Raw genomic sequence first — 54,252 nt, 5'->3', positions numbered from 1 at the left:
GCCGTGGTCGAGCTATACCGCCAGCGACCATGCGGTGTGGGCGCAGCTGTTCGAGCGCCAGCAGCGGATCCTGGTCGGCCGCGCCAGCGACGAGTTCCTGACCGCGCAGCGCGCCATGCACATGACGCCCGACCGCATCCCCAAGTTCGAAGACCTCAACGCGGTGCTGCGCGCCGCCACCGGTTGGGAGCTGGTCGGCGTGGAAGGCCTGCTGCCGGAACTGACCTTCTTCGATCACCTCGCCAACCGCCGCTTCCCGGTGACCTGGTGGATCCGCAAGCCCGAGCAGATCGACTACCTCAGCGAGCCCGACCTGTTCCACGACCTGTTCGGTCACGTGCCGCTGCTGATGAACCCGGTGTTCGCCGACTACATGCAGGCCTACGGCCGCGGCGGCGTGAAAGCGCACGCGATCGGACCCGACGCCCTGGTCAACCTGACCCGCCTGTACTGGTACACGGTGGAATTCGGCCTGATCAAGCAGGCCGACGGCCTGCGCATCTACGGCAGCGGCATCGTCTCGTCCAAGGGCGAGTCGATCTACTGCCTGGACTCGGACGCGCCCAACCGCATCGGCTTCGATCTGGAGCGAATCATGCGTACGCGCTACCGCATCGACACCTACCAGAAGACCTACTTCGTGATCGACAGCTTCGAGCAGCTGATGGACGCGACCGCACCGGACTTCACCCCGCTGTACACGCAGCTCGCCGCGCAGGGTTCGGTGCCGGCCGGCGACGTGCTGGCCGGCGACACCGTCTACCACCGCGGCACCGGCGAAGGCTGGCTCAACGACGGCGACGTCTGAGCGGGCGCGCTCACGGCGCGCCCTGCCCCAGTCGAGCGGCGCTCAGCCCCGCGCCGCGAGCGCCAACGGCGGCGGCCGTTGCGCGCCTTCGGCCGCCGCCGACAGCTGACGCGCGAGCGCACGCGCCGCCACACGCAGCTCCGGCACCGCGGTGATCTCCCACAAGCGCCCGCGCAGCAGCGGCCCCAGGCAGTACAGGCCGCGCACTGGCGCGCCGTTCGCGTCCAGGGCTTCGTAGCGCTCGGAGGCGTTGAGGCCCAGGCCCAGCGGATCGGCGCTGATCAGGCCCGATTCGCGCAGGTGCGCGATCAGCGGATGGGTGGTGCGCTCGATGTCGGTGTCGAAACCGGTGGCGCGGATCAGCACGTCGTAGGTCTCGCTGCGCACCTGGGTCTGGCCGCGCTCGCGGATCAGCGCCTCGACCGCGTCGGTGCCGCGGCGCGCGCGCAGCAGCCGCCCCGCGCGCACGGTGAGCTGGCCGCTGACCTGCAGCGCGTCCAGTTCGGCCGCGACCGGCGGCGCCAGGCGGTGGCGCACGCTCTCCCAGTACGAACGCAGGTGGCGCAGGAAGCGCGCGCGCTGCGGCTCCGGCAGGCCGCGCCAGAATCCCTGCAAATACGGACGCAGCGCGTCGATCAGGCTGCGCCAGTCGGACACGATCGGCAGCAGCATGCGCAGCGAGCGCAGCAGCTGGCCCAGGTCGTGCGCGTTCAAGGCTTGCAGCACGGTGGGCGGCAAGGCGATCGGCGCGCTGGCCTCGTCCAGATGCCGGCGCGGCAGCAGGCCATGGCGCGACAGCGCGGCGATCGGGCCGGTGTGACCGCGCCGGCGCAGGGTCGCGACCACGTCGGCCATGGTCAGGCCGGTGCCGACCACCAGCAGGCGCGCGTCCGGGGCGATGCGGTCGATCGCGCCGTCCTGCCAGGGCCAGCCCAGATAGCTGGGATGCACCGCCAGGCGCGGGCCCACGCCCGCCAGCGGCTGCGGCGGCAGCGCGCCCAAGGTCAGCACCACGCGCTCGCTGAAGAAATCGCTGCCGTCGGCCAGATGCACGCGGAAACCGCCGGGGCTGCGTTCGACCGCGATCGCCTCCTGTTCGACCAGATGCAACGTGGCGGCGCTGGTGTCGGCGGCCGAGCGCAGGCGCGCATGCAGGTATTCGCCGTACAGCAGCCGCGGCAGGAAGCTCTGGCGTGCGCGCTCGGTGAGATTGAGCCAATCGGCGAACTCGCCCGGATAGTCCGGCGTCGCACCCAGGTCGCGCGCGCGCACGTTGAGCAGATGCTCCGGTCGCGCCTCGCCGTAGGCCACACCGCGGCCGTAGCTGTCGGCCACGCCGACCAGGGTGATGTCGACGCCGGGACCGGCCTGCGCCGCCAGTTCGCTCGCCAGGGCGCTGCCGCTGAAGCCGGCGCCGATGATCGTGATCCGCATGCGCATCGCCTCACGTGGGGGGAGGCTACGTTCTAGTGGATCGCGCCGGCGGGTGGGTAAAGCGCGGGTTATTTGGGCGGGTCGCTCACCCAACGAAATGGCACAGGCACATAGCCGAACGGAATCTCGCCGATGCGTCCGCGATCACAGCGCGCGCGAACTTGCCGCGCCCCGCGCGGTAGGCACGGCCGACGCGGGCCGCGCAGCCGCGTACTTGCGGTCCAGCACCCGCTTGGCGATCACCGCCGCCAGCAGCGGGCCGAACCAGGCGAAGTAATGCAGGGCCACGCCGTCCACCGCCGGCAGCAGGCGCGGCAGGCCGATCGCCAGGAAGGCGACGTGGGTGGCGATGGCGTTGCCCAGCATCGCGCTGTAGTGCTCGCTCAGCCACCAGCGCGGGCGCGCGGCCAGGCGCGCACGATGCAGGCGCTTGTTCAAGGTGTCGTAGCCGACGTACAAGCCGATCGCGGAGAAGCCGATGAACAGCGGCGAGCCGTCGTGCACGCCCAGCGCGAGCACGCCCACGCCGGCCAGCAGCGCGAGCAGGCCGGAGGCGACGTAGACCGGTCCGGTGTAGCGCGCGACATCGTGCTTGTCGCGGATCGCGCGCCAGGCCGCCCACACGCCGTTGGCGGTGATCGCGACCAGGTAGCCCAGGAACACCGCGATGTAGAGCTGGCCCTGCAGATAACGCACCACCGCCATCGGCACCGCAGTGATCAGGATGCCCAGCATCGCCAGCAGATAGGCCTGGCCGAAGCGACGGTGCAGCGCGCTGCCCTTGCGCAGCGCGGCGGCGGCCCAGAACGTGGCCAGAGCGAGCACGCCGATGCTGCCGTGCGTGGCAACCAGGATCGAGTAAGCGGTCATGACGTCGGTTCGTTGGCGGTTGCGCACAGCCTCGCGCCGCGTGCCGCGCCGACGCAGTGCCCGCGGTCACCAACGCGACCTGCCGGAAGTCACCTTTCGCCGAACGGGCATTGCCAGTCGCGGCGCCCGCCCGCAGCATGCGGGCATGAAGTCATCCTTGCTGCGAGCGATCCTCGACAACGCGTTCCTGCGCGTGGTGTTCCAGCCGCTGAACCTGCCGGCGTTCCTGACCTGGCTGGCGGTGGGTCTGTCGCTGCGCTTCGACAACCGCGCCGACGATGTCTGGCAATGGCTGGCGATGGCCGGTTTCGGCCTGGCCTTCCTGATCGGCGACTTCGTGCCGCGCAACCAGCGCGCGCTGACCGCGCTGCTGCTGACCAGCGAAGCGATCTGCGCGCTGGCGCTGACCTGGCTGGCACCGCGCGGCGGCACCACCCCTGCACTGCTGGTGATCCTGTCGGCGCAGCTGGCGATGATCTATCCGGCGCGGACCACCCTGGTGGCGATGCTGCTGATCGACTTGGGCCTGTTCCTGGTGCTGCGCGCATCGGGCCACGACGCGGCCCTGATCGTGGTGCTGATCTTCGCCGGCTTCCAGGCCTTCTCGTCGCTGATCGCGCACTACGCGCGCCGCGCCGAGGAGGCGCGCGACCAGCTGTCGCGCGTCAATGCCGATCTGCTGGCCACGCGCGCGCTGCTGGCCGACAGCGCGCGCGACGCCGAGCGTTTGCGGGTGGCGCGCGAGCTGCACGACGTGGCCGGGCATAAACTCACCGCCATGACCCTGAACCTGCGCGCGCTCGCGGCCGACCCGGAGTACGCCAAGCGCCCCGAAATCGCGATCGCGCAGCGCCTGTCGAGCGAGTTGCTGGGCGATATCCGCAACGTGGTCCAGGCCCTGCGCGATACGCGCGGTCTGGACCTGGGCGTGGCCCTGCGCGCGCTGGCCGCGCCGATGCCGCGCCCGCGCCTGGAACTGAGCATCGCCGACGACGTCCATCTCACCGATCCGGCGATCGCCGAAACCATCCTGCGCCTGGTCCAGGAAGCGCTGACCAACAGCGCCCGCCACGCCGACGCCGAGCGCGTGCGGGTCGCGATCGCCCGCGACGGCGCCCGACTGCGCATCAGCGTGGAGGACGACGGCCAGGTACGCGGTGCGCTGCGCGAGGGCAACGGCCTGGCCGGCATGCGCGAACGCGTGGCCGCGGCCGGCGGCACACTCGCCTTGCAGACCACCGCGCGCGGCGCGCTGCGCATCGAAGCGGAGCTGCCGGCATGAGCGGCCCGAAGATCGCCCTGGCCGACGATCAGGCGCTGGTGCGCGCCGGCCTGCGCGCCTTGCTGGAACTGCAGGGCGTGAGCATCGCCTTCGAGGCCGACGACGGTCAGGTCCTGCTGGACCGCCTGCAGCACACCCCGGTGGACGTGGTCCTCAGCGACATACGCATGCCAGGATTGGATGGCATCGAAGCGCTAGTGCGCCTGCGCGAACGCGGCGACCGCACCCCGGTGCTGCTGCTGACCACCTTCGACGACGGCGACCTGCTGCTGCGCGCGACCGAGGCCGGCGCGCAGGGCTTCCTGCTCAAGGATGCCGCCCCCGAAGACCTGTACGACGCGATCGTGCGCGTGGCCGCCGGCGACACCCTGCTGCAGCCGGTCAGCACCGAGCCGGTGCGCGCGCGCTACCGCTACCACGCCGACGACGCCCCGCGCGCGCTGTTCACCGAGCGCGAGGTCTCGGTGCTGCGGCTGATGGCCGGCGGCTATTCGAACAAGGAGATCGCGCGCGCGATGTTCCTGGCCGAAGGCACGGTCAAGAACTATGTGTCGGTGATCCTGGAGAAGCTGGACACGCGCGATCGCACGCGGGCGGTGTTGAAGGCGATTACGCTGCGGGTGATTTGAGGGGCGGTGCGTGCGCGTGGAGGACGCAGCGGCGTCGCGGCGCCAAGAGCAAATCCCCCTCAACCCCCCTTTTTCAAAGGGAGAAGACAAGCACGGCTACGCGCACGGAGGCCGTGCGCCGAACTCAAATCGTAGGGAGGCTTAAGACCGCGGTCGCGGACCGGGTGGAAGCGCACACCCTCTCCCGCGGACGGAAGAGGGTGCGGCGTGCGGAGGCGGCGCCAGGCCGCGCTCCGCTGGACGGGCGATTAGGCCGCGGCGTCCTTGAGCTTCTTGAGCGGACGCACCTTGACCTTGACCGAAGCCGGCTTGGCAGCGAACCACTGCTCTTCCTTGGTGAAGGGGTTGATGCCCTTGCGCTTCGGCTTGGCCGCCACGTTGACGGCGGTGATCTTCAGAATGCCCGGCAGGGTGAACGCGCCCGCGCCCTTCTTGTTGATCGAAGCGTGCACGGCGCCTTCCAGCGCGCTCAGCACCGCACGCACGTCCTTGGCGACCACGCCGGTGGCTTCGGCCAGATGCGCGACCAGGCCCGACTTGCTCAGGGCTTCCTTGATCGGCTTCGGCGCGGCCGGCTTGGCGGCAGCAGCCTTCGGAGCGGCCTTCTTCTTCGCAACAACTTTCTTCTTCGTCGCCATTTATTTGTCCCGGTGGTACTCGATGAATGGATGGTTTGCCAGGAAACCCCTTCGGCAAGGCGGAATGTAGGGCAACATCGCGGCCACGCCAAGCGCCGAATGGCGGAAAAAGCGCTTTTTTTTCGTCATCGCGCCCGAGCGGTCGCCGATACGGGCGCGAAAGGGCCGGGAATCGCCCCGCAGCCGGCGCGCGCGCCGGCGTGCCGGGCACCGCCGATACGGCCCGAATGCGCCCGTTTCCGACCGCTCGCGCGCGTTCATCGCTAGCCGCGGCGGCGTCAGCGGGCGTCGGCGGGATTGGCGCCGACCGAGCGCAGGTAGGCGTCGAGGCCGCGTTCGCGGCTGTCGCCAAAGGTTTCGCCGGTGGGCGCGTACTCGACGATGCGATCGGGGCGGAAATTGCGGAAGTCGCCGCGCAGGCGGCACCACGCGCCCAGCGTCCAGCTGCCGCCCCAGAACGACAGGCACAGCGGCTCGACCTCGCGCTGGCTGGCGCGCGCCTCGTTGTCGCGGTACAGCAGGCGCAGCACGCGCAGATCGGAGATGGCCCCGTGGAGGGCATCGATCAGGCCGCTGGCCTCGATCCGATTGTCGAGCTGGGGCGCGAAGATGCGGGTGCGCCGGCTGCGGTCCTTGAGCTCGGGCGGCAGCACCGCCTCGATCTTCAGCAAGGCCGCGGTCGCGCTTTCGCCCAGGCGCTCGCCCGCGAACGCGCGCACGAAGCGCGTGCCGACCACCAGGGCTTCGAGCTCGTCGGGACTGAACATCAGCGGCGGGATGTCCGAGCCCTTGCGCAGCACGTAACCGACGCCGGCCTCGCCCTCGATCGGCACGCCCGAACGCTGCAGGTCGGCGACGTCGCGGTAGACCGTGCGCAGCGATACCGCCAGCGTCTTGGCCAATTGCTGGGCGGTGATCGCTTGGCGGCGTCCGCGCAGGGCATGGATCAGCAGGAACAGTCGGTCGGCACGGCGCATGCCGCATGATCCCGCGCCACGCGTTCGGGCTCAACACGCGCGCGGCGGCGGGTCATGAGGGGCAGGGCCTTGGTCGGGCCGGGTGCGCGCATCGCCACGGTCCTAGGACGCGACCGCCAGCTCCGCGTCCGAATCGCGGTCGTGCTTGGGCCCGCCCACCGCGCCGGCCATGGCCATCGCGCGGGCCACCGCGGCCGCCGCGGCCTGTTGCGGGCCATCGGCATCGGCCAGTTCCGAACGCGCCGACGGGCCCAGCCGCAGCAGCACCGGCGCCGCGGCCAGATCGCCCAACATCGCGTCCACCAACACCTCGCGCCAGCGCGGATCCAGATTCAGGCTGCGCGTGGCCTGCGCCCAATGGTCCTCGTCGGCATAGCGTGCGAACCACACGAACACCCGCTCGCCCTCGCGCACCGGCAGGCGCGGGAAGGTGTTCTCGGAGGCATCGGTGACGTAGGTCGCGACCAGTTCGGCGCCGGAGCCGCGCAACAGCGGCGCGAACGCGGACTCGAACAGGTCGTCGAAACCGTCCTCGGCCGGCGCGTTCAAGCTGCAGATGCCGGCCACATAGACCGATGGCGGCAGCGTATCGGCGCCCACCGGCGCGCGCGCCGACGCGGCCGGCTTGAAGCCCGAACCCGCGCGTGCGGGCTTGAGCAGCAGCACGTTGTCGTTGTCCAGCAAGGTCGCGTTGGCGGCATCGCGATGGCGCTGCCAGACCGGGCCGAAATAGAACGAGTTCAATGCGGCGGCGCGCTCGCGCATGCCGGGAAACCCGCGCACCCAGACGTAGCGGTCGGGTTCGTCGAGGTCGCGGAACTGGCCGATCACGTGGATGCCGACGGCTTCCTGGGTCTCGACGAATTCGCGTTCGAACAGCTCGACCAACTCGTCGCGGCGGCCCGGCTGCATCTGGTACTGGCGCAGTTCGATCACCGCGTCGTCGTGGACCAGGCGGCCGTGCTCGTCGATGCGGCGCATCCACATATGCCAGTTGGTTTCCCAGGTCTCGCCGCCGTCGGTGGAAAAGGCCTGGTGCCAGTGCGCCGCGTTGGCGCTGATCTGGTCCCAGGTGAATTTCGCCAGCACCGGCCGGCCTTCGTGCTCGGCCGCGCCGACGAACGTACCCACGCCGTCCTTGAACGCGCCCACCACCGGCGGCTCGAGCACACCGTCGTGGTTGCCGGCCCAGTACAGGCTCCACTGCCGGGTTTCCGGATTGAACAGGCGCAAGGTCATGCCGAGAAACTTCTCGCCGCGACCGGGGCGGCCCCAATCGGTGACGAAGTCGTCGACGTTGCCCAGCCCGCCCAGGATGGGCTCGCAGCCCTGGGTGGCCTCGAACACTTCCCAGTCGGTGGAGCCGACCAGGCGTGCGCGCAGGCGTTCGTTGCGGATGGTCCAGCGGCCGTGGAAGAAGTCGAAATCGTGGCGGCCGTCGTTGGCTGGCGTGCTGTCGTTCATGACTGTCTCGCTGCGCGCGGTGCGCGCCTGGGGTTCACGGAATCGTGCGTAGGGACTGCGTCGTCGCTCAAGCCAGCCGGGTCATGTGCATGACCCAGTTGGTTTCCCAGGTCTTGCCGCCGTCGGGCGACAGCGCCTGTTCCCAGCGCAAGCTGCGTTCGGTGATCTGCGACCAGACCGCGCGCGTGGGCAGCATTCGGCCCTGGTGCGCCTCCTGGCCTTCGAACACGCCCACGCCGTCGCGGAAGCCGCCGATCAGCGGCGGTTCGAGCACGCCGTCGCGGTCGCTGGCCCAGTACACGAACCACTGCCGCGTTTGCGGCCGGTACAGGCGCAGCGCCATGCCGACGATGCCGCCGCCCCAATCGGTGGTGTAGCGGTCCATGCTGCCCAGGCCGCCGAGCACCGGTTTGCATTCGTCGATGGCATCGAACTCGATCCACTCGTCGCTGCCGGCCAGGCGCTCCTTGAGGCGGCGGTTCTTGACCTGCCAGCGGCCGTGATAGAAGTCGAAATCGTGGCGGCCGTCGCGTTCGGGCATGGCGGAGCTTCCTGTCGCTGGAGTGGAGGCGGCGTGCGCGAACACCGTCGCGGGCAGCGTGGCGGCCATCGCCGCCGCCGGGGCGGCCACGCCCCATCGCAGGATTCGTCGTCGTTGCCGGTCCATGCTCGCGCCCCGCCCGTGCCGATCGCACCGGCACAGACTGCGCCCGGGCTACTGCCAGCCTGCTGTCAGTAGCCTGGCTTGCGATTTCGCGCGAGCCGGCTCATCCGGCCGGGTCGGGCGCGCGCGGGAAGAACACCGCGATGCAGAAGCCGCGACCCTCGATGCCGTCGCAGGGCTCGATGCGCGCGTCATGGATCTGGGCGATGCGCGCCACCAGCGACAGGCCGATACCGCTGCCGCCGTCGGCGCGCCCGGGCTCGGACTGGCCGGGTACGCGGAAGAAGCGGTCGAAGATGCGGCCGCGATCGGCCTGCGGCACACCGGGGCCGTTGTCGGACACGCGCAGCTCCACGCCGCGCACGCCGTCGCGCACCGCGTGCAGGCACGACACCGCGACCTGGCCGTCCATGCCGGCGTAACGCACCGCGTTATCGATCAGGTTGCGCAGCAGGATGCCGAGCTGGTCGACGTCGCCCAGGATGGTGCAGGGCTCGGACTGCAGGCTGACGCGCTGGCGGCGGTCGCGCGCCAGGGTCTCGAAATCGCGCACCACCAGCACCACCAGTTCCGACAGCGACACCGGCAGCAGCGGCGGCGGGCCGGCGCCGGCGTCCAGGCGGGCCAGATCCAACAGCTGCTCGGACAAGCGCGCGCTGCGCCGCACGCCCGCGCTCAGGCGCTGCAGGGCGGCGTTCTTCTCCTCGATGGTGTCCGCGCGCAGGGCCAGGTCGGCGTGCGCGGTCAGCACCGCCAGCGGCGTGCGCAGTTCGTGGGCGGCGTCGGCGATGAAGCGGCGCTCGTGCTGGACCGCGTTGTCGACGCGTTCGAGCTGGCCGTTGAAGGCGTCCACCAGCGGGCGGAATTCGCTGGGCAAGCCCGGCGCGTGCAGCGGCGTGAGGTCCAGCGGCTTGCGTTCCAGCAAAGTACGCCGCAGCGCCGTCAGCGGGCGCAGCGAGCGCCCGATCACACCCCACACGGCGATGCCGAACAGCACGAAGATCAGTGCCGCCGCCAGCACGCTCCAGGCGATCCAGCCGCGCATCTCGTTGACGATCTGGTACTTGGAGCGGCCGACCTGGACGGTGATGCCGCGCTGCGGCTCGGTGAGGCTGTACACGCGCCAGCGCTCGCCATCGATCATCCGGGTGGCGAAGCCGTCGCGGAAGTCCGGCTTCAGCGGTTCCAAAGGTGCGGCCGGCGAATAGACCACGTTGCGGCCGTCGACCCAGACCTGGAAGCTCATCTTCCAATCGCGCGCGCCGTTGGGCTTGGGCGGACGCGCGCGCGCCGGCAGGGCCTTCAGGCCATCGGGCATCGAGCCCAGAACCTGCGCGGCGATGTCGCGCAGCGAGGCGTCCCACAGGCCGGTGCGCTCCATGCGCTGCTGCCAGACCTGGCAGCCCATCCAGACCAGCCAGGCCACCATCACCGCCTTCAGCAGCACCCAGGTCAGGCGCCAGCGCAGCGAACGCGTCCTCATGCCGGCGCACCGCCGATGCGGTAGCCGTAGCCGTGCACGGTCGCGATCACCTGCTCGCCGAGCTTGCGCCGCAGTTGGTGCACGTAGACCGCGATGGTGTTGCTCTCGATGGTGCCGGAGCTGCCGTACACGGCTTCCTCCAACTGCTCGCGCGTGACCACGCGGCCCTGACGCTCCATCAGCAGCATCAGGGTACGGAACTCGTGCGCGCTCAAGGGCACCGGCTCGCCGTCGCGGGTGACTTCGCGCCGCGCCGGGTCCAGCACCAGGTTGGCGTAGCTGAGCACCGGCGACACCCGGCCCTGGCTGCGTCGCATCACCGCGCGCAGGCGCGCGTACAACTCGTCGGGCTGGAACGGTTTGACGATGTAGTCGTCGGCGCCCGCGTCCAGGCCGACGATGCGGTCGCTGAGCTTGTCGCGCGCGGTCAGGATCAGCACTGGGGTGGCGTCGTAGCGGCCGCGCAGCACCGACAGCACGCTCAGGCCGGAACTGCCGGGCAGGCCCAGATCCAGCAGCACCGCGGCGTAGGAATGATCGATCAGCGCGGTCTTGGCCAGGGCCGCATCGCCGACCCAATCGACGCTGAAGCCGTTCTGGCGCAACCCGTCGCGCACGGCCTCGCCGAGCATGACGTCGTCTTCGACCAGCAGGATATTCATGACGGCAACCGGTGGCGGTGAATGGGCTACAGCTAACGGACGTATCGTGCGCGACGGCGATTAAGAAGTTCTTAAAGCGCGGCGCCGCGCGTTCAGCCGATCTTTACGCCACTTAAAAACTTCTTAAAAGCGCGCGCGCAGCATCCTCCTCGCCGACCCACCCCACGGGTCGTATCGAACGGAGATCGCCATGCCCGCATCGTCACGTCCCGTTTTGTCCCTGATCGTAACCCCGGCGCTGCTCGCAGGCTGCGCCTCCATCCCGCGCAGCCAGACCCCGCTGGCCGCGATCGCCGGCCTGGACTGCGAGGCCCTGACCCAGGAGCAGGCCCTGAGCGAACGCAGCCGCGACGCCGCCCAGCACGCGCGCAGCAACGCCTGGAAGGCGGTGCTGCCGATCGCGGTCGGCGTGCGCTACGCCTCGGCGCGTTCGGCGCAGTCGGAGGCCGAGCAGCGCCTGCAGGCGATCCGCGCCAGCCGCGACGCCCACCGTTGCGCGGACGCGCCCGCCCAGTCCGTCAACCTGGGGGCCGAGGTATGAGCCTGGTCTCGCCCCTGATGAGCGTGGTGCGCATCGCGCAACGGCCGGCCGCCGTCGCGCCGGCGGGCCCGCACGCACGCGCCGTGCGCCCCGACGACCTGCCCGCGCTATTGCGCCTGTGCACCGAACACGCCGAGCTGACGGTGTTCGAGCGCCTGCCCTACGGCCACGCCCGCGACAGCCTGCTGGAGCTGCGCGAGGCGCTGTTCGAACCGCCGCTGCGGGCTTGGGCCTGGATCGCCTACGTCGACGGCGAAGCGGTCGCCTACGCCAGCGCCACGGTCGGCTTCTCGTTGCTGGAACGCGCCTATCACCTGTGCCTGGAAGGCCTGTACGTGCGTGCGGCCTGGCGCGAACGCGAGATCGAAGCCCTGCTGTTCGAGCAGGCGCTGGACGCCGCCGCGCGCTTCGGCTGCCTCAACCTGCAATGGCAGGCGCCGGCCTGGAGCGAGGCCGCGCGCGCGTTGGACCTGCCGCGCCGCGCCACCCACATGGAAGCGCTGCGTTACGTGCTGCCGGTAAGCCCCGCCGGCGACGCCGGCTAAGCCCATGTCCGCGCCGCGCGCCGCCCTGCCAGTCCCCCTCGCCCCAGCGCGTCCCCCGCGCAGGCGCCGCGCGCGTCGCGCGCTCCTCTTCCTTTTGGTAGTCGCCACTGTCATGACCACGCTCTCCCTCAGCGCTTGCCGCACCACCGCCTACCCGGACTCACCGCAGTTCCGCGACGGTGGCTTCCGCAACCCGATCGCGCCCAAGACCGTGGGCTGGCGCGAAATGCCGGCCATGCTCTGGCGCTTCGCCTTCGACAAGCCCGCCGACACCGTGCCCAAGACCGCGCCGCCGGTGGCCGCGCTCACGCGCGAACAGTTGTTGGCCGCGCCCGACGGCAGCCTGGTGCGCTTCGGCCACTCCACTGTGCTGCTGAAGCTGGACGGCGCGTTCTGGCTGACCGACCCGGTGTTCTCCGAGCGCGCCTCGCCGGTGCAGTGGGCCGGCCCCAAGCGCTTCCATGCGCCGCCGATGACGATCGCGCAACTGCCGCAGATCAAGGGCGTGATCCTGTCGCACGATCACTACGACCACCTCGACAAGGCGGCGGTGCTGGAGCTGGCGGCCAAGACCGAGCACTTCCTGGCGCCGCTGGGCGTGGGCGATCTGCTGATCGAATGGGGCGTGGACGCGGCCAAGGTGCAGCAGCTGGATTGGTGGCAGTCCGCCACCATCGACGGCGTGCGCTTCGTCGCCACGCCCTCGCAGCATTTCTCCGGGCGCGCGATGTTCGCCGACAACCCCACCCTGTGGACCTCGTGGGTGATTCGCAGCTCGCGTCTGAACCTGTACTTCAGCGGCGACACCGGCTATTTCGACGGCTTCAAGGCGATCGGCGAGAAGTACGGCCCCTTCGACCTGACCCTGTTGGAATGCGGCGCCTACAACGCGCAGTGGGCGGGCGTGCACATGCTGCCCGAGCAAACCTTGCAGGCGCATCTGGACCTGCGCGGTCGGCGCCTGCTGCCCATCCACAACGGCACCTTCGATCTGGCCATGCACGCCTGGACCGATCCGATGGAGCGCATCACCGCGCTGGCGCGCGACGCCGGCGTGGAAACCCTGACCCCGGTGATGGGCACGCCGGTGAACCTGCACGCGCCGCCGGCGACCTCGGCGTGGTGGCGTACGGGGCGTTGATCCAAAGCGAAGCCGTAGGATGCGGTAAACCGCAGGCGCACCGCATCACGCGCGCCGGCCCGATCGCGCCACAACCCGATGTCGCGATGATGCGGTTGTCACCGTATCCCACGGTTACATCGACGGTCATAGGATGCGGTAAGCCGCAGGCGCACCGCATCGCGCGCGCCGGCCCGATTGCGCCGCAACCCGATGTCGCGATGATGCGGTTGTCACCGCATCCTACGGTTACGTCGCTGGTCGTAGGATGCGGTAAGCCGAAGGCGCACCGCATCGTGCGCGCAGGCTCGGAATCGCAGCGCAATTTCCTGGCCGGCTGCCGCCTACTCAAACGCGCGCCGGCTTACTCGCCGATCGCGAACAAATCCGACTGGGCGACGTAACCGTCCTCGTCGACGAAACCCGACAAGCCCACGCCGACCAGGCGATACAAGGTGTCGGCCGGATGCTCGACGCGCGCGCGCAAGGCGCAGGCGATGTCGGCCAGCTCCTGTTCGCTGGCCGGCGGCGTCGGTTGGGTGAGGCTGCGGGTGAGGGTGCGGAAGTCGGCGGTCTTGAGCTTCAGCACCACCGTGCGCGCGAGCCGTCCGGGCTCGCGCTGGTAGCCGGCCCAGGTCTTGCTGGCCAGGCGGCGAATATGCGGTTCCAGCGCGTCCAGGCGTAGATCCTCGGCGAAGGTGTCCTCGGCCGAGATCTGCAGGGTCGGCCGCTCCGGCTCCACCGCGCGCTCATCGATACCCAGCGACAGCTCGTGCAGACGCCGACCCCAACGCCCGAAGCGCTGCTCCAGCGCCAGCGCGCCCAGCGCGCGCAGGTCGGCGACCACGCTTACGCCCAGCTCGGCCAGCTTGGCCTCCATCACCTTGCCCACGCCGGGCAGCCGGCCCACCGGCAGCGGCTCCAGAAAGGCCTCGACCTGGTGCGGTCGGATCACGAACAGGCCGTCGGGCTTGCGCCAGTCGGACGCGATCTTGGCCAGGAATTTGTTCGGCGCCACGCCCGCCGACGCGGTCAGCTGGGTCTCTTCGCGGATCGCGGCGCGGATCGCCTCGGCGGTGGCGGTGGCCGAAGGCAGCCCGGTCTTGGTCGCGGTGACGTCCAGATAGGCCTCGTCCAGCGACAGCGGCTCGATCAGGTCGGTGTGGCGGGCGAAGATCTCGCGCACCTGGCGCGAGACCGCCTTGTAGCGCACGAAATCCGGCGGCACGAAGATCGCGTGCGGGCACAGGCGCTCGGCACGCACCGCCGGCATCGCCGAGCGCACGCCGAACTTGCGCGCCTCATAGCTGGCCGCGCACACCACCGAGCGCGCGCCGCGCCAGGCCACCACCACCGGCACCCCACGCAGCGAGGGATCGTCGCGCTGTTCGACCGACGCGTAGAACGCGTCCATGTCGACGTGCAGGACTTTACGGTTGGGGGCGGACACGGTAAGCGGGGACGATGCGAAGGCGGCATGGTAGCGCGCCCGAGCTGACGCGGCCCCTGTCTTGCGTCATCGCATTCCTGCCACGACCGCGCTCTGTGGGAGCGGCATAAGCCGCGATCGTCGATCGACGCAGCCGCGATGCGTTTCGCAACTACCGTCGCGGCCTACGGTTGCAGGAAGCCCCCGTGGCACCTCGCTCCCATCGTCGGCGTCTGCGCCACGCCGAAACGCAGCGCCGAACACGCGCCCCCGAAGGAAGCAGCGCAACGGCGACGACGCCACTCGGCCACGCCACAAGCCCGGCGCGGCGGCGCCCCACGCACCGCCGCGCCGTCCCCCACTGACGCTCAGTTCGGCGTCGGGTAGGCCGTGTACACCACCCAGCGGTTGTTGATCCGCCGCATCACGATCTGCACCGCGTTGACCTGGATGTCGTGGCCGGCCGTGCACATGCCGTTGCCGTCGGCGGCGGTGCACTGGCGCGCGAAGTACTGCCACTGCAGGGTGCGCGCGGCCTCGCTGCCGTTGGCCGCGGGCTCGGGGCAGTACAGCGGATTGGGCTGGCGCGACAGGCGGTCGAACGCCTCGCGCCAGGCCTGCGCATCCCAGAACAAGGTGCGGCCGTACTGGCTGAAACCAGGCGGCGGTCGCACCCCGGGAACGTGCGCGGCCAGGTGACCGCCGCTGTCGGCGTTCATCTCCGGAATCGCGCTCATCTGCACGGTGACCAGGTTGGCGCAGGGCTCCACGGCGTGAGCGGTCAGAACGGTGGCGGACAGCAGCGCGGCCAGGGCCGCGGCTTTGTTGCGCATGCGCATGTCGATACTCCGGTGGCGTTGCGTGGAGGTCAGTAGGTCGGTTCCAGCGCGCCACCGGCGCTGATGCCGGCGCCGTAGGTGCCGTCGGCCAGCGAATAGATCTGCGCGTTGGGCAGCGCGGCGATCAGGGCGTTGTAGGCGGCCAGCACCGAGGCCTGCCACACCGCGGTCTCGCCGATGATGAACAGTTCGTTCGGGTTGTAGTTCTGACCCTGCAGGATGCCGACCACGGTGGGCACGTCGGCGGCCGAGAACTGGTTGTTGGCGCCGTCGTAGATCGACAGATGGATGCCGATCACCTGGGTGCCGGCGGCGTTGCGCGCGGCGATGCCGATGCAGGAGGTGAAGGCGGTGAACTGGATGGTCGGCTGGGTGTCGCCGCCGGCGGTGGGCGCGACGTTGGCGGCGGCCGCCCATTCGCATTCGGCGATGGCCAAGGGCGCGGCGCCGGCGTTGATCGTGTAGGGCATGACGGACTCCAGTACGAGGAAGGGAGTGCACCTTGTAGGCCCCTCGCCGACGCGGCGACATGCGGAAGCCGCGCGCAGCCCGGACGCTTCACAGGCTTTCGGCCACATGCGTTGCCGTTTCACGGCCGCGGCGGCGCCGCGTTGTGATCGGTATGGACATACTCGCGTCGTCGCACCCCAACGAGCCCGCGTCGCGGCCGCCCGCCGCTGCTTCCGCCGCCGTTTCGGCCACCGTGCGCGCGCCGGCGGCGCTGTTCCTGGGCCTGCCCTGCCCCGGCACCCCGGCCTTCGACGCCTTATGCGATTTCTGCGACGAACACCGCGTCGCCGTGCTGGCCTCGCTGCCCTGGGTCGCGGCCGAGATCGCCGGCCACGACGGCTTCGACGCCATGCTGCGCTTCGTGCGCGCGCTGGGCGGCCGTCGCGTCTACGTGCCGCGCGACCGCAGCGGCTTCGCCGACCGTCTCGGCGTCGAGCTCAGCGCCACCACCCACGCGCGCCTGCTCGCGCACACCAGCGAAGCCGGCACCGTCGAAGTGCCTTCGGCCTGGGGCGTGTTCATCGCCCTGCGCCGCATCGCGATCCGCGCCGCGATGGCGGCCGGCGGCGACCTGCGCTCGGTCGCGCAGTCGTTCGGGGTGAGCGAGCGGCATTTGCGGTGTAGGTGATCCGCGCCGCGGGCCACAGCCACCGCATCGGCTCAGGGTCCAGACGTAATTCCGGCTCACGGGTGTCCTGGCCGGGCCCATCGGCGACAATAGCGGCCTCGCCACCGCCTCCCAGCCCCGCCATGACCCAGGCCCCCAGCGCCAGCACCGCCGTCTCCCTTACCCGCTACCTGATCGAGGAGCAGCGCGCCGGCCGGATCAGCCCGGATCTGCGCCTGTTGATCGAGGTGGTGGCGCGTGCCTGCAAGACGATCTCGATCGCGGTCGGCAAGGGCGCGCTGGGCGGCGTGCTGGGCGATGCCGGCACCGGCAACATCCAGGGCGAGGCGCAGAAGAAGCTGGACGTGCTCAGCAACGAGATCCTGCTGGAAGCCAATGCCTGGGGCGGCCACCTGGCCGGCCTGGCCTCGGAGGAGATGGACACCTCGCATCCGATCCCGGACGTCTACCCGCGCGGCAACTACCTGTTGCTGTTCGATCCCCTGGACGGCTCCAGCAACATCGACGTCAACATCTCGGTGGGCACGATCTTCTCGGTGCTGCGCTGCCCGGACGGCGTAACCCAGGCCCAGGACCAGCACTTCCTGCAGCCGGGCACCGAGCAGGTCTGCGCCGGCTACACCACCTACGGCCCCAGCACGATGCTGGTGCTGACCATCGGCAACGGCACCCACGCCTTCACCCTGGACCGCGAGGTCGGCAGCTTCGTGTTGACCACGCGCGACATGAAGATTCCGGAAGAGACCAAGGAATTCGCGGTCAACATGTCCAATCAGCGCTACTGGCAGGCGCCGATGCAGGCCTACGTGGGCGATCTGCTGGCCGGCAAGGAAGGCCCGCGCGGCAAGGACTTCAACATGCGCTGGGTCGCGTCCATGGTCGCCGACGTGCACCGCATCCTGACCCGCGGCGGCATCTTCAGCTATCCGCTGGACGCCAAGTGCGCCGCCCAGGGCGGCAAGCTGCGCCTGATGTACGAGGCCAACCCGATGAGCTTCCTGGTCGAGCAGGCCGGCGGCGCGGCCAGCACCGGCCGCCAGCGCATGCTGGAAGTGCAGCCCACCGGCCTGCACATGCGCGTGCCGGTGTTCCTGGGCAGCAAGCACGAGGTCGAAGCCGCCGTGCGCTACCACGCCGAGCACGACGCCCAGGCCTGACCGGCCGCGCGTCGGCGCGCGCCAGCCGCAGATGAATCGGCAATGGCGCGATTCGTGCATTCCCCTGCGTGGTCCCCTTCACCGCGATGCCCGTCATCGCGGTGACCGCTCTTGGCCACCCACGGCGTTGAATACTCTTGCCCACGGACAGCGGCGCGGAACGCGTTATGGGCGGGGAGAGCACGATGGCCAACGGTGTGCCGCGCGGGCCCCAGGCTCGAGGCGCGGGTAAGCACGATTCGGCAGACACGGAAGCGGCCCCGCGCGAGCCATTGCCTCGAATTCCACAGGCACGCGAACTGATCTACGTCACCCGCGGCAGCGCCGGCCGGGTGCTTTCGCTGGGGCGGCTGCAGCAGTTGGGCTGGAACCTGCGCCGCGCCCCGGATTCACGCAGCGTGCTGCGCATCCTGCAACGCGATGCCCGCCAGCCGCACGCGGCCCTGCTGGACCTGCGCGAGGGCTTCAGCCATCACGACCTGGCCGAGTTCGGCGCCGCCCTGTCGGCCAACAACGTCGGCTGGGTCGCCGGCATCGAGGCCTCGCAGTTGGACCAGGAGCCGGTGCGCCGGCTTATCCGCGACTACTGCTACGACTACGTCACCCTGCCCTGCCCCGAGGCCGTGCTGAACACCATCATCGGTCATGCTCACGGCATGGCCACCCTGGCCTGCGAACACGGCGAGACCACCAGCGAGGCCGGCTTCGACGGCATGATCGGCGAGAGCGCGGCGATGCGCGTGCTCTGCCGCACATTGCGCAAGGCCGCGCTGACCGAGGCGCCGGTGTTCATCGCCGGCGAGACCGGCACCGGCAAGGAACTGGCCGCCAACGCGGTGCACCGGCATTCGCGCCGGCACGCGCATCCGTTCGTGGCGATCAACTGCGGCGCGATCCCGCACAGCCTGGTGCAGTCGGAGTTGTTCGGCTACGAGCGCGGCGCATTCACGGGCGCGCAGCAGCGCAAGCTGGGCCGGATCGAAATGGCCAACGGCGGCACCTTGTTCCTGGACGAGATCGGCGACCTGCCGCTGGAAAGCCAAGCCTCGCTGCTGCGCTTTCTGCAGCAGGGCTGCATCGAACGCCTGGGCGGCCACGAGCAGATCCCGATCGATGTGCGCATCATCTCGGCCACCCACCACGACCTGGAAGCGGCGGTCGTCGACGGCCGCTTCCGCGCCGATCTGTTCCACCGCCTGTGCGTGCTGCGCCTACAGCAGCCGCCGCTGCGCGACCGCGGTGTCGATATCGACCGCCTGGCCGAGCAAGCGCTGCAACGCTATTCGCAGGAAAGCCAGCGCACGCTCAAGGGTTTCTCGCCCTGCGCGCGCCACGCCCTGCACAGCCACCCTTGGCCGGGCAACGTGCGCGAGCTGATCAACCGCGTGCGCCAGGCCGTGGTGATGGCCGAGGGGCGGCTGATCACCGCCGCGGATCTGCATATCGACAGCGCCGGCTTCACGCCGCCGCCGACCTTGGACGAGATCCGCGACGCCGCCACCAAGGACGCGATCGAACGCGCGCTGCAGCGCAACCGCGGCCGCCTGATCGATGCCGCGCGCGAGCTCGCGGTGTCGCGGGTCACGCTGTATCGCTTGATGCAGCGGCACGGCTTGCGCACGGGCGACGATACGGGGGCGCCGGACACGTTTAGTGCGGCTTAGATGCCGCGAGCGGCGACGCGCGGCCGCGATGCGCGCGACGATCGTGTTCGGGTCTTCGACGCCCGCGCCACTCTTCTCCGGCGCGGGCGTCTGCTGCGCCCTCGGGGGAACGTCTTACCAGGCCAGCGCGGATGCCAACATCGCAGTCGCGGTCCGCTGCGGACGGCGCCGGATGAGGCTGCGGGGGGAGGGGGTAGCGGGCATGGCGGACTCCGTCGGGGGACGGTCCCGACGCGCGGACGGCGCAGGGGGGACGATATCTACCCAAGCGAGCTTCGTGCCAATCGCTCAAGCGATTGATTCGACGATATTTTTCCGCGCGGCGGGCGGCGGGTGCCGGCATCGGACCGCATAAATGTTTCGTCGCTGCAACTTGAAATGGCGTTGCGCCGGCGCCGTCTGGGGGTTTTCACCAGGGAACAGCGAGGCCTGGCGTCCTCACGCCGCGCACACCTGCCTGAGCAGGCGAGGTTGCGTTTTTGCAACGCCGATTGAGCGTGCGAGGATGGCCGCTTTCCCGCCGCATTGCGTAGAGACGCCGCATGACCGAGGCCCCGCTGCAGGACGCCATCCACGACTTCATCGAGGTCTACCCGCAGGTGCTGGACCGCGCCGCCTGCGCCGCCCTGCTGCAGCGTTTCAACGCCAGCGGCGCCGTCGCGCCGGGCCGGGTCGGCGGCGGCGTGATGCCCGAGCTCAAGGACAGTCGCGACCTGACCATCTCCGGCCGCGAGGAATGGCGCGACGCCGAAGCCGCATTGAACAACGCCGTGTTCGCCGGCCTGCTGCATTACCTGCGCCGCTACCCCCACACCCTGATCGCGCCGCTGATGCTGGAAGTGCCGGGCGCCGACGGCCAGGGCCGCCACCGTCTCACCAGCGAACGCCTGACCGCGATGGACGACGCCACCTTGGCCCCGGTGGTGCAGGCGGTGCTGCGCCCGGGCGCGATCAACCTGCAGCGCTACACCGCCGATCGCGGCGGCTATCCGTATTGGCATTGCGAGTTGTTCCCGCGCGACGCCAATGCCGAGACCCTGCATCGCCACCTGCTGTGGACGATCTACCTCAACGACGGCTTCGAGCAGGGCGAGACCGAGTTCCTGTACCAGCAACGCAAGATCGCCCCACGCACCGGCGACCTGCTGATCGCGCCGGCCGCCTTTACCCACACCCATCGCGGCAATCGGCCCAAGGGTGGAGACAAGTACATCGCGACGAGCTGGATTCTGTTTCAGCGGGCGGAACGCTTGTATGGAGGTGCCTGAGGTGCGCGGGATTCGGATGCTTTGGCTCTGCCTGCTCCTGGCGCCTGCTTCCGCGTTCGCGTTCGAGGGCGAAGTCGCCGGCAGCGAAATCTCGCTGGGCGGCATTGCGGTGGGCGCGACCACCAGCGAGGTAACGAAGACGCTCGGCAAGCCGTTGCGTCAACAACCGCAGACGGACTTCATCGATCTCGACTACCACTACCCGAACCTGCAGGTGTCCTTTAGCGATGGCGTGGTCGCTGGCTTGTATAGCGACCACCGCAAGGGCTGCACACCGATGCGCCTGTGCCCCGGCGATAGGCTGGACAAGATGCGATCCCTGTACGGGGCGCCCATCGTGGCGAACCGGGAGACGGGACAGTTCTACGAGTACTACGCTACCGATTTCGACTGTTGGCTAGAAATCGCCGCCGAAGGCGAGAAGATAAAATCCATCGCAGTGGCATGCCAGCCGTGACGTTTCCGCCGGCCAGGAGTGCGAAGCATCGTCGCTGCAAGTTTTCGCATAGATCGAGTTCCAGGGCGTACAAACCCCATGTCCGATATCACGTTCAGTAAGGAAGAGAAGGCGATCGTCGTCCGCAAGATCCAGGGCTACTTCTCCGAGGAACTCAATCAGCAGATTGGCCAGTTCGACGCCGAGTTCCTGCTCGACTTCTTTTCCAAGGAGTTGGGCGCGTACTACTACAACCGTGGCCTGTACGACGCGCAGGCGGTGTTGAACGCCAAGCTCGAGGATGTGCAGGACGCGATCTATCAGCTCGAGCAGCGCACGGATTTCAGAAGGTAAGCGTGCACGCGCGGGCCGATGGGCAGGTACGCCGATGCGGCCAGCGCCCTAGCCGCACGCCAGGAGGGTCCGTGGACAAGCAAGTGCGACCAGCGAGGGATTGCATGGGCATCGAATACAAGATCCGGTTCGAGGTACCCCCGCGCTACGACCGCTCCGCGGTGGCAGGCAGATTGCCAGCGGCGGCCGACGCCGCGGGGGCGATCTACGGCTACGAGCTTGAAGCGGATGGCTACTACTTCATAGATCACCTGGTCGATCCCGCGATCGCCGCGGTGGCGTTCCGGCGACTGGTCGATGAGGCGCTGCGGCACGGCGATCTCGTCCAGATCCTGGAACCGTGACAGGAGCGCCGGCGTGGTCTATGTCCTGCTCGTTATCGCCGCCTGGGGATCGCTGTTCTTTCGTCTGCCCGTTTGGCTTTCGATCCTGAGCAGCTGCGCGTTCCTGGGCCTGGGCGCTGTCTTTCTGCTGTTCGGTTTGGCCGGGTCGTATTGGGACAGCCATATGACCTCGGGAGATTCCGCGGCCACATCGACGCTGGTAACCGGGGCCCTGTTGCTGCTGTCGCGCGCGGCCTTGGTGGTCAAGCTGATACTGCATGCCTTGGTGGCGCCGCCGGAGCCGTAGCGCGCGCGTTCTGATGGAAGCGGCCGGGTCGTTCGGTTCGACTGGGCATGGCCGCAGCCAACGACGATGGGGCAACGTCGGGTCTCGCGGGCAGGCCGCAACAGTTCGGCGGTTGGGTCTTGCCAAGCCTTGCGGCCGGGTCTGCGTGGATACCGATCGCGTCTGGCCATCGCGGATCGCGAGCAAGAAGCTCCGGGCGCGCGTAGAGTCGGCTGGCCGCATGGCGCTTGCTGCAGGCGCGGGCCGAGGTTCGCCAGAACCGTACGAATTTATCGGCTCGCGCCCGCTCGCATACGCGTCGCAACCCACCTTCCATCGCCCGGTGAGGCCGCATGAGACATAGCGAACGACATCGAACGCAGCGAACCGGCTGGCTACGCGCCGCCGTGCTCGGCGCCAACGACGGCATCGTGTCCACGGCCAGCCTGGTGCTGGGCGTCGCGGCCGCCGGCGCCGATACCCGCGCCATCTTGGTCGCGGGCGTCGCCGGCCTGGTCGCCGGCGCCATGTCCATGGCCGCCGGCGAGTACGTGTCGGTGAGCTCGCAAGCCGACACCGAGCGCGCGGATCTGGCGCGCGAGCGCAAGGAGCTGGACGACAATCCCGAGCAGGAGCTCGAGGAGCTGGTGTCGATCTACGTCAAACGCGGACTGGACCGCTCTTTGGCCTCCCGCGTCGCCACCCAACTGATGGCCCACGATGCATTGGGCGCGCATGGTCGAGACGAGCTGGGCATATCCGATACCTTGGCGGCCAAACCGGTCCAGGCGGCCTTCGCTTCCGCCGGCACCTTCGCCGCGGGCGCGGCCCTGCCCTTGTTGACCGTGCTGATCCTTCCCACGGCCTGGCTGATGTGGGGCCTTGCCGGCAGCTCGCTGTTCTTCCTCGCCTTTCTTGGCCTGCTCGCCGCGCGTACCGGCGGCGCACCGGTGCTCGCCTCTGTACTGCGCGTTTCCTTCTGGGGCATGCTGGCCATGGGTTTGACCGCTGGCGTGGGTGCGCTGTTCGGCGTCTCGGCATGAGCCCGCGCCGCTACGGCACGCGTCCGGCATAGATCCATCGGCAAGGAGTCGGCTTGAATGCTTCGGCGCGACATGGCTAAGTTGGTACTCGTTGTGGTCTTCTTCGCGGTCTCCTTCTTTCTGTTGGCCGACGTCATCGGTTTCGACTCGCCCTGGCTGGGCCTGTTGCTGATGTTCTATTTCATGGGCTTGGCGAAAGTCGCCGAACCCTTGTTCGCGCTGCGCATGCCCGCGGCCCTGCGCGATGTCGATCCGGCGTCGGCCACGGCGCCGCTGTATCGGCGACTGGGCGTGCACCGCTTCGGCAGCCTGCTGCGAAATACACCGCTTCGGTACTTGAACGCCTCCGTGTACCGGCTGGGCGGTAAGCGCAGCCTGGCGGCGGTGCAGGCGAAAGCCGAGTCCGCAGAGGCCACCCACTTCTGGGCGGCGTTGCTGTTCACTCCGTACATCGTCTACGTCGGGGCGCGCGGCCACCTGGCGGAAGCGGCCTTGTTCGCGGCGGTGCAGATCGCGTTCAATGTCTATCCGATCCTGCATCTGCGTATCGTTCGCGCGCGGCTCAAGAGGGTGGGCGCGTCTGGCGATGTTCGAAAGAACGCCATGGGCGCACGGACTACGACGCGGCCTGAGTCTCCAGCGAAGAATTCGACTTCCGTGGACCCGTCGTCGGACCAACGGCGAGAAAGGCTCAGATCGCTGTTGGAAGAGTTCCTCCGCCAAACATTCCCGTCACTAGGATTGGCCCAGGAGATAGAGGGACTTATCGCAACCGAGTTCTCTGCGGATCATGCGATTCAGGAGCTCGCGAATGAGCTGGCTCAGTACCGACCCGGAGGGGGCGATATGCTGTATTCGGAGCATGAGATGCGCCCCAAGGTCGCTGCCTGGCTCGCACGGTTACCGAACATCGAAATGTAAGGGAGTTAAGTCCGCATCGAGACGCAGAAGAAAGCTCCGTCCTGACTCGTCTCCATTCGGTATCGAACGCGCGATCTCGACCGCCCTGTGCGGGGCGACATATTCAATTCGTTAGGCCGCCATGTCTGGTCCAAATCCCAATTTGCAAGGCAAGTCATTCCTGTGGGCCTTTTTCCTGTTTGTAGCGCTTTTCTTCACCGGCGCCATCCTTGGCGGCTTCCTGGGACTGAGCCGGGAATGGTCCGCGGCGCTTGTCGCTGCAGCTGGCTTCATCCCCATGTTGACTCAGGCCGTTACCGGATACGCGTTGGATCGGTCCTGGCGGGCGAGATTCAATCGCGAGGAGCATCCCGCTAGATTCCGGGTCATGCTTCTGCTTTCCTCGATCATCGCTGCCATGTTCACCTATGCCGCATATAGCGTGTACATCGCCGCACCCAAAGGCGACCTGGCTTCGAGTGTCGCCTGGTAAGGAGACCCTGTTTGTGTCCGAGCTTCGTGAACACATAGCCGCCAGCTTCTCCGCCCAGGGATTGATGGCTACCTTGGGTGCGCGGTTGGTCGTAGTGAACGCGGGCGAGGTGCAGATCGCGCTGCTGCCACGCCCGGAACTGTCCCAGCAACACGGCTATATCCATGCCGGCGCATTGACCAGCGTGCTCGACAGCGCTTGCGGCTACGCGGCGCTGACCGTCGCGCCCGCCGGGCTCGATGTGCTTACCGTCGAGTTCAAGATCAACTTCGTGCGTCCCGCCCTGGCCGACCGGTTCCTGGCGATCGGCAAGGTGACGAAGGCGGGCAAGACCCTGACGGTGTGTCAGGGCGAAGTGGTCGGCGAGCTGGGTTCGCGCAGCGAGACCGTCGCGGTGATGCAGGCCACCATAATCAACGTCGCAGGACACGCCCGATGAGCAGACAGCTGCGTTTCACCCGCATGGCTGCCGCATGCTTGCTGCCTCTGCTGGTGCTTCCGCTCGGCGCCTCGTCGACGCCCGTCGGGCCCATCACCGAGATCGTCGTGGAGGAGAACCGCATCGGTCCGAAGGGCGAAGGTTGCGAGACGTTCGTGATGACCCGGGCGCGCGCTCGTGCCTTCTTCAACAAGGCCGTGGTTATTTCAGGACGCCAGCAGCACGACTTCTTTCTGTACGGCCCCTGCTCCGCGCGCGGCACGTTCAAAACCCGCTACGACACCTGGCAATGGGAGATACGCAGCCTGGGCACCGGTAGCATCGCCGCGACGAATGGCGATGTCTTCCTGCTCGGCGATCCGCGCCAGGAATCCTCGGTCGCCGAGTATTGAAATCCGACCCTGCGCCCCATTCACGCGGAATCCTCCGCGGATCCGCTCAGCCCAACCGTTCAATGTCTGCCATGAGCTTCCAAATCCGCCCAGCCAACGTAGGCGATTCCGACGAGATCAGCGGGTTGATCACGGGCTGGGCCCACCATTACCTGGAAGATCCGCCGCCGCCGGAAGCCGCCGTTTTTCTGGCGACGCTTACGCCGGCCGCCACCGCCGAGCGCATCGCGGCGGCCAGTTACCGCTACTACATCGCGGAAGGCGCCGACGGAATTCTGGGCGTGATCGCCCTGCGCGAGGGTTTCCATCTCTACCATCTGTTCGTTCGTGAGGACGCTCATGGGCGAGGCATCGCCCGCTCGCTTTGGGAGCGCGCCAAGTCCGAATCCGGCAGCGACAAGTTCATGGTCAACTCGTCTCTGCCTGCCATTCCCGTCTATCAGCGTTTTGGTTTCGTCGCCAAGGACGGTCCGCAATCGAAGAATGGCTTGGTGTACGTGCCTATGGAGTACGTACATGGCGGCTGAGCGCTCAATCCACGTGGCGCGGAATCGCGTAGCCATTTTGTTGGAGGGCCAGATCGCATGCGCCTAAGCTTACTTCTTGTTGTCCTGCTTATTGCTCCTGGCTGCACAACGGCCGCTCGTTACAGGGCCGTCGCACATCAGCTATTGGTGAATCCTCGTGATGAGATCGCAGTCATGTGCTGGGGCAAGGCCGAATCATTTCCTACTCAAGACGAATGCAGGAACGGGGCGATCGCGGCACGCAACGATATCAAGGCCTGCGTAGCGCAACTGGCCGGTACCGCCCCAAGTCGTCCTGCCGTTCCTGTGGCCAGAGCAGCTCTGCTCAAATGCATGGCGGACCGAGGGTGGTTCGTTAGGTTCCGCGATGTGCAACTAAGCCTTGCCCCCGTATCGGCAGACAACGGCGCTGGTCTGTCTCACGCTTTAGGAGCGAGTCCAGGCCGAATCCGGCAGCGAGACTTTCGTGGTTAAAACTCGTCGCGCCCCGTCGAAGGCTGACGTCTTGCCAGACCGCAGCGGTCTCGTTCGCAGAACTGCTTCATTTAAGCCTTGGGTACAACCGGATGGAATCTCGTAATTTGAACGCAATGGTTCTCGACTCGCTTGAACCTGAGATCTGCTTCTTGATCCGCGATGACTTCTACTACGGCCCCGATCGACACGCGGACCTTTCCGAACGAAAGCTCGTGGAGAAGCTGATACCGCCGATGCTACGTCAGGAGTTTGCCTCGATTGTTCGTACGACCGAGGCGCGGGGCCACGAGAAGGAGCTGGCCGACTACTACTGGCAAATCGTCTCTGCCGCCCGACGTCATGCGAAGGACTTCAATCATGTTCGGCACTATTTCTGGATGCGGCTTTGGTTGTCGAACGCCGCGGAGAAGCTGAGCATTTCTTTCCCGTGGTACGACTCCCTGTCGGAGATGCGCCGCTTTTCCGACGCCATCGCGACGGATGCCGTGGGAGATCTGTACTGGGACGAGGATCAGGGCTGGAGGCTGGACGTCAAAGGCACCGACGATCGGCTGTTGATACACCAGCGCGACCCCGACAGCGATGACACGGGTCTCCTGGTGTCCGTCCCACGCGGCATGTTCCTACGGAAGATGACCGAGGCCATGCAGGACGCCACGGCCATCGTGGCGCGCTTGACGCAGGAGATGGGAGCCGATGTTTGGACCGCTTATGTTCGCGATGCGCCGGTCTGGAACCGGCCGTGATGCGGGTGCCAGGTCAAGGCGTACGCGGATGATTCAACACCAGCCAGTACAAGCCCACCTGCTTCACCGCCCACACGAACTGCTCGAAATCCACCGGCTTCTGGATGTAACTGTTCACGCCCAGGGCGTAGCTGGCTTCGACGTCGAAGGGTTCGGTGCTGGTGGTCAGCACCACCACCGGCAGGGTGCGGGTGGCTTCGTTGGCGCGGATCGCCTGCAGCACTTCGCGACCGTCGACCTTGGGCAGGTTGAGGTCCAGCAGCACGATCGAGGGCAGGTCGGCCGGGTCGCGGTCGGCGTAGCGGCCGCGCGCGAACAGGTAGTCCAGGGCCTCGGCGCCGTCGCCGACCACCACCAGTTTGTTGGCGACCTTGGCCTCCTCGAACGCGAGCCGGGTCAGCTCGACGTCGTCGGGGTTGTCTTCGACCAACAGGATGACCTTATGCATGCGCGGCTACCTCGCCCGCGGCGGCGGGCAATTCGACGGTGAAAGTGCTGCCCACATCGGGCTCGGATTGGGCGCGCAGCTGGCCGCGGTGACGGTCGGCGATGCGCTTGGCGATCGCCAGTCCGAGACCGTGGCCGCCGCCCTGATCCGGGCCGTGCAGGCGCTGGAAGGGTTCGAACAGTTTGTGGGCGTAACGCATGTCGAAACCGGCGCCGTAGTCGCGGATCGCGATGCGTAGGCGGCCGTTATCGCGCTCGCCGGATATTTCGATGCGGATCGGATCGCGCTCGCGCGAGAACTTCCAGGCGTTGCCCATCAGCTGGGTCAGCATCAGTTTGAGCAGGCGCTCGTCGCCTTCGACGAACAGGCCGGGTTGTACCCGGATGTCGGCGCGGCGGTGCGGATCGGCGTCCAGCAGCTCGGCGCCGACCCAGTCGGCGAGCAGGCTCAGGTCCACGCGCGCCTGCCGCATCGAGGTGCGGGTGACGTGCGAGAGGTCGTTGAGCGCGGCCAGCAGCGCGGTCATGCGTGCGGAGGCGGCGCGGATGCGGTCCAGGTAATCGCGGTCGGTCTCGTCCAGGCGCTCGGCGGCGCGATCGGCGAGCAGGCCGGAAAAGCTTTCGATCGAACGCAGCGGCGCGCGCAGGTCGTGGGCGACCGCGTCGGCGAACAGCTGCAGATGGCGGTGGGACGCATCCAATGCGTTGGCGAATTCGTCGGCATCGGTGCGGGCCTGGGCTTCGGCCGCGAGCTGGTCGCCGATGTCGCGGATTTGCACTAGCAAACAACGCGGTGCGCCGTCGGCGCCGCGCACCAGGGCCACGTTGGCGTGCGTCCAGACCGCCGTGCCGTCGCGGCGCAGATAACGCTTGCGCACATCCAGTGCCGGAATGCCGCCGTCGTTGAGCCCCTCAAGGAAGCCGCGCGACAGGGCGACATCGTCGGGGTGGGTGAACTCGGCGGCGCTGCGGCCGACCATATCGGCGGCGGCGTAACCCAGCAGGCGCTCGAACACCGGATTGACCTCGACCCAGCGCCCGTGCAGATCGACGATGGCCATGCCGATGCCGGAGGCCTGCATCGCCATGCGGAAACGGTCCTCGCCCGTTTCGTGAGCGGCGGCTTCGGTCATTCGTTACGGACTCGGGGCTCCTCTGGCGGTGAAGTGTACCGGCTGCCGCCGTGACGGTGCGGTGCAGGGGGGCCGTGGGGCTGAACCGCGAGCGACTGCCGGAGCGCGCGCCGGAACCGCAGCGGCGCCGCCGACGCCGACCGACGCGGACGCTGCCGCCGGCGGCTCAGAACAGCTCGCCCTGGGGCGAATCCGGGCGCGGCGGCACGAATTGACCGGTGTCCAGGCCGGGCAAACGGCCGTAACCGATACGACGCCAAGCCTTGGCGAAGCGCTGCTCGATCAGCTGGGCGAAGGGGCCGGTGCCGCGCATGCGGGTGCCGTAGGCGCTGTCGTAGTCCTTGCCGCCGCTCATCTGCTGGACCAGGCTCATCACGTGCTCGGCGCGGTCGGGATAGTGCAGGCCCAGCCACTCGCGCCAGATCGTCTTGAGCTCGTGCGGCAGGCGCAGGATCACGTAGCCGGCCGCGCGCGCGCCGGCCTCGAAGGCGGCGGCCAGGATGTGCTCGAGCTCGGCGTCGTTGATCATCGGGATCATCGGCGCGGCCATCACCCCGACCGGCACGCCGGCGTCGGCCAGCTCGCGCATCGCGCGCAGGCGCGCATGCGGGGCCGAGGCGCGCGGCTCCATCTTCGCCGACAGGTGGTTGTCCAGGGTGGTGACCGAGAAGTACACGGTGACCAGCCCGCGCCGCGCCATCGGCGCGATCAGGTCGAGGTCGCGGACCACGCCGGCGTTCTTGGTGATCAGGCTGAAGGGATGCGCGCATTCGCTGAGCACCTCGATCAGCGAGCGGGTGATCTTGTAGCGGCGCTCGATCGGCTGGTAGGAATCGGTGTTGATGCCCAGCGCGATCGGCGCGCAGCGGTACGAGGGCCGCGCGAGCTCGGCGCGCAGGCGCTCGGCGGCGTTGGTCTTGGCGTAGAGCTTGGTTTCGAAGTCCAGCCCGGGCGACAGGTCGAGGTAGGCGTGCGAGGGCCGCGCGAAGCAGTACACGCAGCCGTGCTCGCAGCCTCGATACGGGTTGATCGATTGGCCGAAGGCGATGTCGGGCGATTCGTTGCGGTTGACGACGCTGCGCGCGCGTTCCTCGGTGACCTGGGTGTCCGGGCGCGAGCCCTCGTCGGCCGGGTCGTGCAGCGAGCCCCAGCCGTCGTCCTCGCCTTGGGCGGTGGTGACCGCGTAACGCCCGGGCACGTAGGACGCCGCGCCGCGGCCTTTGATCGCGGCGGCTTGGATCGAGAGCTGGGAGCGGCGGGTGTCGTGCATGGGGGCAGGCTAGGCCGGGGGTGTCGCAGTTGTTGCGACGGGTTGGAGCCGGGGCGCTAGGCTGTTGTTGGCTATGAGGGGGCGACGGACCGTTCGTGATGAGTTCGTCGGACTGTGGATGACGATGGCTTGGGCTGTAGAAGCAAATCCCCCTCAATCCCCCTTTTTCAAAGGGGGAGGCGGAGCGAAGGGGGTGGATGGCCTGAGGCGGTGCTATTCGATCGCGAAGCTCACATCCACCGAGGCGGTCACGCTGATCTGGCCGACCGACAGGGTGGCGCCGTCCGCGCTTTCGCCGCCGCCGTTGCTCTGCGACACGTTCTGCATCATCTGCCCTTGCCCACCGCCCCAGCTCGCGCCGCTGCGCCACCAACCGCCGGAATAGGATTCGGACACGCTCTGCACCGGGCCGCGGCGCGCGCCGAGCCCGGTGGTCAGGGCGTCGGCTTTTTCCTTGGCCGCCTGCACCGCCAGCGCGCGCGCGGCGTCGCGGTGCTTGCGCAGCTGCGAGGTGCGGAACTCGATGCCGTGGATGTGCTGCACGCCGTTGTCGAGCAGGCCGGCGAGGATGGTTTCGAAGTGGTCGGTACGGGTCAGGCGGATGCCGATGCTCTTGCGCACGATGTATACCACCGGCACCACGCGCGAACGCTCCTGGGCGGCGCGGTCGCGGCTGTCGTCGTACTCGTACTGCGGTTCGATGCTGATGAAGTCGGTCTGCACATCCTTGCTGGGCACGCCGTTGCGCGCGAGGAAGGCCAGCGCCGCGGCCACGCGTTCGTCGTTGAGACGCTTGGCCGGGGCGAGCTCGACGTTGCGGGTCTCGACGCCGACGTTGAGCAGGATTTCGTCCGGGGCGACCTTGATCTCGGCGCTGCCGGACACGCTGACCGTGCGCGCGGGGGCGACGCTGGCGGCCTGCGCGGCGGTGGGCAGCAGCGGGCTGGCCAGGAGGATCGGCAGCAACAGCGATGCGATTTTCATGGGTTGGAGTCCTGGGTCGTGGGTGTGCGTCGGCGGCCGGTCGAGGGAGCTGCGCATCCGGGCTGGAGACAGCTTGCCGACCGCGCGGCGGCATGCCGTGGCGGGCGGATGCTTGCCTCATCCTAGGCGGTCGCTGTGCCAGTGCATCGTAGCGCCCGCGAATTGGCGCACACTTTGCGCGACTGTCGTCGCGGGCTAGCCTAGGCCTGCGATCGACGCGTCCGCGCCGATCGCCGCCTGGAGAGCCCCGTGTCCGACCTGTTGTCCTCGCTTTGGAACGCGATCAGCGGCATCCCCCACCTCAGTCTCTACCTGACCCTGGGCTGGGCCGCCTACCTGATCGGGCTGGGGCTGTGGATCGTGCTGCAAAAGCGCGAGCCGGTGGCGACCATCAGCTGGCTGATAAGTCTGGCCGCCCTGCCCTATCTGGGCTTCTTCATCTATTACGTGTTCGGTCCGCAGCGCATCCATCGCCAACGCCTGCGCCGGGTGCGCGCGCGCGCCGCGCTGCCGGCGACCATGTCGGGGCTGAGCGAGTCGCCGGAGGCGGTCGAGCTGGCCAAGCTGGCTCAGGCCACGACGGGGCTGCCGCCGACCACCGCGACCCAGGCGCGCTTGTTGATCGACGGCGGGGCCAAATACGAGGCCCTGCTGGAGGCGGTCGGCCAGGCCCGCGAACACATCCACCTGGAGTACTACATCTACCAGCCCGACGCCTGCGGCCTGGCCTTGCGCGATGCCCTGGTCGAGCGAGCGCGCAACGGCGTGCAGGTGCGTTTGCTGCTGGACGCGGTGGGCTCGGGTTCCACCTCCAACCGCTTCCTGCAGCCGCTGGTCGACGCCGGCGGCGAGGTCGCCTGGTTCCATCCGATGAAGCTGCGCTGGTTCTGGAAGCGGCCGTGGTTGAACCTGCGCACCCATCGCAAGATCGTGGTGATCGACGGCCTGGTCGGCTTCACCGGCGGCATCAACATCACCGACGAGGAAGACGAGCGCATCCGCAAGGACGCCTACCGCGATCTGCACCTGCGCCTGGAAGGCGACGTGGTGCGCGAACTGCAGCTGGTGTTCTGCGAGGACTGGGCCTACGCGACCGGGCAGGCGCCGCCGCGCCTGCAGCATCCGGCGCCGCAGCCGGGCGCGGTGGCCGCGCAGGTGCTGGTGTCGGGGCCGGATTCGTCCTGGGAGGCGATCCATCGCCTGCACGTGGGCGCGATCCATGCCGCGCGCGAGCGGGTGTGGCTGGTGACGCCCTATTTCGTGCCCGGCGAAGCCGCGCGCATGGCCCTGACCTCGGCCGCGCTGGGCGGGCTGGATGTGCGCCTGCTGGTACCTCGGCTCAGCGACAGCCGCCTGGTCACCTATGCGGCGCGTTCCTACTTCGACGAACTGCTGGAGGCCGGGGTCAAGATCCACGAGTACGGCCCGCGCATGCTGCACACCAAGGCGCTGCTGTGCGACGAGGACCTGGCCATCATCGGCAGCGCCAACTTCGACCACCGCAGCTTCCGCCTGAACTTCGAGATCTCGGTCCTGTTCCACGACCGCGGCCTGGCCGCCGAGCTGGCCCAACTGATCCAGACCGAATGCAGCTATGCCCCGCGCGTGCGCGCCGACCGCGAACAGGGGCTGTGGCGGCGGCGCCTGCCCGAGGCGCTGGCGCGCCTGGTCTCGCCCTTGCTGTGAACGCGCACTGGGTCACGTCGCGCGCGACGAGCGGTCGCCGCAACGGGCTTGTCGGGCTGTAGGCGGGCGGGCGGCGCGCTACACTCGCGGCGACTGGCAACCACCCTAACGACGGGAGCACCGCCGCGATGTATTGGCTGTTTTTGCTGCTGGCCCTGGCCGCGCTCGTAATCGCCTTCAAAGCCTCCTCGGGCCTGTTGCTCGTGGTGTCCCTGCTGGCCTCGTTGGGGTTCTTCATCGCCTGGATCCTGGGCCTGCTGGCCGCGCGCATCGGCAGCAGCAGCCGCGATGAGGGCTTGATGCTGGATCCGAACGAGCTGCGCCGTCTGCGCGAGCAGGCCGAGGCGCGCAAGCTGGCGGCCGCGCAACAGCCGCAGACCTCTTCGTCGGAGCCGCAGCAGCAGCGTTGAGCTACGCCGCGCACGCGCGGCGCTTGCGCGCTGCCCTGCCCTGGCCGCCCGCGCCGACAAGGTCGGTGCCGGTTCGATAGCGCGACGATTCCTTCCCTTGTGGAAGCGGTGCAAGCCGCGATGCTTTGGTGCTTGCTTGGTCGCGCCTGACGTTCCCATGGGAACAAGCGGGGCGCGCATTGCATCGCGGTTGCGCGCGATCCGCGCATTTGGTGTTCGTCGCGGCTTGCGCCGCTCCTACAGGGGGCCCTGGTGGGTTTGGTCGTGGGTGGGGTTTATCGCGGCTTACGCCGCTCCCACAGGGGTGATGTCTCCTGCTTGGGGTTGGACATCGACTTTGGGGCTCGTCGGTTTCGATGCGGGCGCGGGCTTGGGAAACGCGGCGCTGCGGCCTAGACTGCGCGGATGACCGTACTCAGCGTCAACGTCAACAAGATCGCGGTGCTGCGCAATTCGCGCGGCGGTAACGAGCCGGACGTGGTGGCGGCCGCACGCGCCTGCCTCGATGCCGGGGCGCACGGCATCACCGTGCATCCGCGTCCGGATGCGCGCCATATCCGCGACTACGACGTCGCCACGCTGGCCGAGCTCACCCGCGAGCGCGGGGTCGAGTTCAATCTGGAAGGCAATCCCTTCGCGCCGGCGCGGGCGGGCTATCCGGGGTTCCTGGCCTTGTGCGCGCAGGCGCGGCCGGCACAGGCGACCCTGGTGCCGGACGGCGACGGCCAACTCACCTCCGACCACGGTTTCGATTTCCGCCGCGACGGCGAATCGCTACGGCCGCTGATCGCCGAGCTCAAGGCGCTGGGCTGCCGGGTCAGCGTGTTCGCCGACGCCGCTTCGCAGGATTTCGATACCGCCGCGGCGATCGGCGCCGACCGGGTCGAGCTTTACACCGGCCCCTATGCCGAGGCCCACGCAGCCGGCGACCCGGCTACGGCGCTGGCCCTGTTCGCCGATGCCGCCCGGCGCGCGCAGGCGGCCGGGCTGGGGGTAAACGCCGGCCACGACCTCAGTCAGGCGAATCTGGGCGAGTTCCTGAGCGCGGTGCCGCAGGTGCTGGAAGTGTCGATCGGCCACGCCCTGATCGGCGAGGCCTTGTACGCGGGACTGGATGCGACGGTGCGGGCCTACCTGCGTCTGCTGTAGGCCCGAGCCGGGCGCGAATGCCGCGCCTATTCGAGCGCGAGATTCTGCAGGCCGCTTTCCTTGGCCGCCGAGACCGCGGTGGCGAAGCCCTGGTAGTCGGCGTCGGCGTTGGCGCTGATCTGCAGCACCGTGCGCGGCGCGGCCTTGGCCAGGTTGGCCAGTTCGTCGCTCAGCATGGCTTTGGCCACGGCCTGGCCGTCCAACAGGTAGCTGCCGTCGGCCTGGACCGACAGCTGCGCACGCGGCGGCGGCTCGGCCTTGTTGGGCGGCGTCGGCAGTGGCAGCTTCAGGTCCAAGGTGCCGCTCATGACCGGCGCGGCGACCATGAAGATCACCAACAGCACCAGCATGACGTCGACCAGGGGGGTGATGTTGATCTCGGCGACGGCGCGCGCGTCGCGGCGGGACGGGGACTCGAAATACGCGGAGACGGCCATTGCTCTACCCCCACTAGGGCGGGATGCCCGATCTCACGCTAAACCCGATCCGGCCCAGCTGGCAAGGCCCAAAAAAAACGCCGCCCGAGGGCGGCGTTTTCACGACGGTAAGCGTCAAACTTGTCGATCGGTCAGTCGTTTTGGACGAAGCCGATCTTTTCCATATTGGCGTTCTTTGCCTTCGCCAGCACCTTGGCGAGGATGCCGTAATCGGCATCGGTGCTGACGTCGATCTCCAGCATCGGCTGGTTGGTCGGATCACGCTGCACTTCGGCGCCCATCATGCTCTGGAGCGCCGTGATCGGTTGCGGCGTATCGTTCCAGAAGACCTGACCCGAGGCGTCGATGCGCAGACGGATCGGCTCCTTCGGCGGCGTCGGCGGCGGCGGCGTGGTCGTGCGCTGCGGCAGATTGACTTCGATCGGGTAAGACATCACGGGCGCCGTCACCATGAAGATGATCAGCAACACCAGCATCACGTCCACCAGGGGCGTGACGTTGATGTCGGCCATCGGTGCGCCTGCGCCGGAGCCAGAACTGAATGCCATAAATAGTCTCCGGGTGCCTTAACGTTCTTTGATCGCTACGAAGCCGACCTTGCGCATGCCTTGGCCCTGCGCAATCTTCACCACGTCTTGCACGATGCGGTACTTGGTCGTCTTGTCGCCGCGGACGTTGATCTGTGGCTGCGGCGTCTTCTGCGCTTCGATCGAGAGCCGGCTTTCCAGCAGGCCCTTGGTGATCGGTTCGTCGTTCCAGAACAGCGAGCCGTCTTCCCTTACAGCCAGAGTGATCGGCGGTGTCGGCAGCGGCTTGTCCGGCCTGTTATTGAGAGTGGCTTCGGGCAAATCGACCTTGACCTTATGCGACATCAGAGGCGCCGTGATCATGAAGATGATCAGCAGCACCAGCATCACGTCCACGAGGGGCGTGACGTTGATCTGTGCCATCGGGCCGCCGCTATCGCTGTCTGTACTGAAGGCCATGTCCGAACTCCAACTACTACAAGTAAGGTGAAGACGTCGCGGTTAGGCGACTTAGCGCTTAGCGGCCAGTTCGCCGACGCGCGAACCGGTAGCGAAGAAGTCGTGCAGGTCGTGCGCGAACGTGTCGAACTTGTTGTTCGTGACGCGGTTCAGGCGGACGAAGAAGTTGTACGCGAGCACCGCCGGGATGGCGACGAACAGACCGATGGCGGTCATGATCAGCGCTTCACCCACGGGGCCGGCGACGGCGTCGATGGACGCCTGGCCGGTCGCACCGATCTTGATCAGGGCGTGGTAGATGCCCCACACGGTGCCGAGCAGGCCGACGAACGGCGCGGTCGAACCGACGGTGGCGAGCACGGTCAGGCCGCTTTCCAGACGCGAGGATTCGCGGGTCACACCCTGACGCAGGGCGCGATCGACGAACTCGGAACGGTTCAGCGACTCGACCAGGCGCGAACCTTCGTGGCGCTGGTGGTGAGCGGCGGCCTGGGCGGCGTCGAGCGCGATCTTGGAGAACGGTTCGCTACGCGACTGTTCTTCCATGAAGCGGATGGCGTCCTGCGCGTTCGGGGTTTCCCAGAACGTGCTGACGACGCGATCCGAACTGCCGCGAAGACGCAGGTTCTTCACGAAGTTCACGACGATCCAGTAGACCGACAGGACCGACATGATCGCGAGCGTGAGGAACACGACCCAGCCGACGATGTCGAAGTTAGTCAACAGATGGGCGAAGCTCATCTGCTGGAGGGCTTCGGCGTTGGAGCCCCCGGCAGTAGCAGCGGTGGTGGTTTCCTGCAGCATGACGCTTACCTTTGAATGTCGTGGATAAGGAAAGAAGAGTTACGTGGTGCGTTACAACCGTCCCGCGAACCCGATCAGTTCGGAGGGACGAAATCTACCGGGACGCGAACCTTGCTGGTCACACCAACGCCGTTGCGCATCTCGGGGTTGAACTTCCACTTCCGTGCGGCATCCATGGCGCTGCGGTCGAGGTTGCGGTTGCGGCTGGACTTCTCGACGGCGACGTCGAGCACGTTGCCCGAGGCATCGATGGTGATGACCAGGACCACGGTGCCGCCCACGCCTTGACGCGCTTCGGTCGGCGGGTACTTAGGCGGATTGAGTCGCTTCGACGACGGATCGACGCCGGAGCTGATGGTGGTGGCCGGAGCGGGCGTCGACGGCGGGGTCGGCGGTTCCTGCTGGACGTCCACCGGGCTCGGCTCGTCGACGACGATCGGCGGGTCTTCCGGCGGCGGCGGCAGCGGAGTCGGCTGCGGCGCGGCCAGCTGCTTGATCTGCTGCGGCGGCGGCGGTTCCGGCGGCGGCGGCGGGGGCGGCGGCGGCGGTTCCGGCGGCTTGATCAGGTTGACGACGGTCACCTGTTCTTCCGCCTTTTCGGTCGCCGGCGGCGCCATCGGCGCGAGCAGCAAGAGCAGCGCCGCGACATGCACGGCGATCGCGGAGGTGATACCGGCGATACGTGCCCAGTTCAGCCCTTCGCGGTCGTCATCTTTCTTAGCGTGGATTTCGAGGTCTTGCGTCATGCCGTCAGCTCGGGAAGTGTTTCCGGACGCAAGGGCGCCACGGGCCGTCGTTCGGTTCTCGCAACCGTTTCCAGTCGCGTGAACCTCCTAGCATATACCAAACCGCGCCCTAGGTTCCAAGGGCGGATTTGCCTATCGTGCGCCGATTATTTACCCGGCAGCGCGATGATCTTCTTGGCGTCGTCGGGCTTCTTCACGCCCTTGGCGATCGCCTGCTTGGCGGCTTCCTTGGCCTCTGGAATGCGGTCTTCCTGCCACAAGACACGAGCGAGATTGAGGTAGGTCTCGCCATCGGGCGCGAGCGGGGCGGCCTTCTTGTACGCCTCGATCGACGGGTTCACCTGGTCGGAGAAGTAGTACGACTGCGCCAGCGCCAGGTAGGCCTGGAAATCCGGCTTCAGCACGCCTTTGCTCAGACCGTCGTTGATGACCTCGGCGGCCTTCTTCTCGTTACCGTCGATCTGCAGGTAGGTCGAGTAGAGCTGACGGTAGTCCTTGTCTTCGTTGAGCTGACCGGCGGCGCGCAGCTTCTCCAGCACCGCGGCGGCCTTGTCGAACTGGTCGGCCTGCAGGTAGGTGGCGACCAGGTTGAGCTGGGCGCGCTTGTCGCCCGGGTTCTTGCTGGCGACGGCTTCGGCCATCTTGGTCGCTTCGCCGGTCTGGCCGGACTCGGCGTAGGCGGCCATCAGCAGCTGCTGCCAGTCGGACTTGGGCTCGGGCGAGGCGTCGATGGCCTGCTTGATGATCGGCGCGGCATCCTTGTAGCGCTCCAGGCGGTACAGGGCGTTGCCCTTGACGATCAGGTGCTCGGGCTTGGTGCTCTTGGTCTCGCCGAGGAAGCGATCCATGGTCGCCAGCGCCTCGGCGTACTTGTCTTCCTGCAGCTGCAGCTGGGCCATCATGAACATGGCGCCGTAGTGGCCGTTGTTGTCCAGGCCGTTGAACTCCAGGGCCTTGGTCAGATAGGCGATGGCGGCGGCGCTGTCGTCGGCGCCGTAGGCCAGTTGCGCGCCGATCTGGGCGGCGAAGGAGCGGTCGTAGGCGTTGGCGGCCGGGTTGGCGATGATCTCGTCGGCGATGGCGCGGCCTTCGGCCGGCTTATCGTCGTCGTAGAAGTCCATCATCTTCTTCAGCTTCGGCGTGACCTTGGCCGAGGCCTTGGCGTCGGGCTGCTCGCGGGTGGCATTGGGGTATTCGACCTTGGACGCCGAGGAAGAGGTCTTCTTGTCTTCCTTCTTGTCCGCGTGACGCTGACGGCGCTCTTCGGCCCGTTCCATCGCCGACTGCGCGTGAACCTGGGCGATCGAGCCCAGCGCGAGCACGGCGCCGATGGCGGCCGTCAGCACGGTGCGATGGCGGGTGGAGAGCTTGTTCATGGTCACCTCAATCAGCTGCCGCCGTGGCGGGGTCGATGGCCGCAGGGCCGGGGGGCCGTCACGCTAACAGAAACGCGGGGCCGGGCGATACGGGGTTTTACAGCGGTTAATGCTTCTCGTTCATCCACACTTGGGCGTACGGCCGGCCGAACGCGCCTGTTGGTACACCGGCATCAGCCCGCCGGCCCGCGCGCGCAGTTCCTGGATGCGCGATTGCGGGTCCGGATGGGTGGACAACCACTGCGGTGGCCGGCTCTGGCTGGCGGCGATCATGTTCTGCCACAGGTTCACCGCCTGCTGCGGGTCGAAGCCGGCCTGGGCCATCAGCTGCTGGCCGACCACGTCGGCCTCGGATTCCTGGGTGCGCGAACCGGGCAGCAGGAACAGGCCCTGCACCGCGGCGCCGCCGAGCTGGTTGGTGGCGCTGGCCGCGCCCTCGCCGTAACGCGAGCCGAGCAGGGCGCCGGCGATGCTCAGGCCGGTCTGGGCGGTGACCTGGCGGGTGATGCGCTCATCGTGGTGGCGCGAGACCACGTGGCCGACCTCGTGGGCGATCACCGCCGCCAGCTGGTCCTGGTTCTTGGCGACGCTGAAGATGCCGGTGTTCACGCCGACCTTGCCGCCGGGCAGGGCGAAGGCGTTGGGCGAGGTATCGACGAACACCGCGACGTCCCATTGCGCCTGCCAGCCGGCGGGCAGCTGGCGGGTCACCGCATCGACCACGCAGCGCACATAGGCGGTCTGGCGCGCGTCGGTGCTGAGCTTGCCCTTGGACTTGGCGTCGATGAACGCCTGCGCGCCCATCTGATTGAGCTGTTCCTGCGATACCGCGCCCACGCTCTGGCGACGCCCGGTGGGCGAGGTGGTGGTGGCGCAGGCGGCGACGACCAGCGCGATCGAGACACCGAGCAGTAAACGCTTCACTGAGCAGAATTCCCCTTGCGTATGACCGCGTTGTAGACCGATCGGTATTAACTTTTCGTCAAACGCGCCAGGGCGGGGACATCAGCCCTGCAAAACCAGCAGGGCGCAGGCGAGCAGATTGTTGATCGCGTGCGCGGCGACGGCCGCCCACAGCGTGCCGGTGCGGCGGTAAACCCAGGCGAAGGCGGCGCCGATGCTGGCGTAGGTCAGCCACAACAGGCTGATCGCGCCGGGGCCGTTGCCGCTCAGGCCGGGCAGTTCGTGCAGCAGGGCGAAGGCCAGGCTGCTCAGGACGATGCCCAGGCCGGGCAGGCCGGCGGCCCAGAAGCGCCCGAACAGCACGCGCCGGAACAGCAGCTCTTCGTAGGCCGGCGCCAGCAGCACCGCGAACACCAGGGTGAGGACGAACTGGCTGCGCAGGGCGGCCTGGATCATCTCGACGTTGCTGGGCAAGGGTTCGATGCCGAACTGCTCGCCGATCCAGCTCAGCGCGGCGCTGAGGCCGAAGGTGGCCAGGCCCACGCCCGCGGCCCAGGCCCAGGTGGAAGGCCGGCACGCGGCGCGCCAGGAGGCGGCGCGTTCCTCGCGCCCGGCGCGGCGGCGCAGCAGGTAGACCGCGAGCGAGGCGCCGCCCATCGCGACCAGGGCCATCGCCAGCTGGGCCAGGCCGCCGGGCTGACCGACGTCGCGCAAGGCTTCGGTGGCGGTCGCGCCTTGGTGCGCCAGGCCGATCTGGAGGCCGCGCACCAGCGCCCAAGCCACCATGGTGGCGAAGCTCAGGGCCAGCATGATCGCGACCGCGATCAGGAAATCCAGCGCGGCGTTGCCGAGCACGGCGCGGGTGCGCGGCGCGGGCAGGGCCGCCGCGGGCGGCAGCGGCGGTGGCACGGCCGCGGACAGGGCGGCGGCCGTGGGCCCGGGATCGCGCTCGGAATCTGGCGCCATCGGCGTCGGCTCAGACGTCGAGATTGGCGACCTTGAGCGCGTTGTCCTCGATGAAGGCGCGGCGCGGTTCGACCACGTCGCCCATGAGGGTGCTGAAGATCTGGTCGGCGGCCACCGCATCCTCGATGCGCACCTGCAGCAGACGGCGCGTTTCGGGATTGACCGTGGTGTCCCACAGCTGCTCGGGGTTCATTTCGCCCAGGCCCTTGAAGCGCTGGATCTGGCGGCCCTTCTTGGCTTCCTCGAGCAACCAGGCCTGCGCTTGGGCGAAGCTGTCGACCGGCTGGGCGCGATTGCCGCGCACGATCTGCGCGCCTTCGCGGACCAAGCCGTGCAGCAGCGAGGCCGCTTCGCGCAGGGCGCGCAGCTCGCCGCCCTCGAAGGCCGACAGCGGCAGCACCTGGGTCAGTTCCTGGCCCATGTGGCTGCGCGTGACCAGCAGCGCGGCCTGGCGCGCTTCGCTGGCCGGATGCAGACGCAGGCGGTAGCGCGGCTTACCCAGGCCGGTGCGGTTGAGACGCTTTTCCAGCGCTTCGAGTTCGTGTTGTTCGTCGACGTTGGCCAGCAGGTGGGCGCTGTCCAGCGGGGTGAAGTCGATCAGCGCCTCGAGCACGTTGGGATCGTAGCGGTGCGCGTTGCGCGCGATCGCTTCGCGCGCGCCGGCGTAGGCCAGCAGCAGCTTCTCCAGCGCCGCGCCCTCGATCGGCCGCTCGCCCTCGGCCGGAATCAGGCCCGCGCCTTCGACGGCGTTGTTGGCCAGATACACGTCCAGCGCGGTGTCGTCCTTGAGGTAGATCTCGTTCTTGCCCTGCTTGATCTTGTACAGCGGCGGCAGGCCGATATAGATGTGGCCGCGCTCGATCAGTTCCGGCATCTGCCGGTAGAAGAAGGTCAGCAGCAAGGTGCGGATGTGCGAGCCGTCGACGTCGGCGTCGGTCATCAGGATGATGCGGTGGTAGCGCAGCTTGTCCGGGTTGTACTCGTCCTTGCCGATGCCGGTGCCCAGGGCGGTGATCAGGGTGCCGACTTCGGCGCTGCCGAGCATGCGGTCGAAACGCGCGCGCTCGACGTTGAGGATCTTGCCCTTGAGCGGCAGGATCGCCTGGGTCTTGCGGTTACGGCCCTGCTTGGCCGAGCCGCCTGCGGAGTCGCCCTCGACGATGAACAGTTCCGACAGCGCCGGGTCTTTTTCCTGGCAGTCGGCGAGCTTGCCGGGCAGGCCGGCGATATCCAGCGCGCCCTTGCGGCGGGTGAGGTCGCGCGCCTTGCGCGCGGCTTCGCGCGCACGCGCGGCGTCGATGATCTTGCCGGTGATCGCGCGCGCTTCGTTCGGGTGCTCCTGCAGGAATTCCTCCAGGCGCGCGCCGAATGTGCTTTCCACCACCGGGCGCACTTCCGAGCTGACCAGTTTTTCCTTGGTCTGCGAGGAGAAGCTGGGGTCGGGCACCTTCACCGACAGCACCGCGATCATGCCTTCGCGCATGTCGTCGCCGGACAGCGCGACCTTGGCCTGCTTGGCGATGCCGCTGTTTTCGATGTAGTTGGTCAGCGTGCGGGTGAGCGCGGCGCGGAAACCGATCAGGTGGGTGCCGCCGTCCTTCTGCGGAATGTTGTTGGTGAAGCAGAACATCGTTTCCTGGTAGGAATCGGTCCACTGCAACGCCACGTCCACGGTGATGCCGTTCTGTTCGCCCGACACCGAGATCACGTTCGGGTGCAGCGGCGTCTTGACCTGGGCCAGATGCTCGACGAAGGAGCGGATGCCGCCTTCGTACTGGAACACGTCGCGCCGGCCTTCGCCGCGCTCGTCGACCAGGGTGATCTTGACGCCGGAATTCAGGAACGACAGTTCGCGCAGGCGCTTGGCCAGGATGTCGTAGTGGAATTCGACGTCGGTGAAGATTTCCGCCGCCGGCTTGAAGCGCAGCAAGGTGCCGCGCTTGTCGGAGGCTTCGAGTTGCTTGAGCGGATACACCGGCTCGCCCAGCGCGTATTCCTGCTGGTGGTGGTGGCCGTCGCGCCAGATGTCCAGCCACAGTTGCTCGGACAGCGCGTTGACCACCGACACGCCCACGCCGTGCAGACCGCCGGAGACTTTGTAGCTGTTGTCGTCGAACTTGCCGCCCGCGTGCAGCACGGTGAGGATGACCTCGGCCGCCGACACGCCTTCTTCCTTGTGGATGTCGACCGGAATGCCGCGGCCGTTGTCGTAGCACGACACCGAGCCGTCGTCGTGCAGCGTGACGATCACATCGTCGGCGTGGCCGGCGAGCGCTTCGTCGATCGCGTTGTCGACGACCTCGAACACCATGTGGTGCAGACCGGTGCCGTCGTGGACGTCGCCGATGTACATGCCCGGCCGTTTGCGTACGGCTTCGAGCCCGCGCAAGACGGTGATCTTGCTGGAGTCGTAGGTCTGGTTCGGGGTCGGCTCGGGAAGCTGGTCGTTGTTTTCAGACATGCGCTGTGGGATTCCGCGGTCCGCCTACGGAGGTCGGAGACGCGACACATTAGCTGTAGGGACTGAGGCCGAGTATACCGCGCCTGGGGCCCGCCGGTCCGCCCGGGATATCCTCCCGGTCAGACGGCAGCGGGAGAGGCCCTGGGCGGGCGTTGCCGGGCCGTGCGGGCTGCGCGGAGGGGGTGGGGCGGCCCCCTGCGTCTGCTGAGCGCACGAGGGTGCATTGCGGAGGAATTCGGGCAAGGGGCGTGCGCTGTCGGGCGTGCACGGCTTCCGGTGTGGGTGTGGGTGTGGGTGTGGGTGTGGGTGTGGGGAAGCGGGAGCGGTTCGTGCGGTTCCGATCGCGATCGCAGACGAGCGTCGCTGCGTGCCGGCAGCGCGGCGATCGATGAGGCGGCGACCTCGCTAGCCTTAGTCCCTGCGGCCGCCGGTTTACGACGAAGCGCAGTGGATCGGTCCTGGATGTTCCACGTGGAACATCTAAGTAGGACAAATTTCTCCTTGTTCCACGTGGAACACCTTGGTCTCGACGCCCAGCTCGGCCAGGGCACTGGGCGCCTCGGTGCCGGTGATGAAGACCTGCGCTCCGCAGGCGATCAGGCGCTGCAGGACCCGGCGCTGGTGCTGGCGGTCGAGCTCGGAGGCCAGATCGTCCAGCGCGATCACCGGCCATTCCTTGCGCGCCAGGGCATGGTGCTCGGCCTGGGCCAGCAGGGCGGACAGGGCCGTGAGCTTGGCCTGGCCACGCGACAGCGCGTCGCGGCCGGGCAGGCCGCCGAACTGGATGCGCCAGTCGGCGCGATGCGGGCCGACCGAGGTGTAGCCGGCGATCTGGTCGCGCTCGCGTGCCAGCAGCAGGGCGTCGGCCAGCGGCAGCTCGTCGCGGCGCCAACCCGGCAGGTAGTCCAGGCGGGTGTCGCCCAGGGCCGGGGCCAGTTCGGTGGCCAGGGCCGAGAAGCGCGGTTGCAGATCCTCCAGATAGTGCTGGCGGCGCCGGCTCAGGGGTTCGCCGGCATCGGCCAGCTCCCGGTCCCAAGCGTCGAGCTGGCCGTCGCGGGCCCGGGCCTTGAGCAGGGCGTTGCGCTGCTTGAGCGCGCGGGTGTAGCGCCGCCACAGGGCGATGAAGTCGTGTTCCACGTGGAACAGGCCCCAATCCAGGTAGCGCCGACGCGCTTCGGCGCCGCCGGTGATCAGGGCGTGGCTGCCGGGTTCGAAGCTGACCACGGCCAGCGCCGCGCACAACTCGCCCAACTGGGCCACGGGGCTGCCGTCCAGGCGACCGACCCAGTCCTGCCCGCTGTGGCGCAGCCCGGCCTTGCGCAGCCGGGTCGCGGTCGGGCCGCCGTCGGCGACCGCGGCCACATTCGGGCCGAGACCCTCCTGCCATTCGACGAACACCTCCAAGGCCGGATCGCCGGCCCGGACCAGGCCATCGCGGACCCGACCACGGAAGCTGCGCCCGTAGGCCATCAGGTGGAGGGCCTCGAGCAGGCTGGTCTTGCCGGCGCCGTTATCGCCGGTGATCAGATTGATCCCGGGCGCGGGCGCCAGCCGGACATCGGCGAAGCGGCGCAGGCCACGGGCTTCCAGGCGGGTTACGTGCATGTGCGGATGATCGCAGATCGGTTTCGGGAGGCGCGGGAGGAACGCGCAGGACGCTGGGGGATTGGAAGGACTGGGAGGTAGCGGGCAGAGGGGCAGAGGGGCAGGCGGACCAGGGAGCAGGGGGCAGAAATCGATAATCCATCGATGCGGCCTCCCCCTTTGAAAAAGGGGGATTGAGGGGGATTTGCTTTCAGGCCAGCCGCAAGCGGGGCCTCATCCTCCCCAACCCGTTCGGCCTCAGCCTTTCAGACGAGCGAGCAATGCATAGCCAAACCGAGGCAACGCACAGCCCACGCCGGCGCCAAAACGAAACGCCCGGCAGCGCCGGGCGTTTCATGTTCCACGTGGAACCGGCCCTTCCGGACCGGCGGCCGATCAAAGACGCAGCGGCATCACCACGTGGCGGCACTTCTCATTAGCCGCTTCGCGCACCAGCGCCGAGGAATTGGCATCGCGCAGCGCGATCACCACGTGCTCGTCGCGCAAGGCGGTCAGGGCATCGAGCAGGTAGTTCACGTTGAAGCCCACCGCCAGATCGTCGACCTTGGTGTCGGCTTCCACTTCTTCCTGCGCCTCTTCCTGCTCCGGGTTGTGCGCGCTGATCTTGAGCTGCCCGGGCGAGACTTCGATGCGCACGCCGCGGTACTTCTCGTTAGACAGGATCGCCGCACGCTGCAGGGCCGCACGCAGGGTTTCGCGCTCGATCCGCACCTCGCGGTCCGCGCCGATCGGAATCACCGCCTCGTAATCCGGGAAACGGCCGTCGATCAGCTTGCTGGTAAAGGTCACGTCGTCGCGCTTGACCCGGATGTGGCCGCGGCCCATCTCGATCTCGATCTCGCGGTCGCCGCCTTCCAGCAGGCGCTGCAGCTCCTGCACGCCCTTGCGCGGCACGATGATCTGACGCTTGGTCTGGCCGCTGCCTTCGTAGGCGGTTTCGCACAGCGCCAGACGATGGCCGTCGGTGGCCACGCAGCGCAGGCTGTTTTCGCGCAGATCGAACAGCAGGCCGTTGAGGTAGTAGCGCACGTCCTGCTGGGCCATCGCGAACGCGGTGCGTTCGATCAGTTCCTTCAGCGCCGCTTCCGGCACGCGCACGCGCTCGGTGGCTTCGACTTCGTCGATCGACGGGAAGTCGTTGGCCGGCAGGCTGGCCAGCGTGAAGCGCGAACGCCCGGCCTGGACCGTGATCTTCTCGGCGGTCTGGGTGACGGTCACCTTGCTGCCGTCGGGCAGGGCCCGAACGATTTCGAACAGCTTGCGCGCCGGGATGGTGGTTTCGCCGTCTTTGGCGTCGTCGACAAGGATGCGCGACACCATTTCGACTTCCAGGTCGGTACCGGTCAGCGAGAGCTGCCCGTCCTTGACCTGCACCAGCAGGTTGGCCAGGACCGGCAGGGTCTGCCGGCGTTCGACTACGTTGACGACTTGCGCCAACGGCTTGAGAAACACTTCTCGTTGCAGGCTGAAACGCATGCGGACCCCTTAGCCCCTAGTCGGTTCGGGCGGCAACGCCCAATACAAAAGAGATGGATAAATCAAAAGCATGGTGGTGATGGTGTCGCCGAAAATCCGGGAAAACTAAGACAACCTATTGTTTATACTGGATTTTTCGTTCATGCAAAGTTCGGTAGAACCGGACCCTGAGCTCCGGGACAATCTGTGGATAAATTTGGAGGCCGGTCGCCGGCTCCGATCTATCCACAGCTTGTACGCGAGCCATGCACCGCTTTGTTCGAAGAGTACCTGCACCGGCGCCGTTCGTCGCCTGCAGGCTCACTCGCTGAGCTTGCGGATCAGCTTGTCCCAATCTTCACGGAGCTTGCCGTCGGTCTCCATCAGGGTGCGGATCTGCCGGCAGGCATGCAGCACCGTGGTGTGGTCGCGGCCGGCGAAGGCATCGCCGATCTCGGGCAGGCTGTGCTCGGTCAGTTCCTTGGTCAGCGCCATCGCGACCTGGCGCGGGCGCGCCAGCGAGCGGGTGCGGCGCTTGGACAGCAGGTCCTTCATCTGCAGGCCGTAGTAATCGGCCACGGTCTTCTGGATGTTGGGGATGCCGATCGCCTGCTGCTGCGCGCGCAACAGGTCGCGCAGGGTTTCCTGGGCGAACTCGACGGTGATCGCGCGGCCGGTGAAGTTGGCGCGCGCGGTCAGGGTGTTGAGCGCGCCTTCCAGATCGCGCACGTTGCTGCGCATCTTCTTGGCCAGCAGGAACGCGACTTCCTCGGGAATCGCGGCGCCGCGCTCCTTGGCCTTGGAGATCACGATCTGGGCGCGGGTCTCGAAGTCCGGCGGCTCGATCGCCACCGACAGGCCCCAGGCCAGGCGCGACTTCAGGCGCGGCTCCAGGCCCTCGACTTCGCGCGGGTAGCGGTCGCAGGTCAGGATGATCTGCTGCTTGCCGTCGAACAGCGCGTTGAAGGTATGGAAGAACTCCTCCTGGGTGCGGTCCTTGCCGGCGAAGAACTGGATGTCGTCGATCAACAACGCGTCCACGCGCTGGAACTGGCGCTTGAACTGATCCATGGTCTTGTCCTGCAGCGACTTCATCATCGCGCTGAAGAACTGTTCCGAACGCAGGTACATCACGCGCATGGCCGGATTGGCCTCGCGCATGGCGTTGCCGGCGGCGAACATCAGATGGGTCTTGCCCAGGCCGGTGCCCCCGTACAGCAGCAGCGGGTTGTGCGCGCGTTCGCCGGGTTTCTGCGCCGCCTGCAGCGCCGCGGCGCGGCCGAGCTGGTTGCTGCGGCCTTCGACGAAGTTGTCGAAGGTGTAGTGATTGTCCAGGTTGCCCTGGAAGGGTTCGACCGGCGCCACCGCGGCCGCGCGCGCGGCATTGACCGGCTCGGCTTCGCGCACCGGCGCCACGCGCGGCAGCGAACCGATTTCCAGGCTGACCTCGGCGCTGCCGGCGAAATAATTCAGCAGCTCGCGGATGCGTCCCAGGTAGCGTTCGCGCACGTGCTCGACGACGAAAGCGTTGGGCGCATACAGCACCGTGACGTCGTCGCGCTGGGCCGCTTGCAGCGGCTTGAGCCAGGTGTGGACATCCTCGACCGGGTATTCGGCTTCGAGTCGTTCGAGGCAGCGGGGCCAAGCTTCCATCGGTCGGCAGGTCTTCTTAGTGCGGTGCGGCCGGCCTGGGGGCGCGGCGGTCGAAACGCCGCCGGCCGCGCGATGCGACTCGCGGCGAACGGGGCAGGGGGGTCGGCCAGACTATCACCGCGGCGAGGTCCGGAACAGGACTTGTCCACAAGGCTGAACACAGGCTAGTCCACAGGCCCGGACCCGGCGCGAGCCAGCCAGGACGCGGATTGGCGCGTTCTTGACCAAGCGCCGGACACCGCATCGCCGTAGCATGGACCCCGGCCGTCGCAGCGGCCAGGGACACCGCCCCTCGCGCCCCATTGTTCAGTTCAACTTGACCGCGCCCTGGGATCGCCGCTATGATCGCCGGTCTTTTCCGCCGTATTAATAGAGCCGGACCATGGCCACCAAGCGCACCTATCAGCCCAGCAACCTCAAGCGCAAGCGCGACCACGGTTTCCGTGCCCGCATGGCGACCGCCGACGGCCGCAAGATCCTGGCCCGTCGTCGCGCCAAGGGCCGCAAGCGTCTCTGCGCCTAAACGTCGTTCCGGTTGCCCGTCGCTAAGGCGATCCCAGGCAACCGTCCGGCAATCGCCGGTACCGACCTGATGAATTCCACCCGCTTCCCGCGCACCGCGCGGGTACGCGCGCGTTCGGATTTCGACCGCATCTTCAAGCACGGCCGGCGCATCGCGCTGCCCGTGCTTGCTTTGCATTGGCAGGTCGTCGATTGCGAGCCGCGTCTGGGCTTGGCGGTATCGCGCAAGGTCGACCCGCACGCGGTCGGCCGCAACCGCATCAAGCGCGCCCTGCGCGATACCTTCCGCAAACTGCGCGCCGAGCTGGCGCGCGGCGATTACGTCGTGGTCGCCCGCCCCGGTGCCTCGCGCTGCACGCGTGAGGAACTCGATCAGGCCTTCCTGGGTCTGCTCAAGCGCGCCGGCGCGTTGCCCGCACCTGCGGTGCCCGGCACAATGCCGGCCGATCCCATTCCCTCCCCACTGCCGGACCCCGGTCCCGGCTGAGCCCGCCTGCTGCCCATGAACCAGACCCGTGTATTCCTGATCTTCGCCTGGCTGATGGTGGCGACCCTGCTGTGGATGGAATGGGGCAAGGAGAAGTCCGCGCCTCCGGCGCCGGCGGTCACCGCCGCTTCCGCCGCCGCCACGGCCAGCACCGTGCCTGGCGCGACCGTGCCCACGGCCGCGGCCGGCAAGGGCCTGGTACCCGCCGCGCCGGCCCTGCCCGGCGCTACGCCGACCGCCACGGTCGCCGCGCCCAGCGCCGCGCAGACGGTCACCGTCACCACCGACGTGCTCAAGGTCGTGCTCGACGGCGGCACCCTGCACCGCGCCGACCTGCTCAAGTATCCGAGCGAAGCGGCCGACGACAGCGCGCCGGTGCGTCTGCTGGCCGAGGACGCCAACAATTACTTCGTCGCCCAGAGCGGTTGGGTCAGCCAGAACGGCGCCACCCCGACGCATGAGGGCGGCTTCGTGCCCGAGAGCGCGCAGCGCGACTACGTGCTGGCCAACGGCGCCAAGGAAATCGCGGTGCCCTTCGTCTGGACCGGCGCCAACGGCCTGACCATCCGCCGCACCTACGTGTTCCAGCACAGCGGTTACGCGGTCACCGTGCGCGACGAAATCGTCAACGCCGGCGTCGCGCCGTGGCAGGGCGTGATCTACCGCCAGCTCGCGCGCGTGCCGCGCGCGTTGACCCGCAGCGGCCCGATGAACGCCGAGCAGTACAGCTTCCAGGGCGCGGCCTGGTACAGCGCCGCCGACAAGTACGAGAAGCGCAAGTTCGACAAGTTCGGCGAGGACGGCCCGCTCGACAAGAAGGTCACCGGCGGCTGGGTGGCGATGCTGCAGCACCACTTCTTCGCCGCCTGGATCCCGGGCGCCAACGACGAGGGCATGTTCTCGCTCGCGACCGCCGGCACCGCCGGCGGCGGCGCACAGTATCTGATCCGCGACCTCGGCCCGGCCGTCAACGTCGCGCCGGGCGCCAAGGCGCAGACCGAGGCGCGCCTGTGGATCGGTCCCAAGCTGGTCAAGGCGATCGAGGGCCAGCAGGTCCCCGGCCTGGAACGCGCGGTCGACTTCAGCAGCTACAGCATCATGGCCACGATGGCCAACGCGATCTTCTGGCTGCTGGACAAGCTGCACGGCCTGTTCGGCAACTGGGGCTGGTCGATCATCGGCCTGGTGGTGCTGATCAAGCTGGCCATGTACCCGCTGTCCGCCGCGCAGTACCGCTCGATGGCGAAGATGCGCAAGTTCCAGCCGCGCATCGAGCAGCTCAAGGAGCGCTACGGCGAGGACAAGCAGAAGTTCCAGATGGCGATGATGGAGCTGTACAAGAAGGAGAAGATCAATCCGGTCGGCGGCTGTCTGCCGATCCTGGTGCAGATGCCGGTGTTCCTGGCCCTGTACTGGGTGCTGCTGGAGTCGGTGGAGCTGCGCCATGCGCCGTGGATGCTGTGGATCCACGATCTGACCGCGCGCGATCCCTTCTTCGTGCTGCCGCTGATCAACATCGCGGTGATGTGGGCTACGCAGAAGCTGACGCCGACGCCGGGCATGGACCCGATGCAGAAGAAGATGATGCAGCTGATGCCGCTGGTGTTCGGCGTGATGTTCGCCTTCTTCCCGGCCGGTCTGGTGCTGTACTGGATCACCAACAGCGGCCTGGGCCTGCTGCAGCAGTGGTGGATGACCAAGCGTTACGCCGAGGCGCCGGCCAAGGCCTGATCCGCGCCGCATCGTTCGCTCACGAAGCCCGCCGCTTGGCGGGCTTTGTGTTTGTGGGGTGCCTGCTGGCTATGCCGATCGGTTGGGCTGGATCGGGCCGGACCGAGACTTTGGTCTTTGACTCCCTCCTTTGGAAAAGGGTGAAGCCGTGCGGCTTACGAACTGCAGGTTCGTGCATGGCTGAACGCACGCAGGCTCTTGCTCCTAGCTCCCTCCTTTGGAAAAGGGTGAAGCCGTGCGGCTTACGAACCGCAGGTTCGTGCACGGGTGAACGCCGGCAGGCTATGCCTGCTGGCCGGGCGGGTTGGGGAGGNAAGGCTTCCGCCTGCTGCGCATGCGGGTTACTTTCTCTTGCTAGCCCAAGAGAACGTAACCAAAGAGAAGGGCTAGCGTGACCAACCCTCCCCTGCGAATTCGGGGCTTTCGCCGGGATTTTTCGAATGGACATCCCTGTCCATTCGAAAAACGGCGCGCGTCCTGCGCGCCGCCCTTCGGGTCTACGGTTTGTCGTGTGAGTGCGTTGCTTTTGGATTTGAATGCCACGGCAACGGCAACGGCAACGGCAACGGCAACGGCAACGGCAACGGCAACGGCCATAGTCGCCGCAACCGCCACCGCAACTTGGGCGTCCCCTCTTCCTCCTGCGGGGTGTGATTAGGGTGAGGGCAGCGCAGCGCCGTAAGCGCAATTGCCTTTTCTCCCGGCCGTGCGCCATCTACCCCACATCCAACGCGCTACCCTGATGCCCCGCCACCGCCTCGAACCCGCATGACCGCCACGCCCCCTTCCGACCGCGACACCATCGCCGCGATCGCCACCGCGCCCGGCGCGGGCGGCGTCGGCATCGTGCGTTTGTCGGGACCGCGCGCGCGCGCGATCGGCGAGGCCGTGGCCGCGCGCCGCCTGCGGCCGCGCCACGCCCACCATGTACGTTTCGTCGATGCCGACGGCGAGGCCATCGACGACGGCATCGCGCTCTACTTCGCCGCGCCCGCCAGCTACACCGGCGAGGACGTGGTCGAGCTGCAGGCGCACGGTAGTCCCGCGGTGCTGCAGGCCCTGGCCGCGCGCTGCGGTGCGCTCGGCGCCCGCCGCGCGCGCCCCGGCGAATTCAGCGAGCGCGCTTTCCTCGAAGGCCGCCTCGACCTGGCCCAGGCCGAGGCCGTCGCCGACCTGATCGCGGCCGCCGACGAACGCGCCGCGCGTGCGGCGCGGCGCGCATTGGACGGCGAGTTCTCGCGCCGCGTCGATGCCCTGGCCGACGAGCTGCTGGCGGTGCGCGTGCACGTCGAAGCCGCGATCGATTTCGCCGACGAACCCCTGGACACCCTGGGCGGCGCCGGGCTGCGTCGCCGCCTCGCATCGCTGTCGACCGACCTGGATGCCCTGCTCGCCGCCGCCGAACGCGGCCGCCGCCTGCGCGACGGCCTGCACGCGGTCATCGTCGGCCCGCCCAACGCCGGCAAGAGTTCCCTGCTCAACGCCCTGGCCGGCAGCGAGCGCGCCATCGTCACCGACATCGCCGGCACCACCCGCGACCTGCTGCACGAGACCATCCGCAGCGACGGGGTCGAACTGACCCTGGTCGATACCGCCGGCCTGCGCGAGGGCGGCGACGCGATCGAGCGCGAGGGCATGCGCCGCGCCCGCGACGAACTCGCGCGCGCCGATCTGGCGATCGTGGTGCTGGACGCGCGCGATCCCGAGTCCGGCCGTGCCGCGGTCGCCGACGCCATCGCCGGCGTGCCGGCGCGGCTGTGGCTGCACAACAAAGCCGACCTGCTGGACCCGGCCGCGGCCGCCGCGCTGGACGGCGACGACCGCATCGCCCTGTCCGCGCGCACCGGCCAGGGCTTGGACGCCCTGCATGCGCACCTGCGCCGGCTTGCCCAGGGCGAGGGCGCCGACGCCAGCGAAGGCGCCTTCACCGCGCGCGCCCGCCACGTCGAGGCCTTGCGCCGGGCCCAGACCGAACTGGCCGATGCCGGGGGCCAGCTCGAGCGCGAGGTCCTGGATCTGGCCGCCGAGTCCCTGCGCCAAGCCCACGACGCCCTGGGCGAAATCACCGGCCGGGTCCGCGCCGACGATCTGCTCGGGCACATCTTCTCGAGCTTCTGCATCGGCAAATAGGACACCACCCAGGCGCCGTGTGGCACCCGCATCGCGGGACGCGCCGCCGTGCGTGCGCCGTCGCCCCGGGCGACGCGGCGACGGTCCCGCCACGTTGCGGAGTTTGGCCGCGCGCCCCCAAGCGGGCGCTCGCGGAACCCTCTTGCCCCGGATCGGTCACAATCCCCGATTCATGCCTGGCCGAGGCCGTTTTTTGGCCCCCGGCCGCTTGACAAACGCGGCCTGCTAGCGCGTCCTATCCGGCGTGTGCTCGCTACGGCGCACTTCAGGGGAGTTTTGCCAATGACTGTGAACCAAAATGACCGGCGTTCACGCCGGCTGTCCGTCGTAACGCATGCGACCATCGCGCTGGCCCTGGCCTGCACGCTGGCTGCTTGCGGTAAGGATCAACCCGCCCAGGATGCGGCGGCCACCTCCGCGGCCACCACGGCCCCGGCGGTAACACCGGAAACCGCAGTGTCGGCCAAGGTCTCGGCCTTGACCGTCGATCAGCTGCGCGAGGCCGCCCGCAAGGCCTATGCGGAAAACCGTTTGTACGCACCGGTCGAAGACAATGCGGTCGAGTACTACCTCGCACTGCGCGACAAGGCGCCGGCCGATGCCGCCGTCTCCAGCGCGCTCACCGACCTGCTGCCGATGACCGTCATCGCCACCGAGCAGAGCGTCGGCCGCGAGGACTTCGCCGAAGCCCAGCGCCTGTCGGCCCTGTTGGAAAAAGCCGATGCCCAGCATCCGGCGCTCGCGCGCCTGAAGGCCAGCATCGTCGCCAAGCAGGCCGAGGTCGCCAAGCGCGCCGAACAGCAGGTGCTGACCGCCGAGGAGCAAGCCAAGAAGCAGGCCGACCTCGAGAAGCAGCGTCTGGCCCAGCAGGAAGCTCAGCAGAAGCAGGCCGCGACCCAGCTGGCCGCCTCGCAGGCCGCCGAGCGTCAGGCCGCCGCCACCCGCGAAGCCGATCAGCGCGCCGCCGACCAGCGTGCCGCCGATCAGCGCGCGGCCGAGCAACGCGCGGCCGAAGCGCGTGCCGCCGAAGCGCGTCAGACCGCCGCCGCCACGCCGTCGGCGGGCAACGATCTGCGCGCGGTGTCGACGCCGGCGCCGCGTTATCCGCCGGAAGCGCTGCGCGCGGGTCAGTCGGGCGAAGTGCAGGTCGAGTTCACCGTCGGCACCGACGGCTCGGTCACCGCCGCCCGGGTGGTCCGTTCCAACCCGGCGCGCATCTTCGACCGCGAAGCGGTCAATGCGGTACGCAAGTGGCGGTTCCAGCCGGTGGGGGCACCGGTCACGACCCGTCGCACGATCGGGTTCAATCCCGGCGGTTAAGCGATCCAATGGCGGGAGTGCGTATGCACAGGGGACCCGTCCGCAGTACCCGCAACGCCCGGCTTCGGCCGGGCGTTGTTTTTTGTGCGGTTTACGAACCGTAGCCTCGTGCGCGAATCTCGACCACTTGCTCCTGGCTCTATTGCTCTTTAGCTCCCTCCTTTATCAAAGGTGAAGCCATGCGTTTACGAACCGCAGGTTCGTGCACGGGTGAACGCCGGCAGGCTATGCCTGCTGGCCGGGCGGGTTGGGGAGGATTTGCTTTTGCTTTGCTATCGCCTCTTCTGGACGAAGGTCAACGGCTTNTTACGAACCGCAGGTTCGTGCACGGGTGAACGCCGGCAGGCTATGCCTGCTGGCCGGGCGGGTTGGGGAGGATTTGCTTTTGCTTTGCTATCGCCTCTTCTGGACGAAGGTCAACGGCTTCCGCCTGCTGCGCATGCGGGTCACTTTCTYTTGCTTWTRGCTCCCTCCTTTGGAAAAGGGTGAAGCCGTGCGGCTTACGAACCGCAGGTTCGTGCACGGGTGAACGCCGGCAGGCTATGCCTGCTGGCCGGGCGGGT

General features: G+C 68.2%; 58 protein-coding genes (1 of these 58 only partly in view). 30 read left to right on the top strand and 28 right to left on the bottom strand.

What is annotated here, in order from left to right; translation table 11 throughout:
• Positions 1–808, top strand: the 3' portion of a protein-coding gene (gene phhA / locus ASE43_RS19570) for a phenylalanine 4-monooxygenase (RefSeq protein ID WP_057161637.1). 86 nt of this gene lie to the left of the window's left edge; only the last 808 of its 894 coding nucleotides appear in the window; the start codon falls outside the window, past its left edge; it ends in the stop codon at positions 806–808.
• A gap of 42 nt (positions 809–850) precedes the next feature.
• On the opposite strand, the gene ASE43_RS19565 is transcribed toward phhA, so the two are convergent.
• Complete coding sequence (locus tag ASE43_RS19565) at positions 851–2,242, bottom strand: FAD/NAD(P)-binding protein (RefSeq protein WP_157500125.1); 1,392 nt, start codon at positions 2,240–2,242, stop codon at positions 851–853.
• A gap of 144 nt (positions 2,243–2,386) precedes the next feature.
• Entirely contained in the window at positions 2,387–3,112 is a 726-nt protein-coding gene (locus ASE43_RS19560; protein ID WP_057161635.1) for a hypothetical protein, read from the bottom strand.
• Between the two features lie 145 nt (positions 3,113–3,257).
• Between ASE43_RS19560 and ASE43_RS19555 the strand changes: the two genes are divergently transcribed.
• Positions 3,258–4,394: a histidine kinase gene (locus tag ASE43_RS19555; protein WP_057161634.1), complete on the top strand. Its 1,137-nt coding sequence runs from the start codon at positions 3,258–3,260 to the stop codon at positions 4,392–4,394.
• On the top strand, positions 4,391–5,023 hold the full coding sequence (locus tag ASE43_RS19550; protein WP_057161633.1) for a response regulator transcription factor: 633 nt from the start codon (positions 4,391–4,393) through the stop codon (positions 5,021–5,023). The genes ASE43_RS19555 and ASE43_RS19550 overlap by 4 nt, the downstream gene beginning before the upstream one ends.
• 248 nt (positions 5,024–5,271) lie before the next feature.
• Here the strand turns inward: ASE43_RS19550 and ASE43_RS19545 are convergent, their stop codons facing one another.
• The 7 genes from ASE43_RS19545 to ASE43_RS19520 all read right to left on the bottom strand — a co-directional run bounded on the left by ASE43_RS19545 (position 5,272) and on the right by ASE43_RS19520 (position 10,911).
• Positions 5,272–5,661, bottom strand: a complete 390-nt coding sequence (locus tag ASE43_RS19545) for an HU family DNA-binding protein (protein WP_056177357.1) — start codon at positions 5,659–5,661, stop codon at positions 5,272–5,274.
• On the bottom strand, positions 5,662–5,922 hold the full coding sequence (locus ASE43_RS22195) for a hypothetical protein (protein WP_157489520.1): 261 nt from the start codon (positions 5,920–5,922) through the stop codon (positions 5,662–5,664).
• Positions 5,923–5,939: 17 nt separating this feature from the next.
• Complete coding sequence (locus ASE43_RS19540; RefSeq protein ID WP_056177359.1) at positions 5,940–6,638, bottom strand: YafY family protein; 699 nt, start codon at positions 6,636–6,638, stop codon at positions 5,940–5,942.
• 102 nt (positions 6,639–6,740) lie between these two features.
• Positions 6,741–8,102, bottom strand: coding sequence for an NIPSNAP family protein (locus tag ASE43_RS22395; RefSeq protein WP_057161632.1), 1,362 nt, complete (start codon positions 8,100–8,102; stop codon positions 6,741–6,743).
• A 67-nt stretch (positions 8,103–8,169) separates the two neighbouring features.
• Positions 8,170–8,643: a hypothetical protein gene (locus tag ASE43_RS19530; RefSeq protein WP_057161673.1), complete on the bottom strand. Its 474-nt coding sequence runs from the start codon at positions 8,641–8,643 to the stop codon at positions 8,170–8,172.
• A 226-nt stretch (positions 8,644–8,869) separates the two neighbouring features.
• Complete coding sequence (locus tag ASE43_RS19525) at positions 8,870–10,249, bottom strand: ATP-binding protein (RefSeq protein ID WP_057161631.1); 1,380 nt, start codon at positions 10,247–10,249, stop codon at positions 8,870–8,872.
• Entirely contained in the window at positions 10,246–10,911 is a 666-nt protein-coding gene (locus tag ASE43_RS19520; protein WP_057161630.1) for a response regulator transcription factor, read from the bottom strand. The genes ASE43_RS19525 and ASE43_RS19520 overlap by 4 nt, the downstream gene beginning before the upstream one ends.
• 190 nt (positions 10,912–11,101) lie before the next feature.
• Between ASE43_RS19520 and ASE43_RS19515 the strand changes: the two genes are divergently transcribed.
• The 4 genes from ASE43_RS19515 to ASE43_RS22005 all read left to right on the top strand — a co-directional run bounded on the left by ASE43_RS19515 (position 11,102) and on the right by ASE43_RS22005 (position 13,521).
• Complete coding sequence (locus ASE43_RS19515; protein ID WP_157500123.1) at positions 11,102–11,452, top strand: hypothetical protein; 351 nt, start codon at positions 11,102–11,104, stop codon at positions 11,450–11,452.
• Complete coding sequence (locus ASE43_RS19510) at positions 11,449–11,997, top strand: GNAT family N-acetyltransferase (protein WP_057161628.1); 549 nt, start codon at positions 11,449–11,451, stop codon at positions 11,995–11,997. Before ASE43_RS19515 ends, ASE43_RS19510 begins: the two co-directional genes overlap by 4 nt.
• Before the next feature lie 112 nt (positions 11,998–12,109).
• Positions 12,110–13,138, top strand: a complete 1,029-nt coding sequence (locus ASE43_RS19505) for an MBL fold metallo-hydrolase (RefSeq protein WP_057161627.1) — start codon at positions 12,110–12,112, stop codon at positions 13,136–13,138.
• Positions 13,135–13,521, top strand: coding sequence for a hypothetical protein (locus ASE43_RS22005; RefSeq protein ID WP_157500121.1), 387 nt, complete (start codon positions 13,135–13,137; stop codon positions 13,519–13,521). The genes ASE43_RS19505 and ASE43_RS22005 overlap by 4 nt, the downstream gene beginning before the upstream one ends.
• Here the strand turns inward: ASE43_RS22005 and dinB are convergent.
• The 3 genes from dinB to ASE43_RS19490 form a co-directional block, all read right to left on the bottom strand.
• Entirely contained in the window at positions 13,482–14,567 is a 1,086-nt protein-coding gene (gene dinB / locus ASE43_RS19500) for a DNA polymerase IV (protein WP_082607394.1), read from the bottom strand. The genes ASE43_RS22005 and dinB overlap by 40 nt on opposite strands.
• Positions 14,568–14,914: 347 nt before the next feature.
• On the bottom strand, positions 14,915–15,385 hold the full coding sequence (locus ASE43_RS19495; RefSeq protein ID WP_056177373.1) for a hypothetical protein: 471 nt from the start codon (positions 15,383–15,385) through the stop codon (positions 14,915–14,917).
• A 29-nt stretch (positions 15,386–15,414) separates the two neighbouring features.
• The gene (locus ASE43_RS19490) at positions 15,415–15,855 is read right to left on the bottom strand and encodes a hypothetical protein (RefSeq protein ID WP_056177375.1); all 441 of its coding nucleotides are present in this window, start codon (positions 15,853–15,855) and stop codon (positions 15,415–15,417) included.
• A 152-nt stretch (positions 15,856–16,007) separates the two neighbouring features.
• Here ASE43_RS19490 and ASE43_RS19485 point away from each other — a divergent pair, with 152 nt between their 5' ends.
• The 15 genes from ASE43_RS19485 (at position 16,008) to ASE43_RS19415 (ending at position 27,028) form a co-directional block, all read left to right on the top strand.
• The gene (locus ASE43_RS19485; RefSeq protein ID WP_056177377.1) at positions 16,008–16,523 is read left to right on the top strand and encodes a hypothetical protein; all 516 of its coding nucleotides are present in this window, start codon (positions 16,008–16,010) and stop codon (positions 16,521–16,523) included.
• Between the two features lie 122 nt (positions 16,524–16,645).
• On the top strand, positions 16,646–17,680 hold the full coding sequence (locus ASE43_RS19480; RefSeq protein ID WP_056177380.1) for a class 1 fructose-bisphosphatase: 1,035 nt from the start codon (positions 16,646–16,648) through the stop codon (positions 17,678–17,680).
• A 272-nt stretch (positions 17,681–17,952) separates the two neighbouring features.
• Positions 17,953–19,344 carry a sigma-54 dependent transcriptional regulator gene (locus tag ASE43_RS19475; RefSeq protein ID WP_200956289.1) on the top strand — a complete coding sequence of 464 codons (1,392 nt, stop codon included), beginning with the start codon at positions 17,953–17,955 and terminating at the stop codon, positions 19,342–19,344.
• A 542-nt stretch (positions 19,345–19,886) separates the two neighbouring features.
• Positions 19,887–20,612, top strand: a complete 726-nt coding sequence (locus tag ASE43_RS19470; protein ID WP_082607392.1) for a 2OG-Fe(II) oxygenase — start codon at positions 19,887–19,889, stop codon at positions 20,610–20,612.
• Positions 20,599–21,069, top strand: coding sequence for a hypothetical protein (locus ASE43_RS19465; protein ID WP_057161625.1), 471 nt, complete (start codon positions 20,599–20,601; stop codon positions 21,067–21,069). Before ASE43_RS19470 ends, ASE43_RS19465 begins: the two co-directional genes overlap by 14 nt.
• A gap of 78 nt (positions 21,070–21,147) precedes the next feature.
• The gene (locus tag ASE43_RS19460; protein WP_056177384.1) at positions 21,148–21,402 is read left to right on the top strand and encodes a DUF2164 domain-containing protein; all 255 of its coding nucleotides are present in this window, start codon (positions 21,148–21,150) and stop codon (positions 21,400–21,402) included.
• Between the two features lie 104 nt (positions 21,403–21,506).
• Positions 21,507–21,746 carry a hypothetical protein gene (locus ASE43_RS19455; RefSeq protein WP_057161624.1) on the top strand — a complete coding sequence of 80 codons (240 nt, stop codon included), beginning with the start codon at positions 21,507–21,509 and terminating at the stop codon, positions 21,744–21,746.
• A 13-nt stretch (positions 21,747–21,759) separates the two neighbouring features.
• The gene (locus ASE43_RS19450; RefSeq protein ID WP_057161623.1) at positions 21,760–22,032 is read left to right on the top strand and encodes a hypothetical protein; all 273 of its coding nucleotides are present in this window, start codon (positions 21,760–21,762) and stop codon (positions 22,030–22,032) included.
• A gap of 332 nt (positions 22,033–22,364) precedes the next feature.
• Entirely contained in the window at positions 22,365–23,054 is a 690-nt protein-coding gene (locus ASE43_RS19445; RefSeq protein WP_057161622.1) for a VIT family protein, read from the top strand.
• 57 nt (positions 23,055–23,111) lie between these two features.
• The gene (locus tag ASE43_RS19440) at positions 23,112–23,975 is read left to right on the top strand and encodes a hypothetical protein (RefSeq protein ID WP_057161621.1); all 864 of its coding nucleotides are present in this window, start codon (positions 23,112–23,114) and stop codon (positions 23,973–23,975) included.
• A gap of 121 nt (positions 23,976–24,096) precedes the next feature.
• Entirely contained in the window at positions 24,097–24,447 is a 351-nt protein-coding gene (locus ASE43_RS19435) for a hypothetical protein (RefSeq protein WP_157500119.1), read from the top strand.
• Between the two features lie 13 nt (positions 24,448–24,460).
• Positions 24,461–24,886, top strand: a complete 426-nt coding sequence (locus ASE43_RS19430; protein ID WP_057161619.1) for a PaaI family thioesterase — start codon at positions 24,461–24,463, stop codon at positions 24,884–24,886.
• Positions 24,883–25,278 (top strand): hypothetical protein, encoded by a 396-nt coding sequence (locus tag ASE43_RS19425; protein WP_057161618.1) that lies wholly within the window; start codon positions 24,883–24,885, stop codon positions 25,276–25,278. The genes ASE43_RS19430 and ASE43_RS19425 overlap by 4 nt, the downstream gene beginning before the upstream one ends.
• 71 nt (positions 25,279–25,349) lie before the next feature.
• Positions 25,350–25,805: a GNAT family N-acetyltransferase gene (locus tag ASE43_RS19420; RefSeq protein ID WP_057161617.1), complete on the top strand. Its 456-nt coding sequence runs from the start codon at positions 25,350–25,352 to the stop codon at positions 25,803–25,805.
• A 566-nt stretch (positions 25,806–26,371) separates the two neighbouring features.
• Positions 26,372–27,028 carry a hypothetical protein gene (locus ASE43_RS19415; protein ID WP_157500117.1) on the top strand — a complete coding sequence of 219 codons (657 nt, stop codon included), beginning with the start codon at positions 26,372–26,374 and terminating at the stop codon, positions 27,026–27,028.
• 13 nt (positions 27,029–27,041) lie between these two features.
• On the opposite strand, the gene ASE43_RS19410 is transcribed toward ASE43_RS19415, so the two are convergent.
• The 4 genes from ASE43_RS19410 to ASE43_RS19395 form a co-directional block, all read right to left on the bottom strand.
• Positions 27,042–27,476, bottom strand: coding sequence for a response regulator (locus ASE43_RS19410; RefSeq protein WP_056177404.1), 435 nt, complete (start codon positions 27,474–27,476; stop codon positions 27,042–27,044).
• Positions 27,469–28,608, bottom strand: coding sequence for an ATP-binding protein (locus ASE43_RS19405; RefSeq protein ID WP_056177406.1), 1,140 nt, complete (start codon positions 28,606–28,608; stop codon positions 27,469–27,471). Before ASE43_RS19405 ends, ASE43_RS19410 begins: the two co-directional genes overlap by 8 nt.
• A 166-nt stretch (positions 28,609–28,774) precedes the next feature.
• Positions 28,775–29,878 carry a PA0069 family radical SAM protein gene (locus tag ASE43_RS19400; RefSeq protein WP_057161615.1) on the bottom strand — a complete coding sequence of 368 codons (1,104 nt, stop codon included), beginning with the start codon at positions 29,876–29,878 and terminating at the stop codon, positions 28,775–28,777.
• A 213-nt stretch (positions 29,879–30,091) separates the two neighbouring features.
• Positions 30,092–30,862, bottom strand: a complete 771-nt coding sequence (locus tag ASE43_RS19395) for an SIMPL domain-containing protein (RefSeq protein ID WP_057161614.1) — start codon at positions 30,860–30,862, stop codon at positions 30,092–30,094.
• Between the two features lie 249 nt (positions 30,863–31,111).
• On the opposite strand from ASE43_RS19395, the gene cls reads away from it, so the two are divergent.
• From cls to ASE43_RS19380, 3 genes are all read left to right on the top strand, one after another.
• Complete coding sequence (gene cls, locus ASE43_RS19390) at positions 31,112–32,548, top strand: cardiolipin synthase (RefSeq protein WP_056177412.1); 1,437 nt, start codon at positions 31,112–31,114, stop codon at positions 32,546–32,548.
• Between the two features lie 128 nt (positions 32,549–32,676).
• The gene (locus ASE43_RS19385; RefSeq protein WP_057161613.1) at positions 32,677–32,958 is read left to right on the top strand and encodes a hypothetical protein; all 282 of its coding nucleotides are present in this window, start codon (positions 32,677–32,679) and stop codon (positions 32,956–32,958) included.
• 405 nt (positions 32,959–33,363) lie between these two features.
• Positions 33,364–34,107, top strand: a complete 744-nt coding sequence (locus ASE43_RS19380) for a pyridoxine 5'-phosphate synthase (RefSeq protein ID WP_057161612.1) — start codon at positions 33,364–33,366, stop codon at positions 34,105–34,107.
• A gap of 26 nt (positions 34,108–34,133) precedes the next feature.
• On the opposite strand, the gene ASE43_RS19375 is transcribed toward ASE43_RS19380, so the two are convergent.
• The 12 genes from ASE43_RS19375 to dnaA all read right to left on the bottom strand — a co-directional run bounded on the left by ASE43_RS19375 (position 34,134) and on the right by dnaA (position 47,499).
• Entirely contained in the window at positions 34,134–34,544 is a 411-nt protein-coding gene (locus ASE43_RS19375; RefSeq protein WP_057161611.1) for a biopolymer transporter ExbD, read from the bottom strand.
• Between the two features lie 131 nt (positions 34,545–34,675).
• Positions 34,676–35,092 (bottom strand): biopolymer transporter ExbD, encoded by a 417-nt coding sequence (locus ASE43_RS19370; RefSeq protein WP_056177419.1) that lies wholly within the window; start codon positions 35,090–35,092, stop codon positions 34,676–34,678.
• 18 nt (positions 35,093–35,110) lie between these two features.
• Positions 35,111–35,530 (bottom strand): biopolymer transporter ExbD, encoded by a 420-nt coding sequence (locus tag ASE43_RS19365; RefSeq protein WP_057161610.1) that lies wholly within the window; start codon positions 35,528–35,530, stop codon positions 35,111–35,113.
• A gap of 51 nt (positions 35,531–35,581) precedes the next feature.
• Complete coding sequence (locus tag ASE43_RS19360) at positions 35,582–36,334, bottom strand: MotA/TolQ/ExbB proton channel family protein (protein ID WP_057161609.1); 753 nt, start codon at positions 36,332–36,334, stop codon at positions 35,582–35,584.
• A 74-nt stretch (positions 36,335–36,408) separates the two neighbouring features.
• A complete protein-coding gene (locus ASE43_RS19355; protein ID WP_057161608.1) occupies positions 36,409–37,080 on the bottom strand; it encodes an energy transducer TonB in 672 nt (223 codons plus the stop codon).
• 146 nt (positions 37,081–37,226) lie between these two features.
• Positions 37,227–38,357, bottom strand: coding sequence for a tetratricopeptide repeat protein (locus ASE43_RS19350; RefSeq protein ID WP_157489528.1), 1,131 nt, complete (start codon positions 38,355–38,357; stop codon positions 37,227–37,229).
• A 219-nt stretch (positions 38,358–38,576) separates the two neighbouring features.
• The gene (locus ASE43_RS19345) at positions 38,577–39,380 is read right to left on the bottom strand and encodes a M48 family metallopeptidase (RefSeq protein ID WP_056177429.1); all 804 of its coding nucleotides are present in this window, start codon (positions 39,378–39,380) and stop codon (positions 38,577–38,579) included.
• Between the two features lie 81 nt (positions 39,381–39,461).
• A complete protein-coding gene (locus tag ASE43_RS19340; RefSeq protein WP_057161607.1) occupies positions 39,462–40,325 on the bottom strand; it encodes a CPBP family intramembrane glutamic endopeptidase in 864 nt (287 codons plus the stop codon).
• 10 nt (positions 40,326–40,335) lie between these two features.
• The gene (gene gyrB, locus ASE43_RS19335; protein WP_056177433.1) at positions 40,336–42,786 is read right to left on the bottom strand and encodes a DNA topoisomerase (ATP-hydrolyzing) subunit B; all 2,451 of its coding nucleotides are present in this window, start codon (positions 42,784–42,786) and stop codon (positions 40,336–40,338) included.
• Positions 42,787–43,266: 480 nt separating this feature from the next.
• Positions 43,267–44,391: a DNA replication/repair protein RecF gene (recF, locus tag ASE43_RS19330; RefSeq protein ID WP_057161606.1), complete on the bottom strand. Its 1,125-nt coding sequence runs from the start codon at positions 44,389–44,391 to the stop codon at positions 43,267–43,269.
• Between the two features lie 375 nt (positions 44,392–44,766).
• Complete coding sequence (gene dnaN / locus ASE43_RS19325) at positions 44,767–45,867, bottom strand: DNA polymerase III subunit beta (protein WP_056177437.1); 1,101 nt, start codon at positions 45,865–45,867, stop codon at positions 44,767–44,769.
• 300 nt (positions 45,868–46,167) lie between these two features.
• Positions 46,168–47,499, bottom strand: a complete 1,332-nt coding sequence (dnaA, locus tag ASE43_RS19320) for a chromosomal replication initiator protein DnaA (RefSeq protein ID WP_056177439.1) — start codon at positions 47,497–47,499, stop codon at positions 46,168–46,170.
• Between the two features lie 382 nt (positions 47,500–47,881).
• Here dnaA and rpmH point away from each other — a divergent pair, with 382 nt between their 5' ends.
• From rpmH to ASE43_RS19295, 5 genes are all read left to right on the top strand, one after another.
• Complete coding sequence (rpmH, locus tag ASE43_RS19315; protein WP_031374044.1) at positions 47,882–48,022, top strand: 50S ribosomal protein L34; 141 nt, start codon at positions 47,882–47,884, stop codon at positions 48,020–48,022.
• A 69-nt stretch (positions 48,023–48,091) separates the two neighbouring features.
• Entirely contained in the window at positions 48,092–48,508 is a 417-nt protein-coding gene (rnpA, locus tag ASE43_RS19310; protein WP_056177441.1) for a ribonuclease P protein component, read from the top strand.
• 15 nt (positions 48,509–48,523) lie between these two features.
• Positions 48,524–50,239, top strand: a complete 1,716-nt coding sequence (gene yidC, locus ASE43_RS19305; protein WP_057161605.1) for a membrane protein insertase YidC — start codon at positions 48,524–48,526, stop codon at positions 50,237–50,239.
• Positions 50,240–51,007: 768 nt separating this feature from the next.
• Entirely contained in the window at positions 51,008–52,369 is a 1,362-nt protein-coding gene (gene mnmE / locus ASE43_RS19300) for a tRNA uridine-5-carboxymethylaminomethyl(34) synthesis GTPase MnmE (protein WP_057161604.1), read from the top strand.
• A gap of 282 nt (positions 52,370–52,651) precedes the next feature.
• Positions 52,652–53,689 (top strand): energy transducer TonB, encoded by a 1,038-nt coding sequence (locus ASE43_RS19295; RefSeq protein WP_056177448.1) that lies wholly within the window; start codon positions 52,652–52,654, stop codon positions 53,687–53,689.
• Positions 53,690–54,252 lie beyond the last annotated feature (563 nt).

It is taken from the genome of Lysobacter sp. Root983, assembly GCF_001429345.1.
Lineage (GTDB): Bacteria > Pseudomonadota > Gammaproteobacteria > Xanthomonadales > Xanthomonadaceae > Lysobacter.
This window is presented reverse-complemented; position numbering and strand designations above follow the sequence as displayed.

Excerpts from the sequence above, each read along its gene's own strand:
- ASE43_RS19550 (WP_057161633.1), top strand. The coding sequence starts at position 4,391 with ATGAGCGGCCCGAAGATCGCCCTGGCCGACGATCAGGCGCTGGTGCGC.
- ASE43_RS19385 (WP_057161613.1), top strand. The coding sequence starts at position 32,677 with ATGTATTGGCTGTTTTTGCTGCTGGCCCTGGCCGCGCTCGTAATCGCC.
- dnaA (WP_056177439.1), bottom strand. The coding sequence starts at position 47,499 with ATGGAAGCTTGGCCCCGCTGCCTCGAACGACTCGAAGCCGAATACCCG.
- ASE43_RS19540 (WP_056177359.1), bottom strand. The coding sequence starts at position 6,638 with ATGCGCCGTGCCGACCGACTGTTCCTGCTGATCCATGCCCTGCGCGGA.
- ASE43_RS19350 (WP_157489528.1), bottom strand. The coding sequence starts at position 38,357 with ATGGAACGGGCCGAAGAGCGCCGTCAGCGTCACGCGGACAAGAAGGAA.
- ASE43_RS19455 (WP_057161624.1), top strand. The coding sequence starts at position 21,507 with ATGGGCATCGAATACAAGATCCGGTTCGAGGTACCCCCGCGCTACGAC.
- ASE43_RS19510 (WP_057161628.1), top strand. The coding sequence starts at position 11,449 with ATGAGCCTGGTCTCGCCCCTGATGAGCGTGGTGCGCATCGCGCAACGG.
- ASE43_RS19375 (WP_057161611.1), bottom strand. The coding sequence starts at position 34,544 with ATGGCCGTCTCCGCGTATTTCGAGTCCCCGTCCCGCCGCGACGCGCGC.
- ASE43_RS19370 (WP_056177419.1), bottom strand. The coding sequence starts at position 35,092 with ATGGCATTCAGTTCTGGCTCCGGCGCAGGCGCACCGATGGCCGACATC.
- ASE43_RS19410 (WP_056177404.1), bottom strand. The coding sequence starts at position 27,476 with ATGCATAAGGTCATCCTGTTGGTCGAAGACAACCCCGACGACGTCGAG.
- ASE43_RS19490 (WP_056177375.1), bottom strand. The coding sequence starts at position 15,855 with ATGCCCTACACGATCAACGCCGGCGCCGCGCCCTTGGCCATCGCCGAA.
- rpmH (WP_031374044.1), top strand. The coding sequence starts at position 47,882 with ATGGCCACCAAGCGCACCTATCAGCCCAGCAACCTCAAGCGCAAGCGC.
- gyrB (WP_056177433.1), bottom strand. The coding sequence starts at position 42,786 with ATGTCTGAAAACAACGACCAGCTTCCCGAGCCGACCCCGAACCAGACC.
- ASE43_RS22395 (WP_057161632.1), bottom strand. The coding sequence starts at position 8,102 with ATGAACGACAGCACGCCAGCCAACGACGGCCGCCACGATTTCGACTTC.
- ASE43_RS19480 (WP_056177380.1), top strand. The coding sequence starts at position 16,646 with ATGACCCAGGCCCCCAGCGCCAGCACCGCCGTCTCCCTTACCCGCTAC.
- recF (WP_057161606.1), bottom strand. The coding sequence starts at position 44,391 with ATGCACGTAACCCGCCTGGAAGCCCGTGGCCTGCGCCGCTTCGCCGAT.
- ASE43_RS19420 (WP_057161617.1), top strand. The coding sequence starts at position 25,350 with ATGAGCTTCCAAATCCGCCCAGCCAACGTAGGCGATTCCGACGAGATC.
- ASE43_RS19520 (WP_057161630.1), bottom strand. The coding sequence starts at position 10,911 with ATGAATATCCTGCTGGTCGAAGACGACGTCATGCTCGGCGAGGCCGTG.
- ASE43_RS19485 (WP_056177377.1), top strand. The coding sequence starts at position 16,008 with ATGGACATACTCGCGTCGTCGCACCCCAACGAGCCCGCGTCGCGGCCG.
- ASE43_RS19530 (WP_057161673.1), bottom strand. The coding sequence starts at position 8,643 with ATGCCCGAACGCGACGGCCGCCACGATTTCGACTTCTATCACGGCCGC.
- ASE43_RS19495 (WP_056177373.1), bottom strand. The coding sequence starts at position 15,385 with ATGCGCATGCGCAACAAAGCCGCGGCCCTGGCCGCGCTGCTGTCCGCC.
- mnmE (WP_057161604.1), top strand. The coding sequence starts at position 51,008 with ATGACCGCCACGCCCCCTTCCGACCGCGACACCATCGCCGCGATCGCC.
- ASE43_RS19400 (WP_057161615.1), bottom strand. The coding sequence starts at position 29,878 with ATGCACGACACCCGCCGCTCCCAGCTCTCGATCCAAGCCGCCGCGATC.
- yidC (WP_057161605.1), top strand. The coding sequence starts at position 48,524 with ATGAACCAGACCCGTGTATTCCTGATCTTCGCCTGGCTGATGGTGGCG.
- ASE43_RS19355 (WP_057161608.1), bottom strand. The coding sequence starts at position 37,080 with ATGACGCAAGACCTCGAAATCCACGCTAAGAAAGATGACGACCGCGAA.
- ASE43_RS19525 (WP_057161631.1), bottom strand. The coding sequence starts at position 10,249 with ATGAGGACGCGTTCGCTGCGCTGGCGCCTGACCTGGGTGCTGCTGAAG.
- ASE43_RS19360 (WP_057161609.1), bottom strand. The coding sequence starts at position 36,334 with ATGCTGCAGGAAACCACCACCGCTGCTACTGCCGGGGGCTCCAACGCC.
- ASE43_RS22195 (WP_157489520.1), bottom strand. The coding sequence starts at position 5,922 with ATGAACGCGCGCGAGCGGTCGGAAACGGGCGCATTCGGGCCGTATCGG.
- rnpA (WP_056177441.1), top strand. The coding sequence starts at position 48,092 with ATGAATTCCACCCGCTTCCCGCGCACCGCGCGGGTACGCGCGCGTTCG.
- ASE43_RS19465 (WP_057161625.1), top strand. The coding sequence starts at position 20,599 with ATGGAGGTGCCTGAGGTGCGCGGGATTCGGATGCTTTGGCTCTGCCTG.
- ASE43_RS19445 (WP_057161622.1), top strand. The coding sequence starts at position 22,365 with ATGAGACATAGCGAACGACATCGAACGCAGCGAACCGGCTGGCTACGC.
- ASE43_RS19425 (WP_057161618.1), top strand. The coding sequence starts at position 24,883 with ATGAGCAGACAGCTGCGTTTCACCCGCATGGCTGCCGCATGCTTGCTG.
- ASE43_RS19470 (WP_082607392.1), top strand. The coding sequence starts at position 19,887 with ATGACCGAGGCCCCGCTGCAGGACGCCATCCACGACTTCATCGAGGTC.
- ASE43_RS19555 (WP_057161634.1), top strand. The coding sequence starts at position 3,258 with ATGAAGTCATCCTTGCTGCGAGCGATCCTCGACAACGCGTTCCTGCGC.
- ASE43_RS19460 (WP_056177384.1), top strand. The coding sequence starts at position 21,148 with ATGTCCGATATCACGTTCAGTAAGGAAGAGAAGGCGATCGTCGTCCGC.
- ASE43_RS19560 (WP_057161635.1), bottom strand. The coding sequence starts at position 3,112 with ATGACCGCTTACTCGATCCTGGTTGCCACGCACGGCAGCATCGGCGTG.
- ASE43_RS19435 (WP_157500119.1), top strand. The coding sequence starts at position 24,097 with ATGTCTGGTCCAAATCCCAATTTGCAAGGCAAGTCATTCCTGTGGGCC.
- ASE43_RS19515 (WP_157500123.1), top strand. The coding sequence starts at position 11,102 with ATGCCCGCATCGTCACGTCCCGTTTTGTCCCTGATCGTAACCCCGGCG.
- ASE43_RS19440 (WP_057161621.1), top strand. The coding sequence starts at position 23,112 with ATGCTTCGGCGCGACATGGCTAAGTTGGTACTCGTTGTGGTCTTCTTC.
- ASE43_RS19365 (WP_057161610.1), bottom strand. The coding sequence starts at position 35,530 with ATGGCCTTCAGTACAGACAGCGATAGCGGCGGCCCGATGGCACAGATC.
- ASE43_RS19380 (WP_057161612.1), top strand. The coding sequence starts at position 33,364 with ATGACCGTACTCAGCGTCAACGTCAACAAGATCGCGGTGCTGCGCAAT.
- ASE43_RS19545 (WP_056177357.1), bottom strand. The coding sequence starts at position 5,661 with ATGGCGACGAAGAAGAAAGTTGTTGCGAAGAAGAAGGCCGCTCCGAAG.
- ASE43_RS19415 (WP_157500117.1), top strand. The coding sequence starts at position 26,372 with ATGGAATCTCGTAATTTGAACGCAATGGTTCTCGACTCGCTTGAACCT.
- ASE43_RS19295 (WP_056177448.1), top strand. The coding sequence starts at position 52,652 with ATGACTGTGAACCAAAATGACCGGCGTTCACGCCGGCTGTCCGTCGTA.
- ASE43_RS19340 (WP_057161607.1), bottom strand. The coding sequence starts at position 40,325 with ATGGCGCCAGATTCCGAGCGCGATCCCGGGCCCACGGCCGCCGCCCTG.
- ASE43_RS19505 (WP_057161627.1), top strand. The coding sequence starts at position 12,110 with ATGACCACGCTCTCCCTCAGCGCTTGCCGCACCACCGCCTACCCGGAC.
- dnaN (WP_056177437.1), bottom strand. The coding sequence starts at position 45,867 with ATGCGTTTCAGCCTGCAACGAGAAGTGTTTCTCAAGCCGTTGGCGCAA.
- ASE43_RS19395 (WP_057161614.1), bottom strand. The coding sequence starts at position 30,862 with ATGAAAATCGCATCGCTGTTGCTGCCGATCCTCCTGGCCAGCCCGCTG.
- ASE43_RS19405 (WP_056177406.1), bottom strand. The coding sequence starts at position 28,608 with ATGACCGAAGCCGCCGCTCACGAAACGGGCGAGGACCGTTTCCGCATG.
- ASE43_RS19565 (WP_157500125.1), bottom strand. The coding sequence starts at position 2,242 with ATGCGGATCACGATCATCGGCGCCGGCTTCAGCGGCAGCGCCCTGGCG.